Source organism: Streptomyces sp. CA-294286 (assembly GCF_050947155.1).
Lineage (GTDB): Bacteria > Actinomycetota > Actinomycetes > Streptomycetales > Streptomycetaceae > Streptomyces.
Genome location: NZ_CP192005.1, coordinates 627,895 through 685,565 on the forward strand (window position 1 = coordinate 627,895; position 57,671 = coordinate 685,565).

A 57,671-nucleotide genomic window follows, 5' to 3' on the forward strand; every position below is an offset into this window, starting at 1 on the left:
CGGGCCAGTCGCTCTCGCCGTGGCCGCGCAGGTCCAGTGCGTGCACCCGCCACTCCTCGCCGAGGGCCTGCCCGACCTTCTCCCAGCTCGCGGCCGAGCTGCCGATTCCGTGCAGCAGGATTACCGGGTTGCCGTGCTGGTCGCCCCAGGAGCGGTATGCCATGCGCACGTCGCCCACGTCGACGACGGAGTGATCTTCCATGCCTCCGACGGTACAGGGACGCTCGCGGTGCCGGAGTCGTCGGGTGACGTCGAGGGGTGCCCGGGTGGGGCGGGCGGCGCTGGTCGGTCGCGCGGGCGCAGGGGTGGCCGCGGAGGCGACCGGTGTCCGATCGCCGGCCGCCGCCGAGCCGCCCGGCGGGCCGCCGGAGGAGCGCACGCGCGGGGAACCCGCAGCCGCGTCCGCCGTGGAAGGGGTACGGCGATCCGTACCGCGTCGGCTGACGCACCGTCACCGCGCGGTGCCCGTACGGGAATTCCGCACGGGCACCGTGACGTGACATCTGGTGAGGCCGCCGGGTCAGTGCGTGACCGCCCCCACCGGCTTGTCCCCCCGGTGGGTCATCTCCTCGCCCGGCTCCATCGGGGCCGTCACCTCGTCGTCGTCGGCGCGCTTGCCGATGTGGTTGAAGACGAGGTTGAGGACGACGGCCGCGAGACAGCCGGTGGAGATCCCCGAGTCCAGGATGATCTTCGCGGTCTCCGGGAAGTGGTGGTAGAAGGTCGGCGCGGCGATCGGGATGATGCCGACCGCCAGGGAGACGGCGACGATCAGCACGTTGTTGTCCTTCTCCAGGCCCGCCTTGACGAGCGTCTGGATGCCGCTGGCCGCTACCGAGCCGAAGAGCACGATGCCGGCACCGCCGAGCACCGGGCGCGGGACGACCGCGATCAGCGAGGCGGCTATCGGGCACAGGCCCATCAGGATGAGGAAGCCGCCGCCCGCCGCGACGACGAACCGGCTGCGGATCTTGGTCATCGCGACCAGGCCGATGTTCTGGGCGAAGGCGCTGCACATGAAACCGTTGAACAAGGGGCTGACGGCGGAGCCCAGGGCGTCGGCGCGCAGGCCGGCCGCGATGGTCTTCTCGTCGGCCGGGCGGTCGACGATCTCACCGAGGGCCAGCATGTCGGCCGTCGACTCGGTCATCGAGACGAGCATGACCACGCACATCGAGATGATCGCGGCGGCCACGAACTGCGGTGCCCCGAAGTGGAAGGGCGTCGGGAAGCCGACGATGCTCGCCTCGGTGACCGGCGAGAAGTCGGTGGCGCCGAACGGGATGGCGATGAGCGTGCCGATGACGAGACCCAGGAGTACGGCGATCTGCTTGATGAAGCCCCGGGTGAAGCGGCGCAACAGCAGGACGATCACCAGGGTGATGCCGGCCAGGCCGAGGAAGGTGGTCGAGCCGTAGTCCGCCGCCTCGGGGTCGGGGCCCTGGGCCCAGCCGAAGGCGACCGGCAGGAGCGAGACCCCGATCAGCGTGATGACCGTGCCGGTGACCACCGGCGGGAAGAAGCGGACCATTTTGGAGAAGAACGGCGCGGCGACGAAGCCGATCGCTCCCGCGACGATGATCGCGCCGAAGATGACCGGGAGCGCGTCCTCCTTGGACTGGCCGCCCGCGATGGCGAGCATCGGGGCGACTCCGGCGAAGGTCACGCCGTTGACGAAGGGGAGGCGGGCGCCGATGTTCCAGACGCCGAGCGTCTGGAGGAGGGTGGCGAGTCCGGCCATGAAGAGGCTGGCGCCGGTGAGGAAGGTGAGTTCCTTGCCGGACAGGCCGACGGCCGCGCCGACGATCAGGGGCGGAGCGACGACGCCGGCGTACATGGCGGCGACGTGCTGGAGGCCGGTCGTGGCGAGCTTCAGGGGAGGCATCCCCTGATCGACCGGGTGTTTCGTGAGGGACGTCTTCTCCTCGGCGGTGCTGTCCGTCGAAGAGCCTTGCGCGGTGAACCTGGGCGACTTGGCCACAGCGTCCTCCTGTCGTTTTCCAGTGCCGGGATTGACACGTGCTTCGGGGAGGTGGTGCGCGATGCAAGGTGCTGGTGGTGCGAAGGTGTTGCAAGGTGCCCGTACTGCTGCTGTGTTGCTGTGCCGTTCGCCCGGATACGCCGGACCGCCCCGGGGGCGTGAAGGTTTGGGCCACGCCCCCGGGAACGGCTCCTGAGCAGCCCGCTCGGCTGCTCAGTTCCGGCCGGGAGCCGTCCCTCCCGGCCGGAATTCTCTGTGCTCGGGCCATGGCCCGAGCGTTCAGTGGTACGAGGCGACCCGCCGTCGTCAGCGCGGCTGCGCGGCGACCCGCGCGAGGCGCTGCGCCTCGTCGCGCGCGCTGCGGGCGATGGTGTCCTCGTCCACCGTGGTCAGGTGGCTGTCCTCGACCACGGGCAGGCCGTTGACGAGGGACAGGGTGACCGGGGCCGCCGCGCCGAGGACGAGGGCGGTGACCGGATCGGCGATGGTGGAGTGGCCGAGTCCGTCGACCTTCCACATCACCAGGTCCGCGAGTTTTCCGGCTTCGAGCGAGCCGATCTGGTCCGCGCGGCCCAGGACTTGGGCGCCTCCGAAGGTGCCGAGGCGGAGCGCCTGGCGGGCGTTGAGGGCCCGCTCGCGGTGCTCGGGGTGGAGGCGGTTGATGAGGAGCGCGTTGCGCAGTTCGGTGTGGAGTTCGCCGGACTCGTTGGACGCGGTGCCGTCGACGCCCAGGCCGACCGGGACGCCGGCCCTCAGCATGTCGGGGACGCGGGCGATGCCCGCGGCGAGGCGGGCGTTGGAGGAGGGGCAGTGGGCGACGCCGGTGCCGGTACGGGCGAAGGCGGCGATGTCGGAGTCGTTCATGTGGACGCAGTGGGCCATCCACACGTCGGCGCCGAGCCAGCCCGTCGACTCGAAGTAGTCGGTGGGGCCCATGCCGAACAGTTCGTGGCAGAACTTCTCCTCCTCCACCGTCTCGCTGCCGTGGGTGTGCAGCCTGACCCCCTTGCGGCGAGCCAACTCAGCGCCCTGCCGCATGAGTTCGGTGGACACGGAGAACGGCGAGCACGGTGCGACGGCGATCTGGGTCATGGAGTCGAAGGACGCGTCGTGGTGCGCGTCGACGGTCGCCTCGGTGGCGGCGAGCGCGCCGTCGAGGGTCTCGACCGCGAAGTCCGGCGGCAGGCCCCCGTCGGACGCGCCGCGGTCCATGGAGCCGCGGGCGAGGGTGAACCGTACGCCCATGTCCTTCGCCGCGCCGATGATCGCCGAGGAGAGGTCGCCGGAGCCCTCGGGGAAGACGTAGTGGTGGTCCATGGCGGTGGTGACGCCGCCGCGGGCCATCATCGCCAGGGACCCCCGGGCGGCCGCCGTCACCATCTGCTCGTCGATCCGCGCCCAGGTCGGGTACAGCGCGACGAGCCAGTCGAAGAGGTTGTGGTCGGTGGCCAGGCCCCGGGTGATCCACTGGTAGAAGTGGTGGTGCGTGTTGATCAGGCCGGGAGTGACGAGGTGCCCCGTGCCGTCGACGCGGCGGACCACGTTCTCCAGACCCGCGGGTGCCGCGCCCGCGCCGATGGACTCGATCCGGTTGCCCGCGACGACGACGTGGCCGGACGCGTATTCCGTGTCCTGGGCGTCGACGGTCGCGATCGCGCAGTTCTCGATGACGATGCGTGAGACCTCTGGCGAAGCTTTTGCTGCCGGTGCTGCCATGGGGCTGTTTCCTTTACCTCTGTGTGTATCGGGCACGGCAGGACCCTAGGAGGATTTGAGTGCCGCGGCGGTGGCGGGAACACGCCTGTCGCGGGTGCCGAGGTGGTGGAAGAACAGGTTGAGCAGGACCGCGGCCAGTGCGCCCGCGCTGATGCCGGAGCCGAGCACGGTCTGCGCCCAGGCCGGGAAGTCCGCGTAGAAGGTGGGCGCGGCGAGCGGGACGATGCCGGCGCCCAGCGCCACCGCGACGAGGATGATGTTCGAGCTGTCGTCGAGTCCGGCCTCGGAGAGGGTACGGATGCCGCTCACCGCGATCGAGCCGAAGAGGACGATTCCCGCGCCGCCCAGCACGGGCATCGGCACCATGGAGACGACCGCGCCCAGCACCGGGAAGACCCCGAGGAGGAGCAGGGCCCCGCCGGCCACCGCGACGACGTACCTGCTGCGCACGCGCGTCAGGGTGACGACGCCGACGTTCTGCGCGAAGGCGCTGGTCGGGAAGCCGCCGAAGACCGGGCCCACGAGGGTCGCGATGCCGTCGGTGCGCAGGCCCCGGGTGAGGGTCCTGCCGTCGCAGTCGCGTTCGCAGATCTTGCCGAGGGCGAGCATTCCGGCCGAGGACTCGGTCATCAGGACGAGCATCACGATGCACAGCGAAAGGATCGCGGCGGGCTGGAACTCGGGGGCGCCGAAGGCGAAGGGGGTGGGCAGCGCGGCGACCGGGGCGTCCTTGAGTCCGCTGAAGTCGGCCAGGCCGAACGGGATCGCGGCGAGTGTGCCCACCAACATCCCGAAGAGAAGCGCGACTTGTTTGACGAAGCCCTTGCCGAACCGCTGGATGAGCAGGATCACGAGGAGCGTGAAGGCGGCGAGCGCGAGGTACTTCATGTCGCCGAAGTCGGCGGCCTCCTTGTCGCCGCCCTGCGCCCAGGCGACCGGGACCGGCATCAGGGTGACGCCGATCAGGGTGATGACCACGCCGGTGACCAGTGGCGGGAAGAAGCGCAGCAGCTTGCCGAAGAAGGGGCCCACGGCCAGACAGAACACTCCGGCGACCATCACCGCGCCGTAGATGGCGGGGAGTTGACGGCCGGGGGCGCTGGTCTCCGCGATCGCGAGCATCGGGGCGATGCCCGCGGAGGACGCGGCGTTGACGAAGGGCAGCCGGTTCCCGGCGAACTTCGTGAGACCGATGGTCTGGAGGATCGTGGCGAGTCCGGCGATCAGCAGGCTCGCGGCGATCAACCGGGTCATGCCGGCGGCGTCGAGACCGCAGGCCTGGCCGATGATGAGCGGAGGGGTGACGACGCCCGCGTACATGGCGGCGATGTGCTGGAGCGCGGCGGGGACGAGCCGCTTGGCGGGGAGCTTCTCGTCCACCGGGTGCACGGGGTCGAGCAGGTCGGCCGGCTCTGCCGGCGGCGAGGGCTTCGCGCGGGACGCTCCGGAGGACTTCCCGGACTTCTTCGCGGAGTGCTCCGCGGGGGACTTCTCGGTGGAACGCGGGCCTTCTGTTGCCGGCCCCTGTGCGGGCTGTGCCATGGGTGTTCGTTCCCTCCGGTCCGTCCGGGCCGTGCTCTACCGCCGTAGAGCACGGCCCGGACGCGACCGCGTCAGAGGTTGGTCATGTCGACCGGGATCTGCGGCTCGACTCCGTCCCGCAGGATGGTGGCCTCGATGAGGCCGTACGGGCGGTCGGCGGCGAAGTAGACCTCGTTGTCGTTCTTCAGACCGAACGGTTCGAGGTCGACCAGGAAGTGGTGGTTGTTGGGCAGCGAGAAGCGGATCTCGTCGATCTCGCTCCGGCTGTTGATGACCCGTGCACCCATCTGGTAGAGCGTCTGCTGGAGCGAGAGGGAGTACGTCTCGGCGAATGCCTGCAGGATGTGCTTCTTGGCCTGCTCGTACGACTTCTCCCAGTTGGGCATCCGCTCGTCGTCGCTGGTCCAGCTGTAGCGCCAGGCCGCGGAGACGTCGGTGCACAGGATGCGGTCGTACGCCTCCTTGAGCGTCGTGTACTTGTCCTTGACGTAGCCCCAGAACTCCGAGTTGGTGGAGTTCATGACCGTGAGGTCCTTCAGGCCCGAGATGATCTCCCACTTCTCACCGTCGAAGGTGATCTGCGTGGTGCGCAGTTCCTGGCCCTTGCGGGCGAAGGAGTGGTTGACCTCGTCGGACCCGATGAACTTGGAGTTGTTGTCCGAGGTCGCGATGCGCTCCCAGGCGAACTCCTCGATCCGGATGCGGGCGCGCTTGATCGGCTCCTGCGAGGTCACGAAGTGACGGGCGAGGTGGATGCCGAACTGCTCGGCGGACTCGATGCCGTGCTCCTTGGCGAACGCGTACACCGTGTTCTTGGTGGTGTCCGTCGGCAGGACGTTGGCGTTCGAGCCGGAGTAGTGGACGTCCTCCATGTCGCCGGAGAGGGCGACGGAGACGTTCAGGTCCTTGATGTGGTGGGTGTCGCCGTCCCGCGTGATCTTGACGACGCGGTTTTCGGCTTTGCCGTACTGGTTCTGGCCGAGAATGGTGGGCATCGGTGCTAGCTCCCTCGGTATACGGAGTAGCCGAACGGGTTGAGCAGCAGCGGTACGTGGAAGTGTTCGCCCGGTACGACGGCGAAGGTGATCGCCACTTCCGGGAAGAACGCGCCGCTGTCCCTTACGCGGGGGGCGTCCTGCTGAGCCTCGGCTTCGGTCTTGCTCGTGTGTGCGCTGTGCTTGTTCGCGAAGTAGGTCTCGGTCTCGAAGTCGAGCCGGACGTGGGTCGTCCCTTCCGGCAGGGCCGGGAGGTCCTTGCAGCGCCCGTCCGCGTCGGTCTTCGAACCGCCGAGCGTCACCCACTCGGCGTCGCCGCCGCTGCGGGCGGTGAGCGTGATGGCGACGCCCTCGGCGGGGCGGCCGACGCTGGTGTCCAGGATGTGGGTGGACACCGAGGCGGTGGTTGCGGTGCTCATCAGTGCTTCTCTTCCTGTTCCACGGGCGACTCCACGAGACGGGTCAGCCGGATACGGTTGATCTTGCCCAGTTCGGTGCGGACGACCTCCCGCTCCGCCTCGGGCGAGTTCTCGATCCGGGTACGCATCGCGTCACGCATCTGCTCACCGGTGGCGCCGGTGGCGCAGATCAGGAAGACGTGCCCGAACCTCTCCTGGTACGCCAGGTTCAGTTCGAGCATCTCGGCCTTGAGTTCCTCGGAGGCGCCGGCCATTCCGCGCTGCTCGCGGGAGGAGGTCGGGTCTCCGGGCTTCGGGCGGCCGATGGGCGGGTGTCCCGCCATCGCTTCGGAAAGGTCCTCGGCGGTGAGTTCCGCGAGGGCGGCGTCACTGGCGAGGAACAGGTCTTCCGCGTGTGCGTACGGGCGCTGGGCGACGAGCCTGCCCCCCCACGCCGAACTGGCACACACCTCGTGGAGTGCGGCGCGGGCCGCGCTCTCGGGGAGGGTGTTGAACCGGGAAAGGCCCGGTGTCTGGACCGAAGTCACGGGAACCTCCGTGGCCTTGTGCTGGACGGGCTGCGCATAGCTAACGCCCTGAACAACTGGACGTCAACAGTTTGTTGAAAGTTCGCGAAGACAAGGGCCGCCGCCCGCTGATGCGGGCGACGGCCGGGCAAAATGATCGATCAAAAACGGGTGACGCACCCCCGCACAGCGGGCCGACTAGTCCCCCTTGGCGGTGTTTTCCCTGTTCAGGTAGTTGTAGACGGTGAAGCGGGACACGCCGAGCGCACCCGCCACGGTTTCCACACCGTGCCGCACGGAGAAGGCACCGCGTGCCTCCAGGGTCCGTACGACCGACTGCTTGGTCTTGCGGTCCAGCTCGGAAAGTGGCATCCCGTGCCCGCGCTCCAAGGCCGCCAGGATGTGGTCGAGGGAGTCCGAGAGCTGCGGCAGCCGTACGGCGACGACGTCCTCGCCCTCCCAGGCGAGCACCACGTCGTCGCGGCCGGCCCTGCCCGGCTCCAGCAGCTCGGCGCCCATGGCGTCGACGAGCGGCTTGACCGCCGTGACCAACGGGTGGTCTCCGGGTTCCGTCACTTCTTCTCGCCCTCCCCGATCACATTGACCTGCAACGAGACCCGGGTCGCTCCGGCGGCGAGGGACTTGCGCAGCAGCGCGTCCACCGCGGTGAGCACCGCGTCCGCACCGCCTTCCGCGGTGTTGCCGAAGGGGCCCACGTCGACGGCGTCCAGCTCGGCCGCCTGGATCACCTCACGGGCGGCCACCGCATGCGGCGGCGCCTCGTCGAGATCGAAGGGCTCGGTCGTGAACTCCACTCTCAATCGCACGCGCTCAACCTACTGGGCACCGGACGAATTGCGGGAGCCCCTCTTGACAAGAGCGGCGCCTCAACTGCAACCTTCCATCAGGCAGAAAGAAACTTCCGCGATACGGAAGGAGGCCGAACACCTCATGGGCTATTCGGACCACCGCTTCGATGTGAACCTCTCGATCCTCTTCACGGAACTCCCGCTCCTGGAGCGGCCCGCGGCAGCTGCCGCGGCCGGCTTCACGGCGGTCGAGCTGTGGTGGCCCTGGATCGAGACCCCGACCCCCGAGCAGGCCGAGCTCGACGCCCTGAAGAAGGCGCTCGACGACGCCGGCACCCAGCTGGTCGGCCTCAACTTCTACGCCGGCCGGCTCCCGGGCCCCGACCGCGGCGCGCTCTCCGTCCCCGGCGAGGAGTCCGACCGCTTCCGCGCCAACATCGACGTCGCGGCGGACTTCGCCGCCTCGGTCGGCTGCAAGGCGCTCAACGCGCTCTACGGCAACCGCGTCGAGGGCGCCGACCCGCAGGTCCAGGACTCCCTGGCGCTGGAGAACCTGGTACTGGCGGCCCGCGCGGCCGACCGGGTCGGGGCGATCCTGCTGATCGAGGCCCTGAACAAGCCGGAGTCTCCGCTCTACCCGCTGGTGGACGCACCGTCCGCGGTCGAGGTCGTCGACAAGGTCAACGCGGCGACGGGACTGGGCAACGCCAAGTTCCTGCTCGACCTCTACCACCTGTCGATGAACGGCGAGGACCTGAACCAGGTCATCGACGCCTACGCGGACAGGACCGGTCACGTGCAGATCGCCGACAACCCGGGCCGCGGGGCGCCGGGCACCGGCGACCTGGACCTCACCGACCTGCTCGGGCGCCTGAAGAAGGCCGGTTACCAGGGCTGGGTCGGCCTGGAGTACAAGCCGGGCGACCGCCCGAGCGCCGAGGCCTTCGAGTGGCTGGACAAGCCGCTCCGCGCCGGCAACTGAAACTTTTCGACACGGTTTTTTGAGAGAGGCAGCACCCTCATGAGCACGCTTCCCACGATCGGCTTCATCGGTCTCGGCATCATGGGCTCCCCCATGGCCGAGAACCTCCTGAAGGCCGGCTACGACGTCACCGGCTACACCCTGGAGCAGGCCAAGATCGACCGCCTGGTCGCCGCCGGCGGAAAGGGCGCGTCCTCGATCGCCGAGGCCGTACGGGACGCCGACGTCGTCATCACCATGGTGCCCGCTTCGCCCCAGGTCGAGGCCATCGCGTACGGCGAGGACGGCATCCTGGAGAACGCGAAGTCCGGCACCCTGCTGATCGACATGTCCTCGATCACCCCGCAGACCTCGGTGGACCTCGCGAAGGCCGCCGCGGAGAAGGGGATCCGCGTACTGGACGCCCCGGTCTCCGGCGGCGAGGCGGGCGCGATCGAGGCCGTCCTGTCCATCATGGTCGGCGGCGAGCAGGCGGACTTCGACGCCGCCAAGCCGGTCCTGGAGGCTCTGGGCAAGACGATCGTGCTGTGCGGCCCGCACGGCTCCGGCCAGACGGTGAAGGCCGCCAACCAGCTCATCGTCGCGGTCAACATCCAGGCGTGCGCCGAGGCCGTGGTCTTCCTGGAGAAGTCCGGCGTGGACCTCAAGGCCGCGCTCGACGTCCTCAACGGCGGCCTGGCCGGCTCCACGGTCCTGACCCGCAAGAAGGACAACTTCCTGAACCGCGACTTCGCGCCGGGCTTCCGGATCGACCTGCACCACAAGGACATGGGCATCGTCACCGACGCCGCCCGCAACGTCGGTGCGGCACTGCCCGTCGGCGCGGTGGTCGCCCAGCTGGTCGCCTCGCTGCGCGCCCAGGGCGACGGCGGCCTGGACCACTCGGCCCTGCTGCGCGCGGTCGAGCGTCTGTCCGGCTCGCAGGTCTGAGCCGACGGCTCGCCCGACGCCCACGCTCTCCCCGCCCCACCCTCAACGCCCGTTTCCACCGGGCGCCTTGATCTCCGGGCTGCGGCGGCGCTGACACCTGTCCTGTCGCGCCCAGGCGCCGCCGCGGCCCGGGTCCCACCTCTGCTCGACCCGGTTCACCCGCACCACCTTTAAATTCAACAAACTGTTGACGCCGCGTTCTCCGCGTACTTACGCTCCTCACGCCGCCAGCAGCTCCCGCAGGAAGGTCCCAAGGTCACCATGTCGAAGCGTGTGCTCACGACCGAGTCAGGCGCCCCGGTCGCCGACAACCAGAATTCCGCCTCCGCCGGTGTCGGTGGCCCGCTCCTCCTCCAGGACCAGCACCTGCTGGAGAAGCTCGCCCGGTTCAACCGGGAGCGCATCCCGGAGCGTGTCGTGCACGCCCGCGGTTCCGGCGCCTACGGCTACTTCGAGGTCACCGACGACGTCACCGGCTTCACCCGCGCGGCCTTCCTCAACGAGGTCGGCAAGCGGACCGAGACGTTCATCCGCTTCTCCACCGTCGCCGACAACCTCGGCGGCGCGGACGCGGTCCGCGACCCGCGCGGTTTCGCGCTGAAGTTCTACACCGAAGAGGGCAACTACGACCTCGTCGGGAACAACACCCCGGTGTTCTTCATCAAGGACCCGATCAAGTTCCCGGACTTCATCCACTCGCAGAAGCGCGACCCGTTCACGGGCAAGCAGGAGCCGGACAACGTCTGGGACTTCTGGGCGCACTCTCCCGAGGCGACGCACCAGATCACCTGGCTGATGGGCGACCGCGGCATCCCCGCCTCGTACCGCCACATGAACGGCTACGGCTCGCACACCTACCAGTGGACGAACGCCGAGGGCGAGGCCTTCTTCGTCAAGTACCACTTCAAGACGAACCAGGGCATCCGCTGCCTGTCCTCGGAGCAGGGCGCGGAGATCGCGGGCAAGGACGCCAACTCGCACCAGACGGACCTGCTCCAGGCCATCGAGCGCGGCGTGAATCCGTCGTGGACCCTGTACGTCCAGATCATGCCGGCGGCGGAAGCGGCCGACTACCGCTTCAACCCGTTCGACGTGACGAAGGTGTGGCCGCACGCGGACTACCCGCTCCAGCGCGTGGGCCGTCTGGTCCTCGACCGGAACCCCGACAACGTCTTCGCCGAGGTCGAGCAGGCCGCGTTCTCCCCGAACAACTTCGTTCCGGGCATCACCGCCTCGCCGGACAAGATGCTCCAGGGCCGCATGTTCGCCTACGCCGACGCGCACCGCTACCGCCTGGGCGTCAACCACACCCAGCTGCCGGTGAACGCGCCGAAGAACGCGCCCGCCGACAACTACGGCCGGGACGGCTTCTACGCCACCCGCTACGGCTCGCGCCACGACAAGAACTACGAGCCCAACTCGTACGACGGCCCGACGCAGACGGACGCCCCGCTGGGCGCCCCGCGCGAGGTGTCCGGCTGGACGGGCACGTACACGTACGCCGAGCACGTCAAGGACGATCACTTCTTCCAGGCCGGCGAGCTCTACCGGCTGATGTCCTCCGACGAGCAGGCCCGCCTGATCGCCAACATCGCCGGCGGCCTCTCGCAGGTCTCCCGCGACGACGTGGTCGAGAAGAACCTCGCCCACTTCCACGCCGCCGACCCCGAGTACGGCAAGCGCGTCGAGGAAGCGGTCCGCGAGCTGCGCGAGAACCAGTAACTCCCAGACTGCGGGGAGTTCCTGACGGGAGGTCAGGGACTCGCCGCTGTCCGCACCGACGGCCCGAATGAGGGGTGGCCGTCGAGACGGACACGAACGAGGCCCGCGGTGGCGTGCGAGCCAGTGCGGTGGTCAAGGTTGACCGGGTCCTCCTTCTTGCCTGAGAGGAGGTGGGTCCGGCAGCTCATCGCCGCCACCGCGGCCTCATTCGCACTTCCCTCCCCGCAAGGGCGTGGAACACGGAACTCCTCCGTGCTCCACGCCCTTTTCGTGGTTCGGGGACGTGCGCAGTCCGGTGGTGCACACACCCTGCGTTGCACGGGAACGCGCGCAGAACACGCGCATTCCCGTGGCGCGACGCCCGAGGCTCCTGCGCCCCGCGGCCGGCAAGCCCGCCCGTCCCCGAGACCCCCGGCGGGGCCCGGCCCTCCGCGATACGCCTCGCTCGGACCGCGCAGCCCGGGCACCTTGGGCGGCGGGGCCGCCCCCCGGGGCGCTGTGGTACCTCCCTGCACGCGTGGAGCCGAGTGCTTGGGAGCAGGCGGGCAAGGGGCGGCCCCCACCGGACGTGCACCCCGCAGCCCTACGCCGGGCCGCACCGCACACGTACGTCCACCCCCGCCGTACCGCCCCGCCCTGCCCTCTGTCCTGCCCCTGCGCCCCTGTGGGGGAGGCGCGTGCAGGCAGCGGCGCGGGCGCAGCCCCGCCCCGGCTACGGCATAAGCCCCGCCCCGGCCCGCCCCGGCTAAGGCATGCAGGAGGGGCCGGCACCGCCTCTCGGCGATACCGGCCCCTCCACTCGCCCAGCAGGGCGAGAACAACGTCCGGACGTCAGACCTTCAGCGCCCGCACCGCCGTCGGCGCGTGACCCGCCTCCGTGGCCAGCTCCTCGAACTCGTTGATGGCATCGATCTGGGCGCCCATCGAGATGTTCGTGACCCGCTCCAGGATCGCTTCCACGACCACCGGCACCCGGAATTCCGCGGCCAGCTTCTTCGCCTCCTCGAAGGCGGGCAGCAGCTGGTCCGGCTCGGTCACCCGGATCGCCTTGCACCCCAGGCCCTCGGCGACCTTGACGTGGTCGACGCCGTAGACACCGAGTTCGGGCGAGTTGATGTTCTCGAACTCCAGGTTGACCTGGAAGTTGATGTCCAGGTTGCGCTGCGCCTGGCGGATCAGACCCAGGTACGCGTTGTTCACCAGGACGTGCACGTACGGGATCTGGTGCTGTGCGCCGACCGCCAGCTCCTCCAGCATGAACTGGAAGTCGTAGTCGCCGGACAGGGCGACCACCGGCGTCTCGGGGTCGGCCGTGGCGACGCCGAGCGCCGCCGGGATGGTCCAGCCGAGCGGGCCGGCCTGGCCGCAGTTGATCCAGTGCCGGGGCCGGTAGACGTGCAGCATCTGCGCGCCCGCGATCTGCGAGAGGCCGATCGTGGTCACGTACCGGGTCTCGGGGCCGAACGCGCGGTTCATCTCCTCGTACACGCGCTGCGGCTTCATGGGCACGTTGTCGAAGTGCGTGCGCCGCTGGAGGGTGGCCTTGCGCTCCTGCGTGGACGCGGCCCACTCGCTGCGGTCGGGCAGCTTGCCGGCCGCCTTCAGCTCGCGCGCGACCTCCACGAACAGCGTCAGGGCCGCCTTCGCGTCGGACGGGATGCCGTAGTCCGGCGCGAAGATCTTGCCGATCTGGGTCGGCTCGACGTCGACGTGGACGAACTTCCGCCCCTTGGTGTAGACGTCCAGGCCGCCGGTGTGGCGGTTGGCCCAGCGGTTGCCGATGCCGAGGACGAAGTCGGACTCCAGGAAGTTCGCGTTGCCGTAGCGGTGCGAGGTCTGGAGGCCGACCATGCCGGCGTTCAGCTCGTGGTCGTCGCCGAGGATGCCCCAGCCCATGAGGGTGGGGACCACGGGCGTGCCCGTCAGCTCGGCGAACTCCACCAGCAGCTCGGAGGCGTCGGCGTTGATGACGCCGCCGCCCGCGACGATCAGCGGGCGCTGCGACTCGTTCAGCATCGAGAGGGCCTTCTCGATCTGCTTGCGGGTCGCGGCGGGCTTGTAGACCGGCAGCGGCTCGTACGTCTCCGGGTCGAACTCGATCTCGGTGAGCTGCACGTCGATCGGCAGGTCGATGAGGACCGGGCCGGGCCGGCCGGAGCGCATCAGGTGGAACGCCTCCTGGAAGACGCCCGGCACCTGCGCAGCCTCCAGCACGGTGGTCGCCTTCTTGGTGACCGGCTTGGCGATCGAGGAGATGTCGACGGCCTGGAAGTCCTCCTTGTGGATCACCGCGGTCGGCGCCTGGCCGGTGATGCACAGGATCGGGATCGAGTCGCCGATCGCCGAGTAGAGGCCGGTGATCATGTCGGTGCCGGCCGGTCCTGACGTACCGATGCAGACGCCGATGTTGCCGGGCTGCGTACGGGTGTAGCCCTCGGCCATGTGCGAGGCGCCCTCGACGTGCCGGGCGAGGGTGTGCTTGATCCCGCCACCGGCTTCGAGGGCCTTGTAGAAGGGGTTGATCGCCGCGCCGGGCACGCCGAACGCGTGGCTGACGCCTTCGCGCTTGAGGATCTCAACAGCTGCTCGGGCAGCGGTCATACGGGGCATCGGGAACTCCTGCTTCAGGCTTGTTTTCCGTAATGCGGAAGTACTGTTCTGCTATGTGGAAGCAACATAGGATGCGAGGGTGGCGGCGTCAAGAGAGGCGTCCATGGTTCGGGCACCCCGGGCGGTCCGGCGGACCGTCTCGGGACATGGACAGAAAAGAGCCGAAGTGGCTGCCAAGCGTTCACCGTTGGTGTGACCATGGATGACACAGCGCATCAGCCGTTCACGCGTTCACGGCCCGGCTGCTCCTCGCCGTGCCGTCGCACCGGAACCCAGTGCCGGAGGTCGCCCCATGGGAAGCAGCGTGCCGGTGCGGTGCCCGGCCTGCGGCCGTGCCCACACGTACGTACCGTCCGTCTTCCCCTGCGCGTGCGGCGCACCCCTCGCCCCGCCGCTCTTACGCGGCGCACCACCGCAACCGATCACGCACCGCACCTGGACGGACTCCTGGGTGACGGTCCGCTGCCCGTCCTGCGGCCGCCACGATCAGTGGCCGCAACCGGAGCTGGGCTGCGGCTGCGGCGCGGTGCTGCGCATCCCGGTACGTCCCGCGCCGACCCTCTCGATGCGCGGCACGGAGACTCCGGGGCCCGCACCGGGCCCGTCCGCGCACCCGCACTCCCCCGCCGACGGCGACCCCGGCCGCGCGGGGCGACATCCCGCCCCCCGCAACCCGCTGCACCCCGGCAGCCCGCACAGCCGCGACGCCCCGGTCTCCCCCGAGGGGGCCTCCCCCGGAGGCTGGGCCCGGCCCGGCGCCACGGCCCCCCGCACCCCGCCCGCCCGTCCTCCCTTCCGGCCGCTGACCATCCGTACCGCCCGTGACGCCGTCACCGCCGCCGCCCTGTACCTCAAGTGGCTGGGCTTCCGGGACATCTTCCAGTCGCCCGAGCACCCGGCCTCCGGCATCGACCTGCGCGCCCGCGGCCTGGTCGCCCAGGTGGATCCGCGTACCGAGCCGTCCACCCTCCGCGACGTGGAGTGCCTGTGGCTGCACGGGCTCAACGCGTCGGCCGTGTCCGTGTTCTTCTCGCTCACCGGCTACGCCCCGGAGGCACGGGCCCGCGCGGAGGACCTCGGGGTGCCGCTCTTCGTCATGGACCTCACCGGCACTCCGCAGCCCGCCAACAGCGCGGCGGACGAACTGATCGGCACCGGCGTCTGAAGCTTCCCCGGGAGCAGCGGCGAGGCGGGCGCCCGGGGGAGAATGCCTCCATGCCCATCCGCCGCGCCGCCGCCGAGGAACTGTCCCTGCTCCAGGACATCGAGCGTGCGGCGGGCGAGCCGTTCCGCGCGCTCGGCATGCCGGAGATCGCGGACGACGACCCGCCTCCGCTCGATCTGCTCCGTACGTATCAACTGGCGGGACGCGCTTGGGTGTTCAGCGGGACACGGGACGGCCGACCGGACGGATACCTGATCTGGCAGGAGGTGGACGGCGGTGCGCACATCGACCAGGTGTCGGTGCATCCCCGCGCCGCCCGCCGTGGCGTGGGCCGCGCGCTCATCGACCACCTGGGGAGGGAGTCGGGGGCGGCGGCCCTGACCCTGACCACCTTCGCGGAGGTGCCGTGGAACGCCCCGTACTACGCGCGGCTCGGCTTCCGCACGCTCACCGGTGCCGAACTCACCGAAGGGCTGCGGAGGATAGTCTCGGAGGAGGCGTCCGCGGGCCTCGACCGCTGGCCCCGGGTGTGCATGCGGCGCACCACGTCGCCCGCTCCCTAGTCGGCGCAAGCAGCCTGTGTGCGTCAGCAGTTGATGTGCCATCAAGTCCGTACGACCGCGCGGGGTCGGTGTGGAGAAGATCAACACACCATGGTCGAGCCACGGCCTGCGCAGCGTCAGTCCCCGCACCCGGCTCCCCTGCCCGCCGTGGTTCGGGACGTCGTCGATGCGGTGCTTGCGATCGCGTCCACGTCACGGCTTGACTGCCCACATGCCTTTGCACTGGAAGCTCGTCATCGACTGCACCGACGCCCCCGCGCTCGCGGACTTCTGGGCCGCCGCCCTGGAGTACGAGGTGGAGGACCCCAGCCCGCTCATCGGGCAACTGCTCGCCGCCGGCCGTCTCGGCGAGGAGGCAGTCGTCGAGCATCACGGCCGCAGGACCTTCCGCGGATACGCCGGGATCCGCCACCCCGAGGACCCCTTCGACGCGACGAGCGGTGTGGGGGGCGGCCGTCGGCTGCTCTTCCAGGAGGTGCCCGAGTCCAAGTCCGCCAAGAACCGTCTCCATCTCGACGTGCACGGCGAACCCGGCGGCCTCGACAAGCTGGTGGCGAGGCTGGAGAGCCTGGGTGCGACACGCGTCCGCGAGGTCGACCAGGGTCCCGCCGGGCACTGGTGGCTCATGCGGGACCCTGAGGGCAACGAATTCTGCGCCGTGTGACGGCTTGACGCTGTCTGCGCCGCGCGAGTGCGCGGCGCAGACAGCGGCCGGGGCGCGTGCGGGACCCGGACGAGAGGCGCGTGCCGCCCACGACGGCACGCGCCCGGCAAACGGGACCCGGCACCGGCGTACGGGACTGGCGCCCGACGAGCGAGCCCCGACGCCCGACGAACGGCACCCCGGCGTACCGGACCCGGCACCCCGGCTGCCCCGGCACCCCGGCTGCCCGCTGCCCGCTGCCCGGCGTACGGGACTCGGTGTCCGGCCTCCTGGATCAGTTGATCTCGCGGGTCCTGCCGTTCCAGTACGGTTCGCGGAGCTTGAACTTCTGGATCTTCCCGGTGGCGGTGCGCGGGATCACGGGCCGGAACTCGACCGTGGTGGGCGCTTTGTAACCCGCGATGCGCGCCTTGCAGTGGGCGATGATGTCGGCCTCCTCGGCACTCGCTCCCTCCGCCAGGACGACCAACGCCTTGATGGTCTCGCCCCACTTGGGGTGCGGGACGCCGATGACGGCGACCTCGGCGACGGCCGGGTGGCTGAAGATGACGTCCTCGACCTCGATCGAGGACACGTTCTCGCCACCGGTGATGATGACGTCCTTCTTGCGGTCGGAGATCGTCAGGTGTCCGTCGGCCGGATCGAGAGTGCCGCCGTCGCCGGTGTGGAACCAGCCCCCTTCCAGGGCGTCGGCCGTCTCCTGCGGCTTCTCCCAGTACCCGTCGAGGACGACGTTGGAGCGGGCCAGGACCTCGCCCGAGTCCGCGATCCCGATCTTGACGCCCAGCGCGGGGATGCCGGCCCGGGACAGTTTGCGGGCGCGCTCCTCGGCGGGCAGGGACACGTCCGCGGGCTGGACGCGGTTGAAGGTGAGCAGGGGCGAGGTCTCGGTCAGGCCGTAGATCTGGGTGAACTCCCACCCCAGCTCCTCGTCCATCCGCTGGATCGTCCGGGTGGGTGGCGGCGCGCCCGCGCAGATCACCCGCACCCGGTCCCGCCCGGGTACCGGGCCCTGCCAGTCGGCGGCGGCGTCCAGCACCGCGTTCCAGACGGCGGGCGCACCGCACATCAGCGTGACACCGTGCTCGTCGACGCGGCGCAGGATCTCGGCGCCGTCGACCTTGCGCAGCACCACCTGCTTGGCGCCGAGACCGGCCATCACGAACGGCATCCCCCAGCCGTTGCAGTGGAACATCGGCAGGGTGTGCAGGTAGACGTCCCGCTCCCACGCCCGGGTGTGCAGGCCGAAGGTGAGCCCGTTGACCCAGATGTTGCGGTGTGTGAGCTGCACGCCCTTGGGGCGGGCGGTGGTGCCCGAGGTGTAGTTGATCGTCGCCGTCGCGTTCTCGTCGGGATGCGACCAGGGGCGCGGTTCGACTCCGTACCGCATCAGCTCGTGGTCGCTCTGCTCGCCGAGTACGAACCGGTGGCGGGCCTTCACGCCGCTCAGCACGTCGTCGAGTTCGGGGTCGACGAGGAGGACGGAGGCACCGCTCTGCTGCACCATGTAGTCGATCTCGTCCGGTTTGAGGCGGAAGTTGATCGGGACGCAGATCCGGCCGCTCATCGGTACCGCGAACAACAACTCAAGGAGCCGGGCGGAGTTGTGGCTGACGACGGCCACCCGCTCGCCCTCCCCGATGCCCAGTGCGTCGAAGCCCGCCTGCCAGGCACGGACACGGTCCCCGAGGCGCCCGTACGTGGAGACGGGTACGGGTGGGGCGGGCTGGTTCGGCTCGTCGACGATCCCCGGGCTCGCGGCGAAGCCCAGTTCGGCGCGGTCGAGGAAGTCGGAGATGGTCATCGGCGTCCGCATCGTGCACTCTCCCTGGTACCGGCTGTGGTCCTGACATCCTGTTTCAGACACCGGGATCCCACCACCCCGTGCCGAGCACGGAAAGATGCCACGGCCCCGTACCGGGCACGAGAGGGAAGAGTGCGCCGGCCCCCGGCCGGCGGCCCGCCGCCGCGTACGGCGCAGACGCGGAAAGCCACCGCACGCACCTGTGCCCGGGACCACCGGACGTGTCCTGCCCGTCCGCGCAACGGCGTTCCCCCGTCGCACGGTTGGAGCACGGCTACTGACCCTTGGTGCCGTAGAACTCACCGAAGCGCACGTCCTGCGAGGCCGCCGAGCTCAGCGTGGCGAGCGTCCGCGCCCCCTCCTCGCGCACTTCGGCGCGCCGGCCACGAGTGAGCGGAGCGAACGGCTCGATGGTGAGGGTGGCCCTGTCACCCTTCGCCGACTGCTCCAGCCGCCAGATCCCCGCGACGAGGCCGTCGACGAGGAGGATGCAGTACGTGAAGTTGCCGCACCAGGTGCGCCGCTTGTACTCGGGTGGCGCGACCCGGGTGCGGTCGGCGTGCGAGAGGACCAGGTTGTCGTACTCGGGCAGGAACCGCGGCGGGGCCGGGGTGTCGGCGTCGGGGCGGGGAGCGTCGGGAAGGTCGAACAGTTCCGTGCCGTGCTCGTCGCGGAAGACGAGGAGGCCGGGCCTGAGCCGTTCGAAGGCGGCACGCAGGCGGGTCAGTCCGCACCAGATCTGCATGTCCTTGACGGACGCGGGCCCGAAAGCGCCGAGGTAGCGGAGCACCGTGGAGTCCAGCAGGGCGGTGGTCTCCTCCGGCGAGGGCACGGGCTCGGGCCGCCCGAACCAGCTCCCTGAACTGGTCAGCGTGACCTGGCCGCTCTCGCCCCACAGGCCGCGCGGCGTGGTCTGGAGGAGGGGCAGCGTGCAGCGCGCGAGGGTCGCCAGGGCTCGCGGGTCGGCGTTTGGCCAGTGCTGTTGCAGCAGCTCGCGGAGTTCCTTCACGGGCCGGGGCCGTTCCTCGACGCATGCCCGCGCCAGCTTCGCGACCTCGTCGGGATCGACTCCCGGCGCCCGCTTGAGGAACATACGCAGCTCACGGTCGATCACCGGTTGGACGAGCGGGCGAAGGGCGAGGCAGTCGTCGGCGGTGAGCGTGTGGATCGTGGAGCGCATCGTCACGATCCGGGCGACCTCGCGCGCGGCCATCAGCTCGGACAGCTCGCGGGGCTCGAAGGCGTCGAGGCGGGCCGCGAGGGAGTAGTACGGCGGCTTGGTGTTCTGCGCCTGGAGCCCGACGAGGTGGTGCACGGCGTCCTTGGCCGGCATGGCGGCACGTTCAAGGAGAAGCTGGCGGGCCAGAGTGGCACGGTTGAGCGCGCGGCGGGAGAGGACGGGGGCGGAGCCGGCCTTCGCGGTGGTCGTCATACCGCGCACGGTACGACGCCTCGCGGACAGCTCCGGTCCGCATGACAGCGTCTGTCACCACGACGAGCAACGTACGCACGCTCCCGTCCCCGCACATGGCACGCCTCCCGGAGGGCGGACCACAGGGCGCGCGCGCCCGCCGTACCCGGCGCGGCGTCACACCTCCTCGCGCGGCCGTCCCGGATGCCCGTTCACCGCGCCCGAACCTTTTGTCCCGGATATCCTGCTTCGTGATCCGCCGCCGTGGACGCGCGAGCGCACGTACACGCGCACGAACGCCCACGCACGGACGCGACGAGGGAGGCGGCCACACCCATGGCAGCGAAGAAGCGCACGTGGCGCAGACAGCCCTCCCTGTCCCCACCGCCTCCCCCGGTGTCCGCTCCCCCGACCCCGCCGCGGCGCGAGGCGCACGACCATGTGAGCGTGGTGAACGCCGCGCTCTACCGCGACGGCATCCGCGTCTCCACACCGGACTCCCTCGCCGAGACCTTCCGCCAGTTGCGCGAGTACCGCGACGGCATGGCCTGGATCGGCCTGCACCGCCCGTCGGAGGAGGAACTCCACTCGCTGGCCGCCGAGTTCGACCTCCACCCGCTGTCCATCGAGGACGCCCTCGAAGCCCACCAGCGGCCGAAGCTGGAGCGGTACGGCGAGACGCTCTTCGTCGTCCTGCGCGCGGCCCGGTATCTCGACGCCCCGGAGGAGGTCGACTTCGGCGAACTGCACGTCTTCCTCGGCCACGACTTCGTCATCACCGTCCGGCACGGCGCGGCCCCCGACCTGTCCGCCGTGCGACGCCGGATGGAGGAGAGCCCGGACCTGCTCGCTCTCGGCCCGGAGGCGGTGCTGTACGCGATCCTCGACTCGGTGGTCGACGGGTACGCCCCGGTCGTGTCCGGCGTGCAGAACGACATCGACGAGATCGAGACCGAAGTCTTCCGCGGCGACCCCGAGGTGTCGCGGCGCATCTACGAACTCTCCCGCGAAATGGTGGAGTTCCAGCGCGCGACGCGCCCCCTGATCGGCATGCTGAACGGCCTGATGGCGGGCTTCACCAAGTACGGCACGGACGAGGAACTCCAGCGCTACCTGCGCGACGTCGCCGACCACGTCACGCACACCAGCGAACGCGTGGACGGCTTCCGCCAGGCCCTGACCGACATCCTCACCGTCAACGCCACGCTGGTCACCCAGCAGCAGAACGCGGAGATGCGCGCACTGGCGGTGGCCGGGTTCGAGCAGAACGAGGAGATCAAGAAGATCTCGGCGTGGGCGGCGATCCTCTTCGCCCCGACCCTCGTCGGCACGATCTACGGCATGAACTTCGACAGCATGCCCGAGCTGCACTGGACCCTCGGGTACCCGTTCGCGATTCTGCTGATGGCAGTGGTGTGCGTCAGCCTGTACGTCGTCTTCAAGAAGCGCGACTGGCTCTAGAAGGACGACGCGACGCCGCCCCGGCACCGACCGCCGGGCCGGCACCGACAGAACGAGCGGACGCGACGCACGCGGCGGGGGCGCACCCGGGTGTCCGGGCGCCTCCCCCGCCCTGCTGGTCAGGCGTCGGCGCCCTTCGCCTCCCGCCACTCGGTGACGTAGTCGTCGAAGATGGCGCGCAGGTGGTGGCCGATCTGGAGGTAGTCCAGGTCGTCGAGGTTGGCCAGGGAGGCGCGGACCGACCACTGGGGGCCGTCGAAACCGCCGCCGTTGAGGAGGACCACGGACGTCTGCTCGGCGAGGCGGAACAGCGGGTCGACCGGCTCGTAGTTCTGTTCCAGGAAGTCCGCGAACTCCTTGCCCTGGGTGCGTTCGGCCTCGGCGAGGAGGTCGAGCTCGATGTAGTACGCGGCCCGTGCGGGGTCCTCGGCGATCTTCATCTGGGCCCCTTCCAGGAGGAGTTGGAGCCTGCGCTGCACGATGGCGCGGATGCGCCCCTTGTACGCCTGGCCCTCGTCCAGCATGTCGAAGAGGGAGAAGAGGACCATCATGACCTGCTGCGGCAGCGAGAGGCCGGCGGTGTGGTTGAGGGCGACCTGGCGGGAGTCCGCGACGAGCCGGTCGATGAACTTGATCTTCTCGGGTTCCAGGGTGAGCGTCCCGTAGCGCTTGTTGAGCCGGTCCTTCTCCTCCTGGGGCTGGGCGGCGATCATCGCGTCGATGACGTTGTCGTCGTGCAGGGCGATGACGCCGAGCCGCCAGCCGGTGGCCCCGTAGTGCTTGGAGTACGAGTAGACGAGGAGGGTGTTGCGGGGCAGGTCGGCGGCGACGGAGCGGAAACCGTCGACGAAGGTGCCGTACACGTCGTCGGTGACGACGATCAGGTGGGGGTTGGGGCCCGCGACGATGTCCTTGAGCTGGTCGGTGACCCGTGGGGAGAGCGCGAGGGAGGGCGGGTTGCTCGGGTTGACCAGACAGACCATCCGGACCGAGGGGTCCTCCAGCTTGGCGACCTCCTCAGGGGGATAGCGCCACTCGCGTACGCCGCCCTCGGCGAACATGCTCGCCTCGACGCGTACGACGTCGAAGTCGTAGGTGTCGAGTTCGGGGATCTCCAGGTACGGGGTGAACTCGGGCACCATCAGCGCGATCCGGTCGCCCTTCTTCAGGACGCCGTTCTTCATGAGGGAGTCGAAGGTGTAGCACATCGCCGCCGTGCCGCCCTCGGTGGCGAAGACGCTGAGGTGGTCCGCCGGGGGCCTGCGGTCGAACATCTCGTCCTGGAGGTAGCCGCGGACCACTGTCTCGGTGTGGGTCAGGATGCGGTCGGGGCTGGGGTAGTTGTCGCCGATCATCGAGTCGGTCATCTCGTGGACGAACGCGTCGCGGTCGAAGCCGAAGCGGGACACCGCGAGGTCGAAGCACGCCTTGAGCATCTCGATGCCGGGCAGGTCGGGATGCGTACGGACGAACCGCTCGAAGCGTTCGGCGGAGCCGGTCTCCTCCGGCATCCCGCCGAGGTTGTCGGCCGTCCATACCCGACGGGACTCGGCCAGTGCGAAGTAGCCGAGCGCGAAGTACGCCTCGCGGGGGCCGGTGGCGACCCAGTTGGGGTTGCCGCGGCCCGCGTTGAGCATGGTGCGGGTCGCCTCCCCCTTCTGGCCGGGCTTGTCCGCCTGCGCGGACTCGGCGAGCTTGATGAACTCGGCCTTCAGCTCGAAGGGGCTCAGGGTGGAGAGCCGCTTCATTTCCTCGCGGCTGTACGTGGACTTCGGCACGGAGCGACTCCTAGGAGGGAAAGGTGGGTTCGGCGTAGCCGTCAGTGGTGCAGGAGGACGACGACCGCACCCCAGATGGTCAGCAGGACGTTCCCGATGGCGTACGGGACGGTGTAACCGAGGGTGGGGATCTGGGACTTGGCGTTCTCGTTGAGCGCGCCGATCGCAGCGGTGGTGGTTTGGCCGCCGGCCAGGACGCCCATCAGGATCGGGAAGCGGAGCTTCTGCACGTAGTGGCCGAAGAGGAAGCCGACGACGAGCGGGACGACGGTGGCGATGGCGCCGAACACCAGCAGGCCCCAGCCCGCGGTGGCCAGTCCGCTGGTGAAACCGGGGCCGGCGTTGATGCCGACGATCGCCACGAACATGCACAGTCCCAGGGTGTCCATCAGCCACTGCGCGCCCGGCGGCACGTTGCCGAAGGTGGGGTACTTGCCGCGCAGGTAGCCGAAGACCAGGCCCATGATGAGTCCGCCGCCGGAGGTGGACAGGGAGATCGGCACGCCGCCCATGGTGAGCGCGGGGATGCCGATGCAGCCGCCGAGGAAGACGCCGAGGCCCACCCAGACCATGTCGGTCGCGAAGCTGGTGGGGACCTTCTTGCCGATCTCCCGCGACGCGGGCTCGACGAGGCGCCTGGGGCCGGAGAGGACGAGGGTGTCGCCGCGTTCCAGTTCGGTGGAGAGCCGGTAGGGGAACTCCGTGCCCGACCGGTAGAGCTTGTCCACGTACACCCCCACCATGAACGGCTCCCGCCGCAGAGCGGCGATGCTCTTGCCGAGCTGGGCCTTCTCGGAGGCGACGACGTGCAGATGTTCCGTCTGGTAGCCGAGGAGTTCGACGTCGTCGGCCTCCGTACCGATGTGGGTGCGGGCGTCGTAGGCGACCAGGTCGCCGCGCAGTGCGCTGACGGCGACCACGTCGCCCTCGGCGAGGGCGGTCGCCTGGGAGTGCGGCAGGATCTCGCCGTCGCGTCGGACCGAGGTGAGGTAGATGCGGCGGCCGAGTCCCCTCTGCTGGTTCTCGAAGTCCTCGATGGTGCGGCCCACCAGGTCGGGGCGCTGCACGGTGTACGCGCGCAGCACCACCTCGTAGTAGCCGGCGCTCAGGTCCGGGTTCTCGTTGGGGGCGTCCAGCTCCTTGGCGAGGGCGGCGCTCTCGGCGGCCAGGTTCCGGCGGTAGAGCCGGGGCAGCACGTTGGCGAGCAGCATCGCGCACAGGATCGTGCCGAGCGGGTACGTCACCGCGTACCCGACGGCGACCAGGTTCTCCTCGTTCTTGACCTCCGCCGCGCTGATGCCGGGCAGGGTGCCGATGGCGTCCTGGGCGACGCCGATCGCGGCGGACTGGGTGAGCGCGCCGCTCATCAGGCCCGCGGTGAGCCCTGGACCGTACCCGAGCAGTGCGGCGAAGCCCCAGGCGACGAGCAGGCCCGTCACGCAGACGACGACCGCGTTGAGGACCTGGGGCAGGCCGTCCTTCTTGAGACCGCGGAAGAACTGCGGGCCGACCTTGTACCCGAGTGCGAACAGGAACAGGATGAAGAACAGGTCCTTCACCGTGCCGTTGACCGGTACCTTCAGCTGCGCGCCGAGGAGCAGGCCCATCACCAGGCAGCCGGTGACCGCACCCAGCGCGATGGTCCTGTAGTGGACCTTCCCGACGAGGAACCCCAGCGCCACGACGAGGAAGACCAGGAGTTCGGGGTGCGGCTCGAAGACGTTCCGTACGAGGAAGTCGATCACGTCAGGCCCCCAGAACGCCCACGAGGAGGGGTCCCGTGAGCGGCAGCAGGAAGTTGGACAGGGTGTAGGTGATCGTGTAGCCGAGCATCGGGACCGAGCTCTGCGCCGTCTGGGTGATGGCGGTGATGGCCGGGGTGGAGCACTGCTGGCCCGCGATGGCGCCGATCAGCAGGGGCTTCTCGATCTTCAGCAGCTTCCGCCCGATGACGAGCGAGAGGGTGGCGGGGACCAGCACCATGGCGATCCCGGCGAACGGCAGCAGCGCGCCGTACTCCTTGAGCAGCGGCCATGCCTGCGGCCCGGACACCAGGCCGGTGCAGGCGATGAAGAGCGCCAGGCCCATGTCCTTGAGGGTGGAGGCCGCCTGCGGCGGGAACGCGCCGAAGGTCTGCGAGCGCGAGCGGAACCAGCCGAAGAGCAGGCCGGAGATCAGGCAGCCGCCGCCGGTGCCGAGCGACATCGGGACGTCTCCCGCCGTGATGACGATCTGGCCGATCAGCGAGCCGACGACGATGCCCAGGCCCAGGTAGATGAAGTCGGTGGCGTCGTTCTTGACCGCCGCGCCGATCTTCCCGACCACCTTGGAGAGCCCGGAGCGCGCGCCGACGAGGGTGAGCACGTCACCCCGGTGGAGCACCGTCTCCCCGGCCGCCGGGAGGCGCTGGTCGCCCCGCTGGAGTTCGGTGACGTACACCCCGTCCTTGACGAACTCCGGGTGCTGGTGCTGGAGTTGGTCGATCGTCACACCGTGTGTTGCCTTGTCGGTCACCGCGACCTGCCGGGAGGCCAGTGGGGTGTCGAGGCCGGGGATGCCGGGGGTCTCGGGGCCGATGATCCGTCCGGCCTCGATGGCGTTGGCCCGCCGGCCCACGACGAGGACGAGGTCGGAGAGGGTGAGCCGGAGGCCGGGCGCCGGGGGAAGCAGTCGGCTGCCCCGTTTGACGGCCTCGACGGTGATCCGGCTCTCCAGTTCCGCTTCGAGCTGTCCGACGGTCCGGCCGTCCGCGTGGGTGACCAGGTAGGTGCGGCCGACCAGGCCGGGAAGCGCGGCCCGCTCGTCGGCCTCCAGGCCGTGCCCGCCGCCGCGCATCTTCTCCCACAGCTCGCGGGAGGCGTCGGCCAGGTCGATGCCCAGCAGCCTCGGCATGATCTGGCTGGTGTAGAGGACGATCGTGATCAGACCGAAGAGGTAGCAGACGGTGTACGCGGTGGCGACGTGCCCCTGGTACTGGGTGATCTGCGCCGGGCTGAGGTCGCCGAGTTTGCCGATCGCCTCGGTGGCCGTGCCGACGACCGCGGACTCCGTGGCGGCCCCGGCGAGGATGCCCGATGCCGTGCCCACGTCGAGGTCGAAGACCTTCGCCAGCCCGTACGCGATGCCCAGGACGCTGACCAGTTCGATCAGGCAGAGCGCGAAGAAGCGCAGGCTCTTGCGGTTGAGGTTGGCGAAGAACTGCGGGCCGGCCATGTAGCCGAGGGCGAAGATGAACAGCGCGAAGAAGACGTTCTTCACGTCCCCCGACACCTGCACCTCGGCCCAGGCCCCCAGCAGGAGGGAGACGATCAGCGTGCCGCAGATGCCGCCGAGCGCGATGGGGCCGACGCGGAGCTTGCCCACCAGGTAGCCGAGGGCGAGGCAGAGGAAGAGCGCCAGTTCGGGATGTTCCTTGAGTACGCCCACGGCGCTCAGCCGCCGACTTGGACATAACGGATGAATACGCGCATGTCGCAAAAAGTAACAGCGGGATCACTGACCGGCACTCCGGAACGGAGTCGCCCGCCGGGGCGGAGTTCCTCGTCCCGGCGGACCGACGACGCGTCCGTCGTCGATTCACGCGCGGGCTCCACACGGGGCGGCGCATGGTTCCTCGTACTTCTTCAGTCCGGCGGGGCCGGAGGGGATGGCGGTCCTCCGGAACAGGGCGCGCGCCGTGCGCCCCCGACCGCCGAAGGTCCTGGGAGGACCGGAGGAAGTGCCCTGGTGCGCACCCCGGGCACGGTCCACCGGGTGGCCCGGCCCGTGCTCAGTCGGTCGTGTGCTTCCTGCGGGCCCACATCGGCAGGAAGTACCAGCACAGCAGGTACCAGGTGACCACCCCGGCGACCAGCCACGGGGCGTAGGCGTTGTGCGTGACCACGCGCATCACCAGCAGCAGGGCGCAGGAGAGCGTGGCGAGGAGCAGGACCAGGCCGAGGAAGGTCAGCCGGGAGGCCCAGACCACCGCCTGGGGCTTGATGCGACGGCCGGAGACGATGCGGTGGAAGGACACCGGGCCGATGAGTGCCCCGGTGGCGGTGGAGCCGAGGACGATCGTGATGACGTAGAGGATCTTGTCGGTCTCCGGCAGGTCATGGAAGGTCGGCTGGAAGACCACGGTGAGCAGGAAGCCCAGGAGGATCTGCACACCGGTCTGGGCGACGCGGATCTCCTGGACCAGTTCGCCCCACTGCCGGTCAGCCCGCTCGTCCTCGGTCTCGTTGCGGCCCTGGGAACGGTCGGCCCGCTCGCCCTCGGCCCCCTGGGGACGGTCCGCACGCTCCCCCTCGGTCCCCTGGAGACGGTCCGCACGCTCCCCCTCGGTCCCCTGGAGACGGTCCGCACGCTCCCCCTCGGTCCTCTGGAGACGGTCCGCACGCTCACCCTCGGCCCCGTTGCGGCCCTCGGGACGGTCGGCCCCCGGCTGCCGATCGGTCTCCGTCATCTCTCGACCCTCCTCGCGTACGACGCAAACGAGTCGTGCCCGTTCACATCGAGCACACGATCGAGCACATACCCTTTCGGGGGGCGTCCATGAACTCGGCGGGCGGCCCCGCCCCGGGCGAGCGCCCGCCTTGCCGGGCGAGCGGATCCGGAAGCGGCAAAATTTGTCGTACGGCAACTGTGGCACCATGACCCACGGAACGCCCGTTCGGAAGTGAGCTGGTCGTACCGGTGCCGCCCCCTGCGCGGGCCGGCGTCGAGCAATCACGGTGGAGGGGTGGACAGGACCATGGCAAGCGGTACGGACACGAGCAGGCGGCGGACGCCGAAAGGACCGGGCGGTACGGCCGGTTCGGTGGGCGAGCCCGAGCTGCGGCAGCTGCTTGCCGGGCTGACAGCGGTACGGGACGGCGACTTCGGCACGAGACTGCCCGACGACCGCGACGGGCTCCTCGGCGAGATCGCTCTCGTCTTCAACGGCATGGTCGACCAGCTGTCGCTGTTCACCTCCGAGGTCACCCGGGTCGCCCGCGAGGTCGGCACCGACGGCCGGCTCGGCGGCCAGGCCGAAGTGCCCGGCGTGGACGGCACCTGGAAGGACCTCACCGACTCCGTCAACGCGATGGCGGGGAACCTGACCACTCAGGTGCGCGACATCGCCCAGGTGGCGACGGCGGTCGCCAAGGGCGACCTGACGCGCAAGATCGACGTCGACGCCCAGGGCGAGATCCACGAGCTGAAGAACACCATCAACACGATGGTCGACCAGCTCTCGTCCTTCGCCGACGAGGTGACCCGGGTGGCCCGCGAGGTCGGCACCGAGGGGCGGCTCGGCGGCCAGGCGGACGTGCAGGGCGTCTCCGGCACCTGGAAGGACCTGACGGAGTCCGTCAACGTCATGGGCGACAACCTGACCGCCCAGGTGCGCTCCATCGCCCAGGTGACCACCGCCGTCGCCAAGGGCGACCTCTCACAGAAGATCCGGGTGGACGCCCGTGGCGAGATCCTGGAGCTGAAGGAGACCATCAACACGATGGTCGACCAGCTCTCCGCGTTCGCGGACGAGGTGACCCGGGTCGCCCGCGAGGTCGGCACCGAGGGCAACCTGGGCGGCCAGGCGACCGTGCGCGGCGTCTCGGGCACCTGGAAGGACCTCACCGACAACGTCAACGTGATGGCCTCCAACCTGACCGGCCAGGTGCGCTCCATCGCCCAGGTCGCGACGGCCGTCGCCAAGGGCGACCTCTCGCAGAAGATCAACGTCGAGGCCAAGGGCGAGGTCGCCGCGCTCGCGGGTGTGATCAACACCATGGTGACCACGCTGTCCGCGTTCGCCGACGAGGTGACCCGGGTGGCCCGCGAGGTCGGCACCGAGGGCATCCTCGGCGGTCAGGCGCACGTCCCGCACGTGGCCGGAACCTGGAAGGACCTCACCGACAACGTCAACTCGATGGCGAACAACCTCACCGGGCAGGTCCGCAACATCGCCCAGGTGACCACCGCCGTCGCACAGGGCGACCTGACCCGCAAGATCGACGTCGACGCCCGGGGCGAGATCCTGGAGCTCAAGACCACCATCAACACCATGGTCGACCAGCTCTCCTCGTTCGCCGCCGAAGTCACCCGGGTGGCCCGCGAAGTGGGCTCCGAGGGCAGGCTCGGCGGTCAGGCCGAGGTCGAAGGGGTCTCCGGCACCTGGAAGCGGCTCACCGAGAACGTCAACGAGCTGGCCGGGAACCTCACCCGGCAGGTGCGCGCCATCGCCGAGGTGACCAGCGCCGTCGCCGAGGGCGACCTCACCCTCTCGATCACCGTGGACGCCTCCGGCGAGGTGGCCGAGCTCAAGGACAACATCAACTCGATGGTGGAGTCCCTGCGCGAGACCACCCGCGCCAACCAGGAACAGGACTGGCTCAAGACCAACCTGGCCCGCATCTCCGGCCTCATGCAGGGGCAGCGCGACCTGACCGTCGTCGCCGAACTGATCATGGACGAGCTGACCCCGCTGGTCGGCGCCCAGTACGGGGCGTTCTACCTCGCGCACGAGACCCCGCACGGTGCGGGCGTCCGCTCCGTGCTCGAACTCATCGGCTGGTACGGACACTTCCAGGGATCCGAGAACCGGCCGGTCCGCTTCGAGCTGGGCCAGTCGATGGTCGGCCAGGTGGCGCGCAGCCGCCGCACGATCGCCGTCGACGACCTCCCGCCGGGATACGTCACCGTCTCCTCCGGCCTCGGGTCGGCGGACGCGCGCAGCCTGCTCGTGCTCCCCATCGTCGTCGAGGGTCAGGTGCTCGGCGTGATCGAGCTCGCCTCGGTGGGCGGCTTCACCCCGGTGCACCGGGACTTCCTGGAACAGCTCATGGAGACGGTCGGCGTCAACGTGAACACCATCGTCGCCAACGCCCGTACGGATGAACTCCTCGGCGAGTCGCAGCGGCTGGCCGAGGAGTTGCAGTCCCGCTCCGAGGAACTCCAGTCGCAGCAGGAGGAGTTGCAGCACTCGAACGCGGAGCTGGAGGAGAAGGCGGCACTGCTGGCCTCCCAGAACCGGGACATCGAGGCCAAGAACCTGGAGATCGAGCAGGCCAGGCAGGAGCTGGAGGACCGGGCGCAGCAGCTGTCCATCGCCTCCAAGTACAAGTCGGAATTCCTGGCGAACATGAGCCACGAGCTGCGCACCCCGCTCAACTCCCTGCTCATCCTGGCCCAGTTGCTCGCCCAGAACCCGACCCGCAACCTCTCCCCCAAGCAGGTCGAGTACGCGGGCGTCATCCACTCGGCCGGCTCCGACCTGCTCCAGCTGATCAACGACATCCTCGACCTGTCGAAGGTCGAGGCCGGAAAGATGGACGTCAATCCGGAGCCGGTGGCGCTGCGGACCCTCCTGGACTACATCGAGGCGACCTTCCGCCCGATGACCGCACAGAAGGGCCTGGACTTCCGGATCAGCGTCGCGCCGAGCGCGCCCGCCGAACTGGTCACCGACGACTCGCGGCTGCGCCAGGTGCTGCGCAACCTGCTCTCCAACGCGGTGAAGTTCACCGAGACGGGCGCGGTGGAACTGCGCATCGACCCGGCGATCGGGAACGACCTGCCGCCGTCGGTGCGCCCGCACGGCCCGGCCGTCGCGTTCCGCGTGATGGACACCGGCATCGGCATCGCCGAACCGCAGCTCGAAGCGATCTTCGGGGCGTTCCAGCAGGCGGACGGCACGACCAGCCGCAAGTACGGCGGCACCGGCCTCGGTCTGTCGATCAGCCGGGAGATGGCCCACCTGCTGGGTGGCGCCATCCAGGTGACCAGCGCACCCGGCGAGGGCAGCACCTTCACGCTGTACATCCCGGTGGCCCGCTTCGAGTCGGCCGCCGCGTACGCGGACCCGGCCCTCGCGCAGCGCGGCGAGAAGGCGTCCGGGGCGCCCGCCGCGGTCGTACCGGCTCAGCAGCGCCGGCTGCTGGTCATAGAGGACCGGCCGCGCGGCCTGCTGTCGCTGGTCGCGGAGAGCGCGGTCGCGGAGCTTGCGGAGGGTTCGCTGCCGGACAACCGGGGGCCCGTGCACGTCCGTACGGCCGTGGGCCCCGAGGAGGCCGCCGCGGCGCTCGCCAACGAGCCGTGCCACTGCGTGGTCATCGGCCTCGACATGCCCGGCGGGTCCGCGATGCGACTCCTGGAGGCGCTGGACGGCGATCCGGCACTGCGCCAGGTGCCGGTGCTCGCCCACCACACCCGGCCGCTGGAGGCGGGCCAGGAACAGCGGATCGTCGATTGGTCGAAGTCCAAACCCCTGGAGCTGCTGCCCAGTCTGGACGAACTGCGCGAGCGCATCGCGCTGCACCTGACGGCGGAACGGCCCGCGGACGTCCTGCCGTTGGTGCGTCCCACGGCTCCCGCCGAGGAGCCGGCGCAGGCCCCGGACGCCGAAGGGGACGGGGCGCTCGACCTGTCCGGCCGGGTCGTCCTGGTCGTCGACGACGACGCCCGCAACGTGTACGCCCTGACCGGCATCCTCGAACTGCACGGCATGCGCGTGCTGCACGCCGACAACGGCCGCAAGGGCCTTGAGGTGCTCGCCATGCACGGCGGGGTGGAACTGATCCTGATGGACGTGATGATGCCCGAGATGGACGGGTACGCCGCGACCGCCGCGATCCGCGCCATGCCCGAGCACGCCGACCTGCCGATCATCGCGGTGACCGCGAAGGCGATGGAGGGCGACCGGGACAAGTGCCTGGCGGCCGGCGCCAGCGACTACATCACCAAGCCCGTGGACGCCGGCGACCTGGTGGACCGCATGCGCACCTGGCTCACCCGGTGAGCGGGGACGCCTCGGGGCCCTACGAACCCTTCGTCCCCGGCGGGTCCTTCACCCCGGACGGGTCCGCGTTCCCCCCGGACGGCCCCCCGGCCGGTGCCGGGCGGCCCGCTCCCCTCGCGGCGACCCAGCCGCTGGACGCGCTGGCCGCCACCATCGAGCAGCTGCGTCGCGACCTGACGCTCGCTCAGGACTCCGCGGACGCACGGGCGCTGATCGGCATCGCGACGGGCATCCTCGTCGAACGCGGACAGGGCGGGCCCGCCGAGGCGGCACTGCACCTGGAGCAGCTGGCCGAGGCCGCGCGGTTGCCGCTGCTCGAACTGGCCGCCGACATCGTGAACGGGGCGGCCGACGACCACGTGGCGGAGGCCCTGCCGCCGGGCACGCTCGCGACGGGCGTGCTGCGGGCGGAGGAGCTGGTGGCCGACCTCCTGCGGACGGAGGGCCTGCCGCCGGGCTCGCTCCCGTCCGAACTGCTCCGGGCCGACGGGACCCCGCCGGGGATGCTCCCCGCGGACGCCCTCCCGGCCGGCCGGCCGGGGCGGGACGTGTTCTTCGCCGACGGTCCCGCGTCGGCCGGCGTCGCCCCGGACGCGCCGGGGACGGACCTCGCGGACTCCGCGCCCCGGATTCCGGCGCAGGCTCTGGCGGGTGCGTCGGGATCCGGGGACTCCGCCCGGCCCGGAAACGTGCTGCGGCTGCGGGCCGCCGAGACCGGATCGATGACCGGCGACGCGCAGACCGCCGTCCAGTCGCTGTTCGAGCAGGCGCTCGCCCCGCTGGGCGCGAGTGCGCTGGCGCTGTGGGCCGCCGGTCGCGACGGCGCTCTGATACTCGCCGGGCACGCGGGCTTCTCCCGCGGCGAGGCCGAGCGCTGGCGGTACGTGCCGCCGGGCGTGCGCACCTGGGCGCAGCAGGTCATGTCCGAGCGCCGCCCGCGCTGGTACGGAACACTGCCCACCGACACCCCCGGCATCGGGCTGCGCCACGGCACCGACGGGGCGCGCAGCATCCTGCCCGCCGAGGTGGGAGGCCGGATCCTGGGCGTGCTGGAGGTGTGCTGGCCGCAGCCGCAGCCCCCGCTGACCCAGGCGGCCACCCGGCAGCTCGACGCGCTCGCCGACCTGTGCGCGCACACCCTGCCCGGCATCGACGTGTCGGCCGCGGCGGCGGGCGTGCCGCCGGACGAGCAGGCGGGCCCGCTCGCCGACCTCGCGGACGGCCTGCTCGACCCGGCGCTCGTGCTGCTGCCGCTCCTCAACGACCGCGACGAGGTGGTCGACTTCCACATCGCGTACGCCAACGGGCGCTTCACCGACCTGTCGGGCCGTTCCCGGTCGCTGCTGACGGGGATGCGCTGGCTGGAGGCGTACCCGCTGAGTGCCCAGCAGGGCGGCCTGTACGAGCACCTGTTGAGGGTGCACGCCACCGGCGAGCCCTTCCGGGCGGGCCGCATGGCGCTCAGCTCCCAGGTGGACGAGGTGCCGCTGGTGTCCGTGGCGTCGGTGGGCATCGGCCGCTACGGCGACTCGGTGCTGCTGAGCTGGCGGCTGGAGGACGAGGCGTCCCGTCTGGCCTCCCTCCTCCAGCACGCCCAGCGCCTGGGCCGGATCGGGGGGTTCGAGGAGAACGCCGTCACGGGCGAGATCCTGTGGAACAGTCAGCTGTTCTCCCTGTTCGGTCTGCCGCCGAGTTCCTCTCCGGTTCCGCTGGAGCGGCTGCACCGGCACGCGCACGACGACGACTCGGTGGCCATCGGCCGTTTCCTGCGCACCCTGATGCACCACCGCCACTCGGCGTCCACGGCGTTCCGGCTGCGCCGGGCGGACGGGGTGATGCGGCACATCCGCATCGTCGCCGAACCGGTCACCGACCCGGGCGGGAACATCCTGTCGGTGCGCGGCGCCTATCAGGACGTGTCGTCGCAGCACTGGACCGAGGTGGCGCTGGCCGCCACCCGCGACCGGCTCGCGGACTCCGAGGAGCAGGCGGCGGAGCGCAGCAGGCTCGCCCTCCAGCTCCAGCAGGCCATCATGCCGCCGACCCGCGACGCGGTGGACACCTCCGGACTGCTGGTCGCGGTCCGCTACCGGCCCGCCGAGGAGGAGCACCTGGTCGGCGGCGACTGGTACGACGCGGTGGCGCTCCCCGACGGCAAGGTCCTGCTCGCGGTCGGCGACGTCGCGGGGCACGGCATCGACGCGGCGACCGGGATGGTCGTCCTGCGCAACGCGCTGCGCGGGCTCGCCGCCACGGGGGCCGGGCCGGCCCAGTTGCTCGGCTGGCTGAACTCGGTCGCCCACCACCTCACCGAGCAGGTCACCGCCACCGCGATCTGCGGCATCTTCGACCCGGCGACCCGGCTGCTGCGCTGGGCCCGAGCGGGTCATCCGCCGCCGGTGCTGGTGCGGGACGGGGCCGCGGCGGCGCTGCCCATGCCGCCCGGCATACTCCTCGGGGCGATCGGCCTGGCCCCGTACACGGAGGACGAACTCGTCCTGGAGGCCGGGGACCGGCTCCTGATGTACACGGACGGCCTGATCGAGCGGCGCGACCGCACGGTGCAGGAGTCCCTGGAGCAGCTCCTCGCGCTGGCGGGCAAGGCCCCGCCCGAGCTGGAGAAGCACCTCGACCAGCTCCTCACCCACAGCCGCTCCGACACCGACGACGACACGTGTCTGATCGGCGTCGAGGTGCGCTGAGCCGCCACCTGCCCCCGCCCCCTGCCAGCAGCCCTTCCAGGAGCCGCGTCGTCATGACAGCTGATCCCATACCCGCCCACCTGTCGCCGGGCGGGGGCGACCGCACCGAGGCCGCAGCCCGCAAACAGCGCATCCGGCGGCGGCTGGAGCGGCTGATCGGCATCGCCGCGACCGAGGGGAACCGTCTCACGGCGCTGCGCAACGGCGACGAGATATTCCCGGCGATGCTGCGGGCGGTGGCGGAGGCCCGGTACACGATCGACATGATGACGTTCGTGTACTGGAAGGGCGACATCGCCCGGGACTTCGCGTTCGCGCTGGCGGAGCGGGCGCGGGCGGGGGTGCGGGTACGGCTGCTGCTCGACGGGTTCGGCTCGCGGCTCATCGACAAGGAACTCCTCGCCGAGATGGACGCGGCGGGGGTGACGGTCGCCTGGTTCCGCAAGCCGTTGCGGCTCTCGCCCCTCAAGCAGAACCACCGCTGTCACCGCAAGGCGCTGATCGTGGACGAGGAGTGCGCGTTCACGGGCGGTGTGGGCATCGCGGAGGAGTGGTGCGGGGACGCCAGGCATCCGGGCGAGTGGCGGGACACGCACGTGGAGGTGTGCGGACCGGCGGTGGACGGGGTGGCGGCGGCCTTCGCGCAGAACTGGGCGGAGTGCAGCGACGAACTCTTCGACGACCGCGACCGTTTCGTGGAGCACCGGGCGCAGGGCGACGCGGTGGTCCAGGTGGTGCGCGGGTCGGCGAGCTTCGGCTGGCAGGACATGCAGACCCTGCTGCGGGTGGTGCTGGAGTCGGCGGAGGTACGGGTACGGCTGGCGACGGCGTACTTCGCCCCCGACCCGTACTTCATCGAGCTGCTGTGTGCGACGGCGCGGCGCGGTGTGGAGGTGGAACTGCTGCTGCCGGGCCCGCACACCGACAAGCGGGTGTGCCAGCTGGCGGGTCAGCAGCACTACGAGGAGCTGACGGCCTGCGGGGTGAAGATCTGGCACTTCCAGCCGACGATGATGCACGCGAAGATCATCACGGTCGACTCGGTGGCCACGCTGACGGGTTCGACGAACTTCGACCGGCGGTCCCTGGACCACGACGAGGAAGTGATGCTGGCGGTGCTGGACGAGGAGTTCACCGCCGTCCTGGACGGGCACTTCGACGAGGACGTGGCCCGCAGCGAAGCGATCGACGGGACGAGGTGGCGTCGGCGGGGCGTGCTTCAGCGGCTGCGGGAGGCGTCGGTCACGCCGATCAGGCGCTACCTGTAGGGCCGGGTGCGGGCGCGCCCCCGGGGTCCTTCGCGGAGTCGTCGGCGGGGGCCTGTGCGCGGTCGGCCAACGGTACGGGGAAGTCGTCCTCGCCGCCGGGGCCCGGGTCGGGGCGCACCGCGTCGGTGAGTCCCGCGCGGGCCGCCTCCAGCTGGGCGGCGAAGGCGACGCCGAGGAAGAGGGCGACGCCGGTGAGATTGGCCCACAGGAGCAGCGCCACGAAGGCGGTCAGCGGGCCGTACAGTGCGCCGAAGCTGCCGCTGTGCGCCACGTAGACGGTGAGCAGCCAGGTCGAGCCGACCCACAGCACCAGGTGCACGGCGGACCCGAACGCGAGCCAGGTGTACCCGGGTTGGCGTCGGCGTGGTGACCACCGCAGGATCACCGCCGAGGCCACCCAGGCCAGCAGGACGCCCGCCGGGATGTCCATGGCGTGCCACCAGCCGAGCCACCAGCCCGGCCGGCCGAGCGCGGCGGCCAGTGCGTCTCCGACGGCGTCGCCCGCGACCAGCACGAGGAAGCCGAGCACCAGCGGCACTCCGGCGGCCCCGGCGAGCAGCATGCTCCGGCCGTACTTGCGGGGGAACGGCCGGTCCCGCTCGATCCCGTAGATGCGGTTGGCGCCGCGTTCGATCTGTGCCATCGCGGAGGTCAGGTTGACCAGCGCGAAGACGAGGCCGGTCCACATCGCGACGGCCGTCCAGGTGCCCGCGACGGCGCTGCGCCGTGCCTCGTCGAACGCCTCCGCGACGAGGTCGGCGCTGTTGCCCGGGACGATCCCGACGAGGGTGCGTTCCACGACCCGGCCCACCGCGTCGGTGTGCACGGTGGCCGCCGCGCCGACCACGGCGACGAGGAACGGAACGATGCCGAGCACCACTTGGTAGCCGAGCGAGCGGGCGTGACTGAATCCGTCGGCGTACCGGAACCGGGCGAAGGCGTCGATCAGCAGCTTGCGGCCCCCGTAGTGCCGCAGAGCGGTGAACGCCTCGTCGCCGGAGAGCTCGTCCCCGATCATGTCCCGGGTCTGGGGCACGTGTACGGCAGTTCCCATCCGGCCCACGCTACAGCGGCACGGCAGGCCGCGCGCACCCCGCCCCTGGTGCTACAGCGGCACGGGGGGCCGCGCGCATCCCGCCCCCCGGGGGCGCGTGGTGGGCGTCACCGCCCGGGGCGCGCGGTGGGCGTCGCCGCCCGGGGCCCGCGCGGTGGCCGTCACCGCCCCGGGTCGGGCTCGCCCTCCGCGATGCCGGAGCCGGCGGACGCGCCCTCCGGCTCCCTCCCGTCGGGCTGCCCCGCGCGGCCCGGGGGCAGGAGCGGCGGGTTGGCCAGCCGGACGAGTTCCAGGGCCTGTTCCGGGAACCAGTCGCCGGCCTTGGGATCGACCGTGCCCCGTTCCGGGTCCTTGGGGCCCGGCGTGCCTCGCAGGCACAGGCCGTCCGACTCGCCCGGCGTCTTGATCCACAGCTTGGCGTCGTGCAGCGGGTCGCCGGTGCGGGTGGTGGGCCGCACGCCGAGGCCGCGCCCCGGCGGGTTGCACCAGTCCTGCGGCTCGGTGTACTTGCCGGCGGGCGGCGTCCAGGGGCCCCTGCCGTTGCGGCTGGTGTCGGTCACGAAGTGCTTCATGCTGCCCGGCGGGGTGGTGACGTTCTCGGCGATCCATGCCTCAGCCGCGGCCTTGGGCCCCTTCTGGGAGGGGCAGTCCTCGGCCTTGCCGCCGGCGTCGACGTGGGCGAGACAGGACGAGATGAGCTTTCCGTACCAGGAGTTCGCCTCGTCGGTCTGGTAGTTGGAGGCGTTGGTGTAGAAGCCGGTGGCGTTCTTGATGCCGCCCTTCACCAGGCGCGGCACGATGCCGGCGACGTCGTGCCAGCCGGCGTGCCCGGTGTCGAGGTACACGCGGGTGTTGCGGAGCGCGGCGAGGGTGCTGACCGCGTAGTTGACCTCTTCGTAGCGGGCCTCGGTCTTCTCCTTCGCGTCGCCCTGCCCGCATTCGGAGGGCAGCAGGGCGAGCGAGTCCGGTTCGAGGACGACGAGCGCGTCGCGCTTGCCGATGCCCTTGGCGACGCCGTCGATCCACGCCTTGTACTCGGCGGTGTTGCTCGCGCCGCCGGCGGAGTAGTGGGAGCAGTCACGGCCGGGCATGTTGTAGAGCGCGAGGACGGGCATGGAGCCGTCGACCTCGGCGTCCCGCGTGACGGCGCGGGCGTCCTTCTCGACGGCCGCGGGCGTCTGGTCGCCGTACCAGACGGCGTGCGGGGTGCGCACCATGCCGATGATCCCGACCGCGTCCCTGCCGACGCGTCCGCCGGCCTGCCCGAGCTTGAGCGCCTGCTTGTAGGCGTCCGGGTTGGCGAGGGGGGTGTAGAGGCGGGGGGAGCCGGTGAGGGCCGGGGCGGGCGGCCCCGCGGCGGGCGCGGGGGGCTCGGGTGCGCCGGACGCCGGGCCCGCGGTGACGGCCCAGATGACGCCCGCCGCGAGCGGGGGGAGGGCGGCCAGGGCGAGGGTGCCACGGCGGTGCAGGGGGCGGCGCCTGCGGCGGTGTCGCGGATCCGGACTCGGGGTCGGTACGGGCTGCACGGGTCGCATGGGGCACTCCTGGGTCGCGAGGACGTGCGGGAGCGGTTCCCGCACGAGAGTTGCCCAGGGCAAAGTGCGCGTCAAGAGTGAGGCAGGTTCTCATGCGCCCGGGCCGCACATTTAACGGTGCGTCAGAGCCGGGTGGGCGGCGAGCCGGGAGGGGGCGGACGGGTGAGGGGACGTCAGGTGCCGTCGTCCTGACGGGGGCCCCGCGCTCATCGTTTCGCGCCCCCCGCAGAACCTCACCGCGTCCGGTCCGTGGGATCACCCGAGCCGTGGAGGCGTCGCGGCGGGATGTTCGTCGAGGTTCTTCAGGGCGACCCGTACCGCCGTGTCCAGTTGCGGGTCGTGACCGGCTGCCCAGTCGTGTGGCGTACGCGGCACCTCCACGTCCGGTGCCACGCCGTGGTTCTCCACCTGCCAGCCGGGGCCTTCGAACCAGTAGGCCTCGCGCGGGAGCACCAGACCGGTGCCGTCCACGAGGGAGAAGTTCCAGTCCATGACGTTGACGCCGCCCCAGGTCCGGACGCCGACGATCGGTCCGATGCCCAGCGCCCGCACCGCCACGGCCGCCACGTCCCCGTCCGAGCCGGTGAACTCGTCGGTGACGACCACCACCGGCCCGCGGGGGGCCAGCGACGGGTAGCTGAGTGCGGCGCCCTGCCGCGAGACCCGCCAGCCGAGCACCCGGCGGGCGAGGCGTTCGACCACGAGTTCGGAGAGGAAACCGCCCGCGTTCTCCCGCAGGTCCAGTACCAGGCCCTCCTTTGCGAACTCGGTGCGCATGTCACGGTGCAGCTGTGCCCAGCCGTCTCCCATCATGTCCGGCATGTGCAGGTAGCCGAGCCGTCCCCCGGACTCCTCCGCCACCCGGTCGCGCTGCTCCGCGACCCAGGAGTGGTACCGCAGCGTGCCGTCGGTCGCGACGGGCACCACCACCGAGGTCCGGGCGGGCCCGCCGGAGGCGGCGCGCACGGTGAGCCGTACCGGTACGCCGGCCCGGCCCGACAGGGCGGGGCCGGGCCCCCGCACCGCATCGACGGGAGTCCCGTCGACCGCCAGCACCACGTCCCCCTCCCGTACGTCGGCACCCGGCGCGCGCAGGGGGGAGAGGCCGCCGTCCACCGAGCCGTCTCCCCCGGGGATCCGCGCCACCCGCCAGTCGCCCTCCGCCGTCCGCTCCAGGTCGGCGCCGAGCAGCCCCTGGCGCCGCGGGGGAACGGCGCCCGGTCGCGGCCGCTTCTTCACATAGGTGTGCGAGGCGCCCAACCGTCCGTGCAGCTCCCAGAGCAGGTCCAGGAAGTCCTCCTGGTCGCCGAGCCGGCCGAGCAGCGGGCGGTAGCTGTCCAGGACCGCCTTCCAGTCCAGGCCCCCGAGGTCGGCACGGGCACAGATGTCGGCGATCAGCCCGCCGTCCTCCGCGAAGGCCTGGGCCCATTCGGCGGGCGGGTCGACCCGACTCAGCACGCTCGCGAGGGCGAGCGGGATGTCCACCGCCGGTCCCGCGGGACCGTCCGCGGGCGCGGAGACCAGGCCGCTTTCGGTGCGGACCAGCATCCGGCGGCCGTCGCCGCCCACGGTGTAGGCGTCCACCCCGGTGCGCAGTTCGGTGGGCGCGGAGGCTCCGAACTCCCAGCGGAGCAGGGTGCCCCGTTCGGCCAGCCAGTCGGCGCTGGCGTTCTTCCGTATCCACAGCGCTCCGCCGCGGGCCGCCTGGAGGTCGATGTAGTCGCCGGGCGGCACCGGGAAGGGCTCGGCACGTTCGGTCAGTCCTTCCCGGTCCACCCGTACCTCGCCGCCGTCGGCGGCCACGGTACGGTCCGGACCCGCCCCGGCGGCTCCGGCGAACAGGGACGGAGTGTCCGCGGCGAGACGGAGCGCGTACAGCCGGGTGCCCGGCAGGAAGGACAGCCCGAGTACGTGCGCCTGGGGAGCGGTCTCGAAGCTCCGTTCCGAGAGGAACAACAGGTGCCGTCCGTCGAGGGTGAACGCGGGCGAGCGGTCGCTGAACCGGAGCGGGCTCCCCTCGACCACTGCGGCCTGCGGGTCCGTCAGGTCCGCGAGCCGCAGTTGGCGCAGCCGGTTGGCACCCGGGTGCGACCAGGCGAGCCAGCGCGAGTCCGGGGAGAGGACGAGGTCGGTGATCTCGCCGTCCGTGCTGCGGTCCACCTCCCGCAACTCGCCCGAGGCGACGTCCGCGACGAGTACCCGGCCGTCGTGCGTGGCGAGGGCGAGGCGACGGCCGTCCGGCGACGCCTCCAGTTCGCGCACACGGCCGATGCGGCCGGCTCCGATGCGGCGCGGCTCGGGCGGCGGGGCCAGGGGATCCGGCTCCGACAGGTCGACGACCTCCAGCGCCTCGACGCCGTCGACCACCACCACGTGGGCCGCTCGCCCGGTGCTCCCCAGGACGCGCGGCAGCCTGGCCCGCGCTCCGGCCTCCAGGGGCAACTGTCTGGCGGGCTCCCCGCTTCCCGGCATCAGGTGCAGGGAACCGCGCACCGTCAGCACGGCACCCCGGGCGTCCCGGTCCGGGGCGAAGCCGTCCAGCTCGTCGGCCGCGCTGACCAGGTACGGCTCCCGGCCCGGTCGCGCGCCTGCGGTACGCACTTCGACCGGTACGGGCCCGGTGCCGGGCTCCAGGTCGGCGGACAGCCATATCCGGCCGCCGCTGTGGTGCACGACGCGGGTCCCGTCGCTCGACGCGTTGCGGGCCGCGTGCGGGTGCCTGGTGTGTTGCCGCAGGTCGGCGCCGTCGGGGGTGCTCGACCACAGCTGTACGGTGCCCGTGTGGTCGGAGAGGAACGCGAGACGCCCGCCGACCCACATCGGGCATTCGACGTTGCCCTCCAGTCCGGTGTGGACGGGCACGAAGTCGCCGTCGCCGTGGCGGTCCAGCCAGAGCCGGCCGGTGGTCCCGCCCCGGTAGCCCTGCCAGAACGCGGCCTCGCCGAACATGGACGGCGTCTGCACCAGCACCGCTCCTCCCGGCCCGTGGGCCACGCCTGCCACCGGGCCGTACGGCAGCGCCCTGGCCGGGCCGCCGTCCAGCGGGACGGCCCACGCCCGGGTGCGCCGGGTGGGCCGCTCCCCCACCGTGCTCACCGCGAGCACCTCGTCGTCCGAGACCCAGCCGAGCACCCGGGTCCGCGCGTCCCCCCAGTGGGTGAGCCGCGCCGGGGACCCGCCCCCGACGGGGGCCGCCACCACTTCGGGTGCGCCGTCGCGCATGCCGGTCCAGGCCAGCGTCCTGCCGTCGGGGCTCAGCCTGGGGTACCGGGCGGGCTCCTGTTCGGTGCTCGCCCGGCACGCCGGGCCGCCGGACGCAGGAGCGGTCCACACGTCGTTGCCCGCCACGAAGACGAGCAGGTCGCCCCGCAGGTGAGGATCGCGCGGGTAGACGCTCGGGGACGCGGCCCCGGTGCTTACGGCGGAGGGTGGGACGGACACGGCGGCTCCCGGTCGAAGTGTGGGCGGTGGTGGAGGGTGTGGCGGCTGGGGGCAGGTGGCGGCGGGGGCGGTCGTACGGCGAAGGAGGCCGTCGCCGCATCGGGGCGGTGTGCGGTCGCGGTGGGCGGGGACGGGCCGCGGCGGGCCGGTTACCGGCCGGTCGCGGCCCGTTCAGTACAGGCGGTCGTCGAGCCGCGCCGCGCCCTCCTGCGGGGGGCCGAGGAAGAGGCAGAGCAGTCCGTGCCGGGCCTCCCGGTCGAGCCCGAGTGCCGCTTCGAGCACCGGGCCGTCGAAACCGAGCACCACTCCGCTGGCCAACCCTCGGCGTGCAGCGGCGAGTTGCAGGAGCTGGCAGGTGGCCCCTGCTTCGACCGCGGCCCGGCGGTAGGCGCGCGCACCGGCCGCGCGAACGGTGTGCTCGGGCTGCCAGTTCGGCACCAGCGTGACGGCCGCCTGGCCGACGGAGTAGTTGGAGAGGCTGTAGACCCTCTCGTCCAGCGGTCGGTACCGGACACCTGGGACCGGGACCAGGGCGTGCCGTTCCGGCAGGTAGTCGTAGACGCCGGGAGCGACTGCCTCGACATTGCGCACGGAAAGGCGCAGGCCGGTGGGTTGCGGGCCGCCCTCGCCGGTACGCAGGCCGCCCGCCGCCTCGTGCAGCACCGCCCCGAGGTCGGCCACCGGGAGCGGACGTGCTCCGTTGAGCAGTCCGTTGGCCGACGTCCGGACGGCGAACGCGTCCACGAGAGCCGCGCGGCGCGTCGGCCCTGTGGGCAGCGGGACGAGGCTCCGCGCCGGTTCGGGCGCAGGTGACGGGGGCGTTCCGGGGCGGGCCCGGCCCGAGGTCGCCCGGTGCACAGCGGCGACCCGGTCGAACCTGCGGGTGCGCACGGAGCGTTCGTGCCGTGCCCTGCCGACTGGTGCGCAGTCGGGTCCGGGCCCGTACGGCCCGTCGCCCCCCGTGGCCCACGGGAGCGGCAGCACGGCGAGTACCGCGCCCTCCCCCGGCTCCGTGCCGGCCGCGTCGGCCAGCGCGGCGTCGTCGAAGGACAGCCGCGGACGGCTCTCCAGGCCGGTTTCCTGACACAGGGCGTCCCACGACCCGAGGAAGGCGCCGAGGTCGTGCAGCATCAGGTGGTAGGCGAAGTCGCTGTACTTGTACGCCGTCTTCCAGAACCGCACGGTGCACAGCAGGAACTGGTCGGTGCGCGGTTCGCGATCCCGGGCGCCGTCCAGCGCGGCCCGGATCCGCGGGCTCGGGTCACCGATCCGCAGGGCCTCCAGGGCGTGCAGCCCCGACGCGTAGTGGTACACCCCGGCCGGCACCGGGGCCGAGGGGCCCGCCGCCCAGAGCAGTTCCACCGGGTACGCGCCACCGCCCGAGGCCGTGCCCCGCCCCCAGCGCGCACCGGTGACGCTCTCCCTGCCGTCGGTGTCGGGACTCCAGTCGATGCGCCAGCGCCGGGCGACCGGCCCCGCCGAGAGCTGGAGGAAGGAGGCCAACGACGAAAGGTCGAACGCGCCGTCGGAAACGGTGAGTTCACCGCGGTGCAGCGGCAGCGCAAGCCGGTCGGCGGCCGGGTGGTGGGTGTGCGGGGAGGGCCGGTCCGCCCAGTCGGGCACGAATCCGGGCGGGGAGAGCGGACGCGTCCAGCGGTCGCGTACGGCATGGACGTAGTCGAGCACCGTCCGCTCGGCGGACGGATCGGGGCGTGCCCCGCCTTTTGCGGTGGGGCGGGTCGCGGCGGGTCTGGTCGGCGACGCGGTCATCGTTCTCCTCCGGGACGCATGGACGCGGCGGCGGGCGCGGGGCCCGGGGTCAGGGAAAGGGGTGCGGGTGGCGGTGTATCTCGTGCTCGCCCAGGGGGGCGGCGCGCCGTCCCGCGCGGTGCGCCGCGGTGCGCAACCGCAGGCTGTGCAGGGCGCGTTGCTGATCCCAGCCGAAGTCGATGGGGAGGAGCCCGGGGGCCAGCACGGCGACGGTGCGCAGCCCCAGCGGTAGCTGTTCCGGCGACGACTGGTCGACGACGACCAGGTCGCCTCCGGCCGCGTCGACGACGGCGCGCGCACAGAAGTCCAGTTGCGCCAGCAGGTCCGCGGGAGCGGGCCGCACCCGTTCCCAGTCGGCGAACACCTCGGCGAGCGGGCGCGGTTCGCGCTGTTCCGCGAAGAGGAAGTCCGTGCGGTCGGCCATGGTCGGGTGGCCGTAGAGCATCAGGTGGTCGTGGAGCGTGCGCACCCGGTCGTAGTCCGCGGCCATGGCGAGGATGTCCTGCTCCGCGCCGGTCACCCGGTCGGCGAACCCTTCGACGAGTGAGGCCGCCTCGCCCACCGCGGACGCCACGGCTTCCGCCGGGTCGAGCGAGGCGGCGGCGGAGAACACCACGTCACCGGGGCCGGGGGTGTGTCGCTTCGCCAGGCAGAGGACGGCGGGGACAGGGAGGTCGACGCGCATGTCGAAGAGGTGGATGCCGTATCCGGCACCGGCCAGCCGGTCGATCAGCGCGGCCGTCTCCGGTCCGGCACAGTTCCCGGTCGCGAGGGGACGCGGCGGCTGGGCCCCGTACCAGGTGAGCAGGAAGGCATCGCGTTCGATCAGTTCCAGCAGTCCGTGCAGGGCGGCCTCTTCCAGGCAGCTGCCGGTGGCGCAGCCGTTGGAGGAGCTGGTGGTGAACCGCCGGCCCGGGGTTCCGGGCCCGTAGTACGCCAGTTGTTCGGGTACGAGGACGGAGGCGCCGTCGCGCAGGGAGTGGCCCCACACCCAGGACGCCGGAAGGTCGGGGTCGAAGGGTACGTAGCCGGGGGCGCGCCGTGCGTAGAACTCGGCACCGTGTTCCAGGCCCGTGGCGGGGTCCAGGGCGGGCAGCCCACGGCGTCGCAGCGCGCGAAGGGAGGTGTGCTCGGCGCGGCGGCGTCCGCGCGGCTGCTGCCCGGCGTACCTTTCCAGTCCTTCCAGGAAGGCGAGCGCCTCGCTCTTGGCGTAGCTTCCGGCATGGCCCGACCAGCTCACCTCGTACAGGTGCACCCCGTCGGTGCGGCTGCCGCCGAGCCGCATCGCCCCGTTGAGGTTCGCGTTCACCGCAGCTCCCCTGTCCGAGTCGGGGGAAAGGGCTCCGAGTACTCCGCACACGGGGTTGACCAGGGCCCGCTTCGGCAGGCGGTGGTCGCGCCAGTGCCGCAGTCGGGAGGCGTCGGGCGGCAGGGCGGGTCGCGGCGCGGGAAAGCCGGAGTCCTGCGGGGGCGCGTCGGGGCGGCGCGGTCCGCAGAGCGGGCAGTCGGGTTCGGCGAGGAGGGGGTGACGGGTGGTGCGGCCGGTGCGGAGGTCGATCTCCAGGACGTCGGCCGTCCCGGTGCAGTCGGCTTGCCTGCCGACGCCGTCCGCCGTGGTGGCGGCGGCCGTGGAGCCACCTCCCACCGTGGGGCCGCCGTCGGCCGTGGTGTCGCCGGCCGCCGTGCTGACGGCGGGCGTTCCGGTGCAGGAGGGCCCGCCCTTTCCGGGCCCCGCCTCCGCCTCCGCCTCCGCCGACAGCCTGGCCAGCGCGGCGACCAGGTGCGGGGCGCCGAGGACGGTGAGCAGTGGCAGGCCGGGGCCCGGCACGTGGCAGCCGCCGTCCCCCTCCAGAGCTTCGCGCTCGCGCTCGGCGCGCAGCCGGATCCAGCGGCGCTCCAGGCAGCCCGCGCAGGGGCGTGCTCCCGGGGCCCGAGGGACGACGGGCCCCACGAGTGCGGTGTCGCGGTACATCCTGACCGGCAGGACGAAGCGGGTGTCGGCGTCCGGCTCCGCGGGGACCGCCGCTTCGCGCGGGCCGGGGCCGGGGAGCCCGAGGACGCCGATCTCCACCCGCCACCCGGGGAGGTCGAGTCCGTACGCGGCAAAGTCTCCTGCGAGGTCCTGCCGCACCGCGTCCACCGCGGCGTCCAGACGCGTGTCGGTGGGCAGTGTCACGATCTCCATGGCTTCGGCGAACTCCCGTGTTTCGGTGGACGGCGCCGTGGCGGCCGCCCCTGCGGGCGGCCGCCACGGTCACGCGTGTGCGCTACTTCTTGTCGGGGACCTGGTTGCAGTGGCAGAAGCAGAAGACGCAGTTGCTGTGCAGGGAGTCCGGGACGAGCTCGGCGGGGACCGCCTCCAGTTCGAAGGACTCCACGGACAGGCTGTTCAGTTCTGCGAGTTCGTTCTTCATGTGTTGCTCCTTCGTGGACATCAGGGATGGGACTGCCCTCCAGGTGGTTCCCGGAGGCCCCCGGCGGTCGCCCGCCGGGAAGTTCAGCGGGTGAGCAGGACCCGGCCGGTGATCAGGGGCGCAGAGCGCCTCGTGAACGGCGGTGTCGTACTCACGAACAGGGCGTCGCGGCCGGTGCTGCGCAGCACCTCCAGGACGCCGGTCAGATCGGCCCGCGGGTTGTCCGGCAGGTCGGCCCGAGGGTTGGCCTGCAGGTCGGCAGGTACGGGGCCGTCGGCGGGGCCGGTGGTGGGAACGGCTCCGGTCGGGCCGAGCGCCGGCCAGTTGTCCGGGCAGACGAAGGTGCGCGGGCCGTCGAGGCGGGGGCCGGGGTGCGGGTTCTGGAGCACTCCGGCCAGTTCGAGGAGCGCGGCGAGGAGAGCGTCCGTACGGTTCAGGCCGACGCCTGCCACGTGTACGGACGGGTGCTGGGTTCCGTCCGTTCCTACGACGGCCACCCGGGCGGGTCCGTCGCTGGTCAGCTCGCAGAGCCGCAGTTCGCCGGAGCGTCGCTCCAGGGCGGGCAGGATCGACAGCTCGGCGCGTGCGGCCTCCTCGGTGGTCGGGACGAGGGTCTGTGCCTCGGCCTTTCCCGCGAGGCGGTCCAGCAGCCGCTCCCGCAGGAGCGCGGCGAGGATGCCCGAGAGCGCGGTCTCCGCGAAGCCGGAGCCCGCCGTGTGGCCGGTCGGTCCGGGGACGTCCGCCTGTGCGTCGCCGAAGGCGGCCTCCGCCGGTATCCAGACCGCGGCGCGGCGGGTCAGCGACAGGGCCTGTACCCAGGTGACGCCCACGTCGGGGGCCGTACGGAGCGACGGCGAAAGGAGCGGGGCCGCGGCCGGCGCGATCCCGGCGTCCGCGGCCACCTGCCGAGGAGTGGCGCGCAGGACGGGCAGGAAGGCCGGCCTCCCGGCGCGGGCCGCGGCGTCCGCGGCGAGCCGTCGCACTGCGTCCGCGCGGGCTCGCTCCAGCGAGAGGTGGCTGTGGCCGAATGCCGCCGGTCCGGGCGGACCGTTGCGGCGGACGCTGCCGGTCTTGACCAGGTGCTGGGAGAGGTCCGCGTCGTCGTATGCCGCGAGCAGGCCGGTCAGCGGGGTCATGGGCGCCTCGCTCAGCCGGCCCTCCTCCACGTCCTGCTCCCCCGCCGCCAGGGCGTGGAGGCGCTGCGCGTGGTCGTCCGGGGCGGCGGGTGGCGGGCAGTCGGGGCAGTGCGGATGTGCGTGCAGCGGCTCCCGGACGCTCTCCAGCGAGAGAACGTCCCGAATCACCAGAGCGCCGGTGAGTTCCGATTCCATGCATCCGGAGAGGCTCTTGAACATTTCGGCGGCGAGTTCGGACCCGACGGCGGCGGCGACGGCGGGATGCAGAATTTCCCGATTCCGGGACCGGCCGGACACTTTTTCACCGAACAGCGCCGCGGCGAATTCCGAGGGGCCGTATTCCGCCTGCTGGAGCTGGGCGCAGGTCCAGCACGGAGAATTCCGGCCGGAGAGCAACGGCCCCAACCTCAGTTCCTTTCCCTGCTGCCGTCCGGCCAGGAAGAGCAGGGAATTCTGCGCGGCGTGGTGGAAGAGCGCGTCGAGCAGCCGCAGCGACGGGCCCTGCGGCACGGCGAGCACCGCGTCCGGTCTCCAGCGTGCCAGCGCCGCGAGCACCTGGACGTCGTCCTCGGCGGGGAGCCGTTCGAACCGGCCGGCCTCCTCCAGGCCGTCCCGCCCCAGGTCGTCCGCGCGGCCGTCCGTGCCGGGTCGGCCGCCGTCCGGTACGGGCCCCGGGGAGGCGGCGTCGGGAGCCGGGCCCCCGCAGAGTGCGACGCGCCCCACGCCGTTGCGCAGGAGCATGCGCACCGCCGCCCGCGCCGATTCGCCCTCCCCCACGACCAGCACGCGTCCTGAGCGGATCCGGCGGAAGGCAGCCAGCGGGGTTTCCGTGTGGTGGGCGAGGAAGGCGATCTGTTCGGCGTACGTCTGCTGCGCTGCGGGGTCCACCAGAGCATCCGGCTCACCCCGGCGGCGCTGCACGAACCCTCCCTCCACGAGCTGACCGACGATCCGCTCCACCGCGGCCCTGCGCCCGGCGTCCAGCCCTTCGCACAACTCGTCCTGCGTCCGCCCCGCGGAAAGCGCGGGCGCGAGTGCCACCAGCCAGCGATAAGGGGCCTTCCCCTTCAGGAAGAAGTCACCGCGGCCACCCCGCAGAAGAACTCCGTCGGGCGCTTCGAGGAAGACCGCGTCCTGTCGGAGGAATAAAGAGAGTTCACCGATCGCGGGATTCTGCGTGTACTGCCGCACCGTAATTCCCCCTCGTTCACCCGCCGTTGACGGTCTCCAACCTATGCGTCACCGGAAAGGACTTGGCAACCTCAATTGGTCCGAATACGTCAACGTTGACAGGCACCACCCTTGGAGATTCACACAAATCACTTCCGGATCGCGAAAGTTGAGCGGAATTCTTTCTTCCATATTCCTCTGGGCGGAAAACGAGAAAACCCGGCACTCCCGAAAGGGAGTGCCGGGTCCTGCGCGGCTGTCCGGCGCGGCAGGCGGAGCCGGAGACCGCGGCAGACGCGGGCCGGCCGCGGTCGATGGCCGGGGCCGGGGTCCGGGCCGATGGCCATGGCCGGGGTCGACGGCCGGAGCGGGGTCGGAACCGGACCGAGGCGGGTCGGGGTCCGGGGCGTGGCCGGGGCGGACTGGGGCGGGCCGGGCCGGGTCGGGGCGGGGTCGGCAGGTCGAAGGCCGGGTCAGGCGACCGTCCCTGTCCGCTGCGACGCCCTCTGCGGCCCTTGCGCCCCCTGCGGCGGCCCGTCGCGATGGATCGGCGTATGGGCACCCGTCAAGGAGACGCCCGTCCCGCCCCTGCGCGCCGCGACGATCTCCGCCGCGATCGACAGTGCCGTCTCCTCGGGCGTCCGCGCGCCCAGGTCCAGGCCGATCGGCGAGTGGAGGCGGGCCAGCTCCTGTTCGCTCAGGCCGACCGCGCGAAGGCGTTCGTTGCGGTCGAGGTGGGTGCGGCGGGAGCCCATCGCGCCCACGTAGGCGACCGGAAGCCGCAGCGCCAGTTCCAGCAGGGGGACGTCGAACTTGGCGTCGTGGGTGAGCACGCACAGGACGGTCCGGCCGTCGATCCGGCCCGCGTCCCGCGTCGCGGCCAGGTAGCGGTGCGGCCAGTCCACGATCACCTCGTCCGCCTCCGGGAAACGGGCCCGCGTGGTGAAGACGGGCCGCGCGTCGCACACGGTCACGTGGTGGCCGAGGAACTTCCCGGCCCTGACCAGCGCCGCGGCGAAATCTATCGCCCCGAAGACGATCATGCGGGGGGCCGGCACGCTCGACTCGACGAGCAGCGTCAACGGCTGTCCGCAGCGTGAGCCGTCCGCGCCGATCTCCAGGTCGCCGGTCCGGCCCGCGTCCAGCAGCGCGCGGGCCTCGGCCGCCGCGGTGCGGTCCAGGCCGGGGTGCCCGCCGAGCCCGCCCTCGTACGTGCCGTCGGGACGGACGAGCAGCGGACGGCCGAGGAGTTCCGCCGGGCCCCGGGTGATCCGGGCGAGTGCCGCCGTCCCCCGTTCGGCGGCGGCCGCACAGGCGGCCGCGACGACCTCGCGTCCCGGGGAGTCGTGCCGCACCGGGGTGACGAGGACGTCGATGACGCCCCCGCAGGACAGACCCACGGCGAAGGCGTCCTCGTCGCTGTAGCCGAAGCGTTCCACCACGCTCCGGCCGTCGTCCAGCGCCTGCTTGCACAGTTCGTAGACGGCGCCCTCCACGCATCCGCCGGAGACCGACCCGATGGCCGTGCCGTCGCTGTCGACGGCGAGGGCCGCGCCGGGCTGCCGGGGCGAGCTCCCGCTGGTGGCCACGACCGTGGCCACGGCGAACTCCCGTCCCTGCCGGGCCCACCGGTCCAGCTCTTCGGCGATGTCCAGCACGGCGGTCTCCTCGGGTCGAGGTGCGGATGTGTGGAGGGCGTCGGACCCCCGTAGGGGTACTGCTACCCCACGCCGAGCCAGCTCTCCAGCGGGTGCAGGGCGAAGTACACGACGAAGATCGCCGTCAGTACCCACATGAAGACGCCCAGCTCACGCGCCTTGCCCTGGGCCACCTTGATGACGGTCCAGGCGATGACGCCCGCGGCGACACCGGTGGTGATGGTGTAGGTGAAGGGCATCAGCACGACGGTCAGGAAGACCGGGATGGCGGTGGCCCGGTCGGCCCAGTCCACGTGGCGCGCGTTCTGCATCATCATCGCGCCGATGACGACCAGGGCGGCGGAGGCCACCTCGGCGGGCACGACCGCGGTGAGCGGGGTGAAGAAGAGACAGGCCGCGAAGAAGAGGCCCGTGACGACGGCCGACAGGCCCGTACGGGCGCCTTCGCCGACTCCCGTCGCGGACTCCACGAAGACGGTCTGTCCCGAGCCGCCCGCGACACCGCCGATGGCACCACCGGCGCCGTCGACGAACAGTGCCTTGGACAGGCCGGGCATGCGGCCCTTGTCGTCGGCGAGCTTGGCCTCCGTGCCGACGCCGATGATGGTGGCCATCGCGTCGAAGAAGCCGGCCAGCACCAGGGTGAAGACGATCATGCCGACGGTCAGCGCGCCGATGTCGCCCCAGCCGGTGAACTGCACCTCTCCGAAGAGCGAGAAGTCCGGCATCGAGACCGCGCTGCCGGTGAGCTCGGGGGCACGGCCGGTCCAGCTCTTGGGGTCGATGTCGATGAGCGCGTTGAGGACGATCGCCAGGGCGGTGCCGGTGACGATGCCGATCAGGATCGCGCCGGGCACGTTGCGGGCCTGCAGCATGAAGATCAGCAGCAGGGTGACGGCGAAGAGCAGCACGGGCCAGCCGGCGAGTTCACCGGTCGGGCCGAGCGAGAGGACCGTCGCCTTGCCGGGGTGCACGAAGCCGGCCTTCACCAGCCCGATCAGGGCGATGAAGAGACCGATGCCCATGGTGATGCCGTGCTTGAGCGCGAGTGGGATCGCGTTCATGATCAGTTCGCGCAGCCCGGTGACCACCAGCAGCATGATCACGACGCCGTACATCACGCACATCGCCATGGCCTGGCCCCAGGTCATCTGGGGTGCGACCTGCGAGGCGAGTACGCCGGAGACGCTGAGACCGGCCGCGAGGGCCAGCGGGACCTTGCCGACGAAGCCCATCAGCAGGGTGGTGACGGCCGCTGCCAGCGCGGTCGCGGTGATCAGCGCCGGCTGGCTGAGGACGCTGCCTTCGACGTCCTCGCCGCCGAGGAGCAGCGGGTTGAGCAGGAGGATGTACGCCATCGCCATGAAGGTGGTGATGCCGCCGCGCACCTCACGCGCGACGGTGGACTGCCGGTCCGATATGTGGAAATAGCGGTCGAGCCAGGACCGCCCGGCCGGCGGGCGCGATCCCGCGCCGGCGTCCTCCGACGATGTTCTTGGCTCCACTGACGACTGGGTCATGATGCCTGTCTCCCAAGGTTCACAGGGGCATCCCGCACACCGCTCGCGGCTGGGGAATTCGGGGACTTCAAAGGGCTGCACGACCCGGAGGACGGTCCGAGACGAACGCATACGTACTGGACTTGCGGTGGGACTGCCGCCGGGTAGGCGGACTGTGGACCCCGGGCGACGTGGCGGAGGGAAGTGTGACGTCCCTGTCAGGCGGCGCCGCCCGGGGGGTTCGGGGGCGGGATCAGGTCCCGGTCAGGTGCTCCGGCCGTACCGGAGTGCGGTTGAGTTCCAGTCCGGTCGCCGCCCGGATCGCCGCGAGCACGGCGGGGGTGGACGACAGGGTCGGAGCCTCGCCGACACCGCGCAGCCCGTACGGGGCGTGCGCGTCGGCGAGTTCGAGGACGTCGACGGGGATGGTCGGCGTGTCGAGGATCGTGGGGATGAGGTAGTCCGTGAAGGACGGGTTGCGGACCTTGGCGGTCTTCGGGTCGACGACGATCTCCTCCATGACGGCGACGCCCAGGCCCTGCGTGGTGCCGCCCTGGATCTGGCCGACCACCGACAGCGGGTTGAGCGCCTTTCCGACGTCCTGGGCGCACGCCAGCTCGATGACCTTGACCAGTCCCAGCTCGGTGTCGACCTCGACGACGGCGCGGTGCGCGGCGAAGGAGTACTGGACGTGGCCGTTGCCCTGTCCGGTACGGATGTCGAACGCCTCGGTGGGCCGGTGCCGCCACTCCAGTTCGGCCTCGACGCTCTGTCCTTCCAGCACGTCGACGAGATCGGCCAGAACCTCCCCGCCGTCGGTGACGACCTTGCCGCCTTCGAGGAGCAGCTCGGCACTGGCCCAGGCGGGGTGGTGGGAGCCGAACTTCCGCCGGCCGATGTCCAGGACCTGTTCACGTACGGCCTCGCAGGAGTTCTTGACCGCGCCGCCGGTGACGTACGTCTGCCGGGACGCCGAGGTGGAGCCCGCGGAGCCGACCCCGGTGTCGGCGGGGTGGATGGTCACCTGGGCGACGCCCAGTTCGGTGCGGGCGATCTGGGCGTGGACGGTGACGCCGCCCTGGCCGACCTCCGCCATCGCGGTGTGCACGGTCGCGACGGGCGCGCCGCCGACGACCTCCATGCGGACCCGGGCGGTCGAGTAGTCGTCGAAGCCCTCGGAGAAACCGACGTTCTTGATGCCGACCGCGTAGCCGACGCCGCGTACGACGCCTTCGCCGTGGGTGGTGTTGGACAGTCCGCCGGGCAGTGCCCGTACGTCCGCGTCCTCACCCGCCGCGAGCCACTGCTGCTCCGGCGGCATCGGCATCGCCTTGACGCGGCGCAGCAGCTCGGCGACCGGGGCGGGCGAGTCGACGCGCTGGCCGGTGGGCAGGAGGGAGCCCTGCTCCATGGCGTTGAGCCGGCGGAACTCGACGGGATCCATCCCGAGCTTCGCCGCCAGCTTGTCCATCTGCGCCTCGTAGGCGAAGCACGCCTGGACCGCGCCGAAACCGCGCATCGCGCCGCAGGGCGGGTTGTTGGAGTACAGCGCGAGGGCCTCGATCTCGACGTCCTCGACGACGTAGGGGCCCACGCTGAGCGAGGACGCGTTGCCGACGACCGCCGGGGAGGCGGAGGCGTAGGCGCCGCCGTCGAGGACGATGCGGCACTTGAGGTGGGTGAGCTTGCCGTCCTTCGTCGCGCCGTGCTCGTACCGGAGCGTGGCCGGGTGGCGGTGGACGTGGCCGAAGAAGGACTCGAAGCGGTTGTAGACCATCTTGACCGGCTTGCCCGTGCGCAGGGCGAGCAGGCAGGCGTGGATCTGCATCGAGATGTCCTCGCGGCCGCCGAAGGCCCCGCCGACGCCGGAGAGCGTCATGCGGACCTTCTCCTCGGGCAGGCCGAGGACGGGCGCGATCTGGCCGAGGTCGGAGTGCAGCCACTGGGTGGCCACGTACAGGTCGACGCCGCCGTCCTCGCCCGGCACGGCCAGTCCGGACTCGGGGCCGAGGAAGGCCTGGTCCTGCATGCCGAAGACGTACTCGCCGGAGACGATGACGTCGGCGCGCTTCGCCGCCTCGTCGGCGTTGCCGCGCACGATGGGCTGGCGGTGCAGGATGTTGGGGTGCGGGACGTGCGCGAAGTGGCTGTCGGTGCGGTTCTCGTGCACGAGAACCGCACCGGGTGCGGTCGCGGACGCCTCGTCGGTGATGACGGGCAGTTCCCGGTACTCGACCTTGATCTTGGCGGCGGCGCGACGCGCCGTCTCCGGATGGTCGGCGGCGACGAGCGCCACCGGCTCCCCGTGGTGCCGCACCTTGCCGCAGGCCAGGACGGGTGTGTCCTGGAGTTCGAGACCGTAGTGCTTGGTCTCCGTGGGCAGGTCGTCGTACGTCAGGACCGCGTGGACGCCGGGAAGCGCGAGCGCCTCGCCGACGTCGAGGGAGACGATCTCGGCGTGCGCGACCGTGGAGCGCAGGGTGTGGCCCCAGAGCATGTCCTCGTGCCACATGTCCGACGAGTACGCGAACTCGCCCGTGACCTTGAGGGTTCCGTCGGGACGGAGGGTGGACTCGCCGATTCCGCCCTTGGTCCTGGTGCCCTGGCTGATGTTCGTGGGGGTACCGGTGACGCCCATGGTGCTAGACCGTCTCTTCCTGGTGTTCCTGCCGGGCCGCCGCGAGGCGGACCGCGTCGAGGATCTTCTCGTAGCCGGTGCACCGGCACAGGTTGCCCGAGAGTGCCTCGCGGATGTCCCCGTCGGACGGGGAGGGGTTGCGCTCCAGCATCTCGTCGGCTGCGACGAGGAGGCCGGGGGTGCAGAACCCGCACTGGACGGCGCCCGCGTCGATGAACGCCTGCTGGATGGGGGCGAGCCGCCCGTGTTCGCCGGTCCGGCCGTCACCCGGCTGGGCCTGGCTGCCCCTGTCGGCGTCCGGCGAGGTGCCGCACGCCCCCTCGGTGCCGCAGCCGGCGCCCGGGTGGGCGTCCCGGCGGTGCCGGGAGTAGTCGGCGAGGCCCTCGACGGTGACGACCTCGCGGCCCTCCACCTGGCCCGCCGCGACGAGGCACGCGCACACCGGCACGCCGTCGAGCCGTACCGTACAAGAACCGCATTCGCCCTGCTCGCAGGCGTTCTTCGAGCCGGGAAGACCCATCCGCTCCCGAAGCACGTACAGGAGGCTCTCGCCCTCCCAGACGTCGTCGGCTTCCTGCGGACGGCCGTTGACCGTGAAGTTGACGCGCATGATCAAGCAGCTCCTTCGAGGGTCGCGGAGGCGGTGCCGCGGTACTGCTCCCAGGCCCAGCCGAGCGTGCGGCGGGCCATGATGCCCACGGCGTGGCGGCGGTACTTCGCGGTGCCGCGGACGTCGTCGATCGGGTTGCAGGACGCGGAGGCCAGCTCGGCGAACTGCTTGGCGACGGACGGCGGGATGATCTTGCCGCTCTCCCAGAAGCCGCCCTCTTCGAGCGCCGCGTCGAGGAACTCCTCGGCGGTCCTCGCCCGCAGCGGGGTCGGCGCGGCCGATCCGATGCCGGTCCGCACGGTCCGGGTCCCGGGGTGCAGCGCGATCCCGAAGGCGCACACCGCGATCACCATGGCGTTGCGGGTGCCGACCTTGGAGAACTGCTGCGGGCCGTCCGCCTTCGCGATGTGCACGGCACGGATCAGTTCGTCGGGCCGAAGGGCGTTGCGCTTGACTCCGGTGTAGAACTCCTCCACCGGAATCATGCGCGTTCCGCGCACCGACTGCACCTCGACCTCGGCGCCCGCGGAGAGCAGCGCCGGGTGCGAGTCGCCTGCCGGGGAGGCGGCGCCGAGGTTGCCGCCGACGGAGCCGCGGTTGCGGATCTGCGGGGAGCCCACGGTGTGGGCGGCGAGTGCGAGCCCGGGGAGTTCGGCGCGCAGGTGGTCCATGATCTGGGTGTACGGAACGGAGGCGCCGAGGTTCACGCTGTCCCGGCCCACCTCCCACTCCCGCAGTTCACCGATGCGGTCCAGGTCCAGAAGGTATTCGGGACGCCGGTGGTCGAAGTTGATCTCGACCATCACATCGGTGCCACCCGCGATGGGCACAGCGGTCGGATGCTCGGCCTTGGCGGCGAGCGCGTCCTCCCAGCTGGCGGGGCGAAGGAAGTCCATGAGTGGCTCTCTCTTCGTATCGGGGGGCGACTGTCAGGTTGCGTTCTGTTCCGCGCGGCTCCGGGGCCTTCGTTCATGCCCTGTTCACACGGTCGTGGCCTCAGTACACAAGCCGCGGGTGACACGGTGCAGTCACCGAAACCATGAAGGAGTTGGCTGGTCGCCCATCTCGTCTTGTAGATTCGAACGAAAGGCGGGGATCGGCAACCTCTCCGCAGCTCACGGACAACACGATTCCACCCCTGGTACGAGAGAGAACGGCGGCGACACGACGATGCGGCTGCGCGCCCTGCTGGAAACCGATGCGCTGGGCCTGCGCCTGCTGGGCGGCGAGGACGAACTCGACCGCACCGTGCGCGGCGTCATGACCACCGACCTGCGCGACCCGAGCCGCTACCTCTCCGGCGGCGAGCTGGTGCTGACCGGGCTGGCCTGGCGCCACTCCCCCGAGGACTCCGAACCGTTCGTACGGCTCCTCGCCTCGTCCGGCGTAGTGGGCCTGGCGGCGGGCGAGGCGGAGCTGGGCAGCGTGCCGGCGGACCTGGTCGAGGCGTGCGAGAGGCACCGCCTCCCGCTTTTCTCCGTCAGCGAGGCGGTGGCCTTCGCCTCGATCACCGAGCACGTCGTGCGGCAGGTGTCGGGCGAACGGGCCGGGGACCTGGCGGCGGTGGTCGACCGGCACCGACGGCTGATGACGTCGGGACCCGCCGGCGGCGGCCCCGAGGTCGTCCTCGACCTGCTGACCTCCGACCTGGACCTGCACGCCTGGGTGCTCTCCCCCGTCGGCCGCCAGGTGGCCGGCTCCGACGCCCCGCTGCCCGCGGGCGTCGGCCCCGCCCTGGCCGCCGAGCACCTGGCGGCCAGCCGTACGGGCCGCCGCAGCCCGCACCGGATGACCCTGGACGGCACCCCGTACTCGCTGTTCCCGATCCGCACGGCGGACCGCAACGCCGCCGCCCTGGCCGGCACGGCCGCCTCCCGCGACGTCCGGGAGAGCGTCCTGTCGGACTGGCTGCTGGCCGTGGAGGCGGACGCGGGCGACTGGCCGGCCGCCCGTCTCGACCTGCTCCAGGGCGTCACCCAGCTGATCGCCGTGGAGCGCGAGCGCCGCGACGCGGCCCGTACGGTGCGGCGCAGGCTCGCCCAGGAGGTGCTGGAGCTGGTCCAGGCGGGCGCACCGCCCACCGAGATCGCCGCCAGGCTGCGGGTGGCCGCCCCGGTGCTGCTGCCCGGCCTGGGCGCGGCGCCGCACTGGCAGGTGGTGGTGGCGCGCATCGAGTGGGACGGCGGCGCCGTCGAGAGCGGTCCGGCCGCGCAGGCGCTGCTCGAAGAGATCTTGGTCGATCCCACCATTCCGGCCGACTCGCTCGCCGCCTCGGCCGAGCCCGCGGACCGGATAGCGGTGGCGTACAGCGGCGAGGAGGCCATCGCGCTGGTTCCGCTGCCCGCGGTGGCGGCCGACCGGCCGGAGGAGGGCGCGAGCCCCGGTCTGCACGCGGATTCGCTGCTGACCGCCGTGCAGGCGCCGCTCTCGGGCGGGCTCGCGGACGACGGCCGGCTCACCCTGGGGGTCAGCGCCCCGGTGCACTCCGCGGAGGGCCTGCGCGGCGCGCTGGAGGAGGCCAGGCACGCCCGCCGGGTCGCCGCCGCCCGTCCCGGCCGGGTCGCCGCCGCGGGTCATCACGAACTGGCCTCGCACGTGCTCCTGCTCCCCTTCGTCCCCGACGACGTGCGCCGCGCCTTCACCGCACGCCTCCTGGACCCGTTGCGCGACTACGACCGCAAGCACCGCGCCGAGCTGATCCCGACCCTCGAAGCGTTCCTCGACAGCGACGGCTCCTGGACGCGCTGCGCGTCCCGTCTCCACCTGCACGTCAACACGCTGCGCTACCGCGTCGGACGGATCGAGCAACTGACGGGCCGTGACCTCTCGCGACTGGAGGACAAATTGGACTTCTTCCTGGCCCTGCGCATGAGCTGACCCGACCTCACCCCCTCGCGACGGGCCGACGGAGTCCCCTGCTTTGTGAAAAAATTCACCCGGCCTCTTGGCCCGGT

Annotated in this window: 39 protein-coding genes (1 of these 39 running past the window's edge); 11 read left to right on the forward strand and 28 right to left on the reverse strand. The window is 71.5% G+C overall.

Features of this window, described 5'->3' with window-relative positions; translation table 11 throughout:
- The 9 genes from ACQPZG_RS07645 to ACQPZG_RS07685 all read right to left on the reverse strand — a co-directional run.
- Positions 1 to 202 carry the start of an alpha/beta fold hydrolase gene (locus ACQPZG_RS07645; protein ID WP_433545070.1) on the reverse strand. Its footprint begins 479 nt before the window's first position, so only the first 202 of its 681 coding nucleotides appear in the window; it begins with the start codon at positions 200 to 202; its stop codon lies off the left edge, out of view.
- Between the two features lie 318 nt (positions 203 to 520).
- A complete protein-coding gene (locus ACQPZG_RS07650) occupies positions 521 to 1,885 on the reverse strand; it encodes a nucleobase:cation symporter-2 family protein (protein ID WP_433549301.1) in 1,365 nt (454 codons plus the stop codon).
- Between the two features lie 402 nt (positions 1,886 to 2,287).
- Positions 2,288 to 3,697 (reverse strand): 8-oxoguanine deaminase, encoded by a 1,410-nt coding sequence (locus ACQPZG_RS07655; RefSeq protein ID WP_433545071.1) that lies wholly within the window; start codon positions 3,695 to 3,697, stop codon positions 2,288 to 2,290.
- 45 nt (positions 3,698 to 3,742) lie between these two features.
- Positions 3,743 to 5,239, reverse strand: a complete 1,497-nt coding sequence (locus ACQPZG_RS07660; protein WP_433545072.1) for a nucleobase:cation symporter-2 family protein — start codon at positions 5,237 to 5,239, stop codon at positions 3,743 to 3,745.
- A gap of 71 nt (positions 5,240 to 5,310) precedes the next feature.
- A complete protein-coding gene (gene pucL / locus ACQPZG_RS07665) occupies positions 5,311 to 6,234 on the reverse strand; it encodes a factor-independent urate hydroxylase (protein WP_433545073.1) in 924 nt (307 codons plus the stop codon).
- A gap of 5 nt (positions 6,235 to 6,239) precedes the next feature.
- Positions 6,240 to 6,653: a hydroxyisourate hydrolase gene (gene uraH / locus ACQPZG_RS07670; RefSeq protein ID WP_433545074.1), complete on the reverse strand. Its 414-nt coding sequence runs from the start codon at positions 6,651 to 6,653 to the stop codon at positions 6,240 to 6,242.
- The gene (uraD, locus tag ACQPZG_RS07675; RefSeq protein ID WP_433545075.1) at positions 6,653 to 7,180 is read right to left on the reverse strand and encodes a 2-oxo-4-hydroxy-4-carboxy-5-ureidoimidazoline decarboxylase; all 528 of its coding nucleotides are present in this window, start codon (positions 7,178 to 7,180) and stop codon (positions 6,653 to 6,655) included. The genes uraH and uraD overlap by 1 nt, the downstream gene beginning before the upstream one ends.
- A 177-nt stretch (positions 7,181 to 7,357) precedes the next feature.
- Positions 7,358 to 7,735: a helix-turn-helix domain-containing protein gene (locus tag ACQPZG_RS07680; protein WP_433545076.1), complete on the reverse strand. Its 378-nt coding sequence runs from the start codon at positions 7,733 to 7,735 to the stop codon at positions 7,358 to 7,360.
- Positions 7,732 to 7,986, reverse strand: a complete 255-nt coding sequence (locus ACQPZG_RS07685; protein ID WP_433545077.1) for a hypothetical protein — start codon at positions 7,984 to 7,986, stop codon at positions 7,732 to 7,734. The genes ACQPZG_RS07680 and ACQPZG_RS07685 overlap by 4 nt, the downstream gene beginning before the upstream one ends.
- 124 nt (positions 7,987 to 8,110) lie before the next feature.
- Between ACQPZG_RS07685 and ACQPZG_RS07690 the strand changes: the two genes are divergently transcribed.
- The 3 genes from ACQPZG_RS07690 to ACQPZG_RS07700 all read left to right on the forward strand — a co-directional run bounded on the left by ACQPZG_RS07690 (position 8,111) and on the right by ACQPZG_RS07700 (position 11,602).
- Positions 8,111 to 8,950 carry a TIM barrel protein gene (locus ACQPZG_RS07690; RefSeq protein WP_433545078.1) on the forward strand — a complete coding sequence of 280 codons (840 nt, stop codon included), beginning with the start codon at positions 8,111 to 8,113 and terminating at the stop codon, positions 8,948 to 8,950.
- 39 nt (positions 8,951 to 8,989) lie between these two features.
- Complete coding sequence (locus tag ACQPZG_RS07695) at positions 8,990 to 9,880, forward strand: 2-hydroxy-3-oxopropionate reductase (RefSeq protein ID WP_433545079.1); 891 nt, start codon at positions 8,990 to 8,992, stop codon at positions 9,878 to 9,880.
- A 261-nt stretch (positions 9,881 to 10,141) separates the two neighbouring features.
- Positions 10,142 to 11,602, forward strand: a complete 1,461-nt coding sequence (locus ACQPZG_RS07700; RefSeq protein WP_433545080.1) for a catalase — start codon at positions 10,142 to 10,144, stop codon at positions 11,600 to 11,602.
- 831 nt (positions 11,603 to 12,433) lie between these two features.
- On the opposite strand, the gene gcl is transcribed toward ACQPZG_RS07700, so the two are convergent.
- A complete protein-coding gene (gene gcl / locus ACQPZG_RS07705) occupies positions 12,434 to 14,212 on the reverse strand; it encodes a glyoxylate carboligase (protein WP_433545081.1) in 1,779 nt (592 codons plus the stop codon).
- A 292-nt stretch (positions 14,213 to 14,504) separates the two neighbouring features.
- Between gcl and ACQPZG_RS07710 the strand changes: the two genes are divergently transcribed.
- From ACQPZG_RS07710 to ACQPZG_RS07720, 3 genes are all read left to right on the forward strand, one after another.
- Entirely contained in the window at positions 14,505 to 15,377 is an 873-nt protein-coding gene (locus ACQPZG_RS07710; protein ID WP_433545082.1) for a hypothetical protein, read from the forward strand.
- A 50-nt stretch (positions 15,378 to 15,427) separates the two neighbouring features.
- A complete protein-coding gene (locus ACQPZG_RS07715) occupies positions 15,428 to 15,940 on the forward strand; it encodes a GNAT family N-acetyltransferase (RefSeq protein WP_433545083.1) in 513 nt (170 codons plus the stop codon).
- 211 nt (positions 15,941 to 16,151) lie between these two features.
- Positions 16,152 to 16,604, forward strand: coding sequence for a VOC family protein (locus tag ACQPZG_RS07720; protein WP_433545084.1), 453 nt, complete (start codon positions 16,152 to 16,154; stop codon positions 16,602 to 16,604).
- A gap of 274 nt (positions 16,605 to 16,878) precedes the next feature.
- On the opposite strand, the gene ACQPZG_RS07725 is transcribed toward ACQPZG_RS07720, so the two are convergent.
- Positions 16,879 to 18,420 carry an AMP-binding protein gene (locus ACQPZG_RS07725; RefSeq protein WP_433545085.1) on the reverse strand — a complete coding sequence of 514 codons (1,542 nt, stop codon included), beginning with the start codon at positions 18,418 to 18,420 and terminating at the stop codon, positions 16,879 to 16,881.
- Between the two features lie 262 nt (positions 18,421 to 18,682).
- Positions 18,683 to 19,840 (reverse strand): winged helix DNA-binding domain-containing protein, encoded by a 1,158-nt coding sequence (locus tag ACQPZG_RS07730; protein WP_433545086.1) that lies wholly within the window; start codon positions 19,838 to 19,840, stop codon positions 18,683 to 18,685.
- A gap of 315 nt (positions 19,841 to 20,155) precedes the next feature.
- Between ACQPZG_RS07730 and ACQPZG_RS07735 the strand changes: the two genes are divergently transcribed.
- The gene (locus ACQPZG_RS07735; protein WP_433545087.1) at positions 20,156 to 21,280 is read left to right on the forward strand and encodes a magnesium and cobalt transport protein CorA; all 1,125 of its coding nucleotides are present in this window, start codon (positions 20,156 to 20,158) and stop codon (positions 21,278 to 21,280) included.
- Positions 21,281 to 21,399: 119 nt separating this feature from the next.
- Here ACQPZG_RS07735 and ACQPZG_RS07740 read toward each other — a convergent pair whose 3' ends face one another.
- The 4 genes from ACQPZG_RS07740 to ACQPZG_RS07755 form a co-directional block, all read right to left on the reverse strand.
- Positions 21,400 to 23,058 (reverse strand): bifunctional aspartate transaminase/aspartate 4-decarboxylase, encoded by a 1,659-nt coding sequence (locus ACQPZG_RS07740; RefSeq protein ID WP_433545088.1) that lies wholly within the window; start codon positions 23,056 to 23,058, stop codon positions 21,400 to 21,402.
- 41 nt (positions 23,059 to 23,099) lie between these two features.
- The gene (gene aspT, locus ACQPZG_RS07745) at positions 23,100 to 24,803 is read right to left on the reverse strand and encodes an aspartate-alanine antiporter (RefSeq protein ID WP_433545089.1); all 1,704 of its coding nucleotides are present in this window, start codon (positions 24,801 to 24,803) and stop codon (positions 23,100 to 23,102) included.
- Between the two features lies 1 nt (position 24,804).
- A complete protein-coding gene (aspT, locus tag ACQPZG_RS07750; RefSeq protein ID WP_433545090.1) occupies positions 24,805 to 26,484 on the reverse strand; it encodes an aspartate-alanine antiporter in 1,680 nt (559 codons plus the stop codon).
- 343 nt (positions 26,485 to 26,827) lie between these two features.
- Positions 26,828 to 27,505 carry a DUF6328 family protein gene (locus tag ACQPZG_RS07755; protein WP_433545091.1) on the reverse strand — a complete coding sequence of 226 codons (678 nt, stop codon included), beginning with the start codon at positions 27,503 to 27,505 and terminating at the stop codon, positions 26,828 to 26,830.
- Between the two features lie 288 nt (positions 27,506 to 27,793).
- Here ACQPZG_RS07755 and ACQPZG_RS07760 point away from each other — a divergent pair, with 288 nt between their 5' ends.
- Genes ACQPZG_RS07760 through ACQPZG_RS07770 form a run of 3 tightly spaced genes read left to right on the forward strand, consistent with a single transcriptional unit; the run spans position 27,794 to position 35,792 of the window.
- The gene (locus tag ACQPZG_RS07760; RefSeq protein WP_433545092.1) at positions 27,794 to 31,822 is read left to right on the forward strand and encodes a HAMP domain-containing protein; all 4,029 of its coding nucleotides are present in this window, start codon (positions 27,794 to 27,796) and stop codon (positions 31,820 to 31,822) included.
- A complete protein-coding gene (locus tag ACQPZG_RS07765; protein ID WP_433545093.1) occupies positions 31,819 to 34,524 on the forward strand; it encodes a SpoIIE family protein phosphatase in 2,706 nt (901 codons plus the stop codon). The genes ACQPZG_RS07760 and ACQPZG_RS07765 overlap by 4 nt, the downstream gene beginning before the upstream one ends.
- Positions 34,525 to 34,577: 53 nt before the next feature.
- Positions 34,578 to 35,792 carry a phospholipase D-like domain-containing protein gene (locus ACQPZG_RS07770; protein WP_433545094.1) on the forward strand — a complete coding sequence of 405 codons (1,215 nt, stop codon included), beginning with the start codon at positions 34,578 to 34,580 and terminating at the stop codon, positions 35,790 to 35,792.
- Here the strand turns inward: ACQPZG_RS07770 and ACQPZG_RS07775 are convergent.
- From ACQPZG_RS07775 to ACQPZG_RS07830, 12 genes are all read right to left on the reverse strand, one after another.
- Entirely contained in the window at positions 35,776 to 36,846 is a 1,071-nt protein-coding gene (locus ACQPZG_RS07775; RefSeq protein ID WP_433545095.1) for a YihY/virulence factor BrkB family protein, read from the reverse strand. The two genes, ACQPZG_RS07770 and ACQPZG_RS07775, sit on opposite strands and share 17 nt — an antisense overlap.
- A 161-nt stretch (positions 36,847 to 37,007) precedes the next feature.
- Positions 37,008 to 38,381: a glycoside hydrolase family 6 protein gene (locus tag ACQPZG_RS07780; protein WP_433545096.1), complete on the reverse strand. Its 1,374-nt coding sequence runs from the start codon at positions 38,379 to 38,381 to the stop codon at positions 37,008 to 37,010.
- A gap of 255 nt (positions 38,382 to 38,636) precedes the next feature.
- A complete protein-coding gene (locus tag ACQPZG_RS07785) occupies positions 38,637 to 41,822 on the reverse strand; it encodes a S41 family peptidase (RefSeq protein ID WP_433545097.1) in 3,186 nt (1,061 codons plus the stop codon).
- A gap of 171 nt (positions 41,823 to 41,993) precedes the next feature.
- Complete coding sequence (locus ACQPZG_RS07790) at positions 41,994 to 43,592, reverse strand: nitroreductase family protein (protein ID WP_433545098.1); 1,599 nt, start codon at positions 43,590 to 43,592, stop codon at positions 41,994 to 41,996.
- A 49-nt stretch (positions 43,593 to 43,641) separates the two neighbouring features.
- The gene (locus tag ACQPZG_RS07795; RefSeq protein ID WP_433545099.1) at positions 43,642 to 45,777 is read right to left on the reverse strand and encodes a TOMM precursor leader peptide-binding protein; all 2,136 of its coding nucleotides are present in this window, start codon (positions 45,775 to 45,777) and stop codon (positions 43,642 to 43,644) included.
- 82 nt (positions 45,778 to 45,859) lie between these two features.
- Positions 45,860 to 46,006 (reverse strand): hypothetical protein, encoded by a 147-nt coding sequence (locus tag ACQPZG_RS07800; RefSeq protein ID WP_433545100.1) that lies wholly within the window; start codon positions 46,004 to 46,006, stop codon positions 45,860 to 45,862.
- A gap of 83 nt (positions 46,007 to 46,089) precedes the next feature.
- Positions 46,090 to 48,333: a TOMM precursor leader peptide-binding protein gene (locus ACQPZG_RS07805; RefSeq protein WP_433545101.1), complete on the reverse strand. Its 2,244-nt coding sequence runs from the start codon at positions 48,331 to 48,333 to the stop codon at positions 46,090 to 46,092.
- A gap of 452 nt (positions 48,334 to 48,785) precedes the next feature.
- Positions 48,786 to 49,970, reverse strand: coding sequence for an XdhC family protein (locus ACQPZG_RS07810; protein ID WP_433545102.1), 1,185 nt, complete (start codon positions 49,968 to 49,970; stop codon positions 48,786 to 48,788).
- A 62-nt stretch (positions 49,971 to 50,032) separates the two neighbouring features.
- Positions 50,033 to 51,490, reverse strand: coding sequence for an NCS2 family permease (locus ACQPZG_RS07815; RefSeq protein WP_433545103.1), 1,458 nt, complete (start codon positions 51,488 to 51,490; stop codon positions 50,033 to 50,035).
- A gap of 232 nt (positions 51,491 to 51,722) precedes the next feature.
- Positions 51,723 to 54,107, reverse strand: coding sequence for a xanthine dehydrogenase family protein molybdopterin-binding subunit (locus ACQPZG_RS07820; RefSeq protein ID WP_433545104.1), 2,385 nt, complete (start codon positions 54,105 to 54,107; stop codon positions 51,723 to 51,725).
- A gap of 4 nt (positions 54,108 to 54,111) precedes the next feature.
- Entirely contained in the window at positions 54,112 to 54,717 is a 606-nt protein-coding gene (locus tag ACQPZG_RS07825; protein ID WP_433545105.1) for a (2Fe-2S)-binding protein, read from the reverse strand.
- Positions 54,718 to 54,719: 2 nt separating this feature from the next.
- Positions 54,720 to 55,613, reverse strand: a complete 894-nt coding sequence (locus ACQPZG_RS07830; protein ID WP_433545106.1) for an FAD binding domain-containing protein — start codon at positions 55,611 to 55,613, stop codon at positions 54,720 to 54,722.
- A 274-nt stretch (positions 55,614 to 55,887) separates the two neighbouring features.
- Here ACQPZG_RS07830 and ACQPZG_RS07835 point away from each other — a divergent pair, with 274 nt between their 5' ends.
- Positions 55,888 to 57,594 carry a PucR family transcriptional regulator gene (locus ACQPZG_RS07835; RefSeq protein WP_433545107.1) on the forward strand — a complete coding sequence of 569 codons (1,707 nt, stop codon included), beginning with the start codon at positions 55,888 to 55,890 and terminating at the stop codon, positions 57,592 to 57,594.
- Positions 57,595 to 57,671: the final 77 nt, after the last annotated feature.

What these genes read in the sequence shown, in the direction of transcription:
- ACQPZG_RS07780 (WP_433545096.1), bottom strand. Translation starts at nt 38,381, where the DNA reads ATGCGACCCGTGCAGCCCGTACCGACCCCGAGTCCGGATCCGCGACAC.
- ACQPZG_RS07655 (WP_433545071.1), bottom strand. Translation starts at nt 3,697, where the DNA reads ATGGCAGCACCGGCAGCAAAAGCTTCGCCAGAGGTCTCACGCATCGTC.
- ACQPZG_RS07660 (WP_433545072.1), bottom strand. Translation starts at nt 5,239, where the DNA reads ATGGCACAGCCCGCACAGGGGCCGGCAACAGAAGGCCCGCGTTCCACC.
- ACQPZG_RS07835 (WP_433545107.1), top strand. Translation starts at nt 55,888, where the DNA reads ATGCGGCTGCGCGCCCTGCTGGAAACCGATGCGCTGGGCCTGCGCCTG.
- gcl (WP_433545081.1), bottom strand. Translation starts at nt 14,212, where the DNA reads ATGCCCCGTATGACCGCTGCCCGAGCAGCTGTTGAGATCCTCAAGCGC.
- ACQPZG_RS07720 (WP_433545084.1), top strand. Translation starts at nt 16,152, where the DNA reads ATGCCTTTGCACTGGAAGCTCGTCATCGACTGCACCGACGCCCCCGCG.
- ACQPZG_RS07695 (WP_433545079.1), top strand. Translation starts at nt 8,990, where the DNA reads ATGAGCACGCTTCCCACGATCGGCTTCATCGGTCTCGGCATCATGGGC.
- ACQPZG_RS07730 (WP_433545086.1), bottom strand. Translation starts at nt 19,840, where the DNA reads ATGACGACCACCGCGAAGGCCGGCTCCGCCCCCGTCCTCTCCCGCCGC.
- ACQPZG_RS07755 (WP_433545091.1), bottom strand. Translation starts at nt 27,505, where the DNA reads ATGACGGAGACCGATCGGCAGCCGGGGGCCGACCGTCCCGAGGGCCGC.
- ACQPZG_RS07800 (WP_433545100.1), bottom strand. Translation starts at nt 46,006, where the DNA reads ATGAAGAACGAACTCGCAGAACTGAACAGCCTGTCCGTGGAGTCCTTC.
- ACQPZG_RS07700 (WP_433545080.1), top strand. Translation starts at nt 10,142, where the DNA reads ATGTCGAAGCGTGTGCTCACGACCGAGTCAGGCGCCCCGGTCGCCGAC.
- ACQPZG_RS07725 (WP_433545085.1), bottom strand. Translation starts at nt 18,420, where the DNA reads ATGCGGACGCCGATGACCATCTCCGACTTCCTCGACCGCGCCGAACTG.
- ACQPZG_RS07690 (WP_433545078.1), top strand. Translation starts at nt 8,111, where the DNA reads ATGGGCTATTCGGACCACCGCTTCGATGTGAACCTCTCGATCCTCTTC.
- ACQPZG_RS07650 (WP_433549301.1), bottom strand. Translation starts at nt 1,885, where the DNA reads ATGCCTCCCCTGAAGCTCGCCACGACCGGCCTCCAGCACGTCGCCGCC.
- ACQPZG_RS07815 (WP_433545103.1), bottom strand. Translation starts at nt 51,490, where the DNA reads ATGACCCAGTCGTCAGTGGAGCCAAGAACATCGTCGGAGGACGCCGGC.
- pucL (WP_433545073.1), bottom strand. Translation starts at nt 6,234, where the DNA reads ATGCCCACCATTCTCGGCCAGAACCAGTACGGCAAAGCCGAAAACCGC.
- ACQPZG_RS07830 (WP_433545106.1), bottom strand. Translation starts at nt 55,613, where the DNA reads ATGGACTTCCTTCGCCCCGCCAGCTGGGAGGACGCGCTCGCCGCCAAG.
- ACQPZG_RS07715 (WP_433545083.1), top strand. Translation starts at nt 15,428, where the DNA reads ATGCCCATCCGCCGCGCCGCCGCCGAGGAACTGTCCCTGCTCCAGGAC.
- ACQPZG_RS07760 (WP_433545092.1), top strand. Translation starts at nt 27,794, where the DNA reads ATGGCAAGCGGTACGGACACGAGCAGGCGGCGGACGCCGAAAGGACCG.
- ACQPZG_RS07710 (WP_433545082.1), top strand. Translation starts at nt 14,505, where the DNA reads ATGGGAAGCAGCGTGCCGGTGCGGTGCCCGGCCTGCGGCCGTGCCCAC.
- ACQPZG_RS07790 (WP_433545098.1), bottom strand. Translation starts at nt 43,592, where the DNA reads ATGACCGCGTCGCCGACCAGACCCGCCGCGACCCGCCCCACCGCAAAA.
- ACQPZG_RS07735 (WP_433545087.1), top strand. Translation starts at nt 20,156, where the DNA reads ATGGCAGCGAAGAAGCGCACGTGGCGCAGACAGCCCTCCCTGTCCCCA.
- uraH (WP_433545074.1), bottom strand. Translation starts at nt 6,653, where the DNA reads ATGAGCACCGCAACCACCGCCTCGGTGTCCACCCACATCCTGGACACC.
- ACQPZG_RS07795 (WP_433545099.1), bottom strand. Translation starts at nt 45,777, where the DNA reads ATGGAGATCGTGACACTGCCCACCGACACGCGTCTGGACGCCGCGGTG.
- ACQPZG_RS07825 (WP_433545105.1), bottom strand. Translation starts at nt 54,717, where the DNA reads ATGCGCGTCAACTTCACGGTCAACGGCCGTCCGCAGGAAGCCGACGAC.
- ACQPZG_RS07770 (WP_433545094.1), top strand. Translation starts at nt 34,578, where the DNA reads ATGACAGCTGATCCCATACCCGCCCACCTGTCGCCGGGCGGGGGCGAC.
- ACQPZG_RS07775 (WP_433545095.1), bottom strand. Translation starts at nt 36,846, where the DNA reads ATGGGAACTGCCGTACACGTGCCCCAGACCCGGGACATGATCGGGGAC.
- ACQPZG_RS07820 (WP_433545104.1), bottom strand. Translation starts at nt 54,107, where the DNA reads ATGGGCGTCACCGGTACCCCCACGAACATCAGCCAGGGCACCAGGACC.